This window comes from Psychrobacillus sp. PGGUH221 (genome assembly GCF_042055255.1).
In the GTDB taxonomy this organism is placed as follows: Bacteria; Bacillota; Bacilli; order Bacillales_A; family Planococcaceae; genus Psychrobacillus.
The window spans coordinates 57672-115342 of sequence record NZ_JAQMHQ010000003.1; the positions used below are offsets into that span (position 1 = coordinate 57672).

Genomic DNA, 57671 nt, shown 5'->3' on the forward strand with positions numbered 1-57671 from the left:
TATTAACTGTTAAATATGGATTTATCAAACCATTTCGATTGTACAAGTAAATTATATTTGATTTTTTTAAACTAGGAGTATAAAATAATCAAAGTGTCATAACAGAGAAGAAAGAATTTAGGGGGAACAACAATAATGAACCACGAGCAACAAAAACCACCATATGCCATGATTGCGATACTATTTGTTGGCGCGTTCATCGCTTTTTTGAATAATACACTACTCAATGTAGCTCTACCAACCATTATGACAGAGTTTAAAGTGAAGCCTTCCATTGTACAATGGCTAACAACAGGGTATATGTTAGTGAATGGGATTTTAGTTCCAGCTAGTGCATTTTTTGTTCAAAGATTTTCGAATAGAAAATTATTTATTACAGCAATGGTATTATTTACTGCAGGTACAGCGCTTGCCGCGTTTGCACCAGAATTTTGGGTACTAATTTTGGCACGCATGATACAGGCAGCGGGATCAGCAATGATGATGCCTTTACTTATGAATGTTATGTTAACTGCTTTTCCGATTGAACGACGCGGATCTGCTATGGGTATGTTCGGTTTAGTAATGATATTAGCTCCTGCAATCGGACCTACTTTATCAGGATTTATCTTGGAGCATTATGAATGGCGTGTATTATTTGAGATTATTTTGCCGTTTGCGATAATAGTATTATTGTTTGCTATATTTAAATTACGCAATATTACTCCTAATAGTAAAGTTAATCTGGATGTATTCTCATTGATACTATCCAGTATCGGTTTTGGTGCATTGCTTTATGGATTTAGTACTGCTGGGGATAAAGGATGGGACGCACCAATTGTTTACGGAACTATTATTGTTGGATTTATTTCATTAATTGTTTTCGTATGGAGACAATTAAAATTAGATGAACCAATGTTGGACGTTAGAATTTATAAATATCCAATGTTTGCTTTGTCATCTGTAATTTCGATTGTTGTTTCAGCTGCAATGTTTTCGGGGATGATTTTAACACCTCTTTATGTTCAAACTATTCGAGGTATATCACCATTTCATTCGGGTCTGCTCATGCTACCTGGTGCTATTGCAATGGGATTAATGTCACCAATAACCGGTAAGCTATTTGATAAGTACGGTGCTAGAGTTTTAGCGATTACTGGTCTGATTATTACAACCATCGCAACATATTTAATGAGTGACTTAGCGCAAGACTCAGATTATTATTATATAATGGCAGTCTATACAATCCGTATGTTTGGTATGTCTATGATTATGATGCCAATAATGACTAATGGATTAAATCAGTTGCCAATGAATATGAACCCACATGGAACTGCAATGAACAATACGTTACAGCAAGTATCAGGTGCAATCGGGTCTGCCATATTCCTAACAATTATGAATGCAAAGATGGAGTCTTCAGCTAAAGTTCTTGCAACAGAAGCTGCAGCAGCAGGGAAAGTGCCTACCAACACGGAAGGCTTAGTGCAATTCCAAGCAGAGCTGGGTATGAAAGCGATGTTGGAGGGTATTAACTTTACATTCTTTATAGCTACGCTAGTTACAGTTGTTGCTTTAATACTGGCTTTCTTTGTAAAAAGAGTAGATGTACAAAAAAAAGCTAAACCTTTATAAGGTTTAGCTTTTTTTATTATTTATCTATCTCATTTGTTAATTTTATTAACTCATCAACTAAGGAACCGATGTACTCGATCGTATCTCTTAACGGTTTCTCTGTTGTAATATCTACTCCGGCCATATTTGCTAATTCAACAGGCGATTTCGTTCCTCCTGATTTTAATACGTTAATCCAATCATCTACCGCAGCTTTACCTTCATCTAAGATGCGCTTAGATACTTGTGTAGAGATTGTAAGGCCGGCACTATAAGTATATGGGTATAGACCCATGTAGTAGTGAGGTTGTCTCATCCATGTCAATTCAGCACCGTCAGTAATTTCTACTGCATCGCCCCAGAATTCTTCCAATACACTTCTTTTATATTCATTTAAAATTTGTGCATTAACTGGTAGTCCTTCATCAATTCTTTCATAAACTTTTCTTTGATAAGCTGCCTCTAATAAGTGCGTAACAAAATTATGATAGTATGTTCTAGCTACTATTGAAGAAATTACCCACCTTTTAAATTTAGGATCATTTGAGTTTTCTAATAAATGATTGGCCATGAGCATTTCATTCATTGTAGAAGGAGCCTCGATAAAATACAAAGAAGGGCGGGCGTTAAATATATTTTGCTCTTTATTTGCATGATAGAAATGACCGGCGTGCCCTAGTTCGTGTGCAAGAACAAATACTTCGTTCATTCTGCTAGACCAAGAAATAAGAATATAGGGGTGGTTACCATATGGACTCGAACAAAAGGCCCCAGTTGATTTGCCGGTATTTTGTGCAAAATCGATCCATCTCTCTTTGTAGGATCGTTCCACCATTTGTATATATTCTTCACCCATTACTTCCAAAGCATCTGTTATATATTTTTTTGACTCCTCAATTGAGATTTTAGGCTCATAAGAAGGATCAAGTGAGATTTTTAAATCTGCAAAAGTCATTTTATCTAATCCGTGTACTTGCTGAAGAAGCTTTGCATACTTTCTCATATGTGGTGCAAGTTCTTTCATAATTAAATCGATTTGTCGATCGTACAAACTACGATCGACCTCTTGGTTTAATAATAAATAGTCGAAAATAGAGTTATAACCTCTTAAATCAGATGTTGTTTTTTCTATTTGTAAGTGCATATCATATGTTTTTGCAGTCGTATGTTGATAATCCTTTAATTTACTCGAAAAAGCTTTGAAAGCTGCGCGTCTTACACTTGTATCTGATTCTGCTTCCCAATCATTTTCAAATAGAACATAACTAAGAGGGTAGGAGGAATTGTTCACTTCAAAATCATTAAAGGAAATATCTAACATTTTGGTTGTATCATACAATTTATAAGGTGCATTAAAGGTTGAAGAAAATGCTGCTAGAGTCTTTTCTACTTCAGGGTGTAATTGATATTGTTTTTTTATAAGAAGCTTTTGTAAAAAATTTTGATATTCTGCACCCTCCGCTATTGCTTCTTGTAAAACTTCGTCAGGTAACTCCACAAGCTCACTATTTAAAAATGAAAGCTTGCTACTTATTTTTGCAGCTAGGGAAGAGAATTTACTTCCGCGCATTTGTGCATCTGTATTTGTCTGGTCTGTGCTAAGAGACAAACTTGCAAAAGTTCCAGCTGGTGTTAGTTTTTCATATAAAGCAGAATAATCTTTTAAAGCCTTTAAAATAATAGACGGCTGATTGATTTTTCCTTTATATTTCTCTTCAAAATAATCTGCAAGTTTCTCTATTTCCTTTAAAGAATCGTTAAAATCTTCTTCTGTTTTAAACAAGTCTTTCAAATTCCATGTTTCTTCTAATTTTACATCTGATCTAATTGGTAAACTTTTAACCATTTTATCACTCCTTAATATTACGGATATCGAACTAATTAATAGTATAACGAACAGAGATGAAAAAGTAAAAACAATCATTTTATTTAAATTTTTCTGTGAATTAAAGAATTTATTAGTGAGAATGATAGAAATTTTAATAATAAATGAATAATATAAATGATTCGAAAGAATTATATTGAGGGTTACGAAATAAAGCAAACGTAGTATTATCAAGGACTTTTGAGGTGAGTCAAAATACTATATTAACCTAATGATAGAAATTTGAGAATTAATCGAAAAATTAGTATAGACTGAATTTGAAGTTTGTTTTACAATGAGATTGTTCTAAACAATATATTGATAGTCTGAGAGAATACTTATAAAAAAGAAAAGTAGTATAGCTTATATTTTCAGAACTATCAAAAAACAGGGGGTAAAATATTTATGAAGTCAAAAAAATTTGCTTCACTTTTCCTTGCATCATCCCTTTTAGCAGGAGTGCTTGCTGGATGTTCAGGTGGAGAAGAGGGTAGTAGTTCCGATGGGGGAGATACTATAAAAATCGGTGCCAACTTAGAACTTTCTGGAGCTGTAGCTTCTTATGGTTCATCCGAGGCAGACGCAATAGAATTAGCTGTTGAGGAAATCAATGCTGACGGTGGTATTGATGGAAAACAAATTGAACTTATTAAAGTAGATAACAAGTCTGATGCTGCAGAAGCAACAAGTGCAGCTATTAAGTTAACTAGTCAAGACAAAGTTACAGCTATAATCGGTGCTGCAACTAGCGGGAACTCAGTGGCTCAAGTACAAATTGCGACGGACAATAAAACTCCTATGATTTCTCCTTCTGGGACTAGTACTACAGTAACTGTTGGAGAAAATGGAAAAGTAAATCCATTCACATTCCGTACTGCATTTATAGATCCTTTTCAAGGAACAGTTGCTGCAAACTTTGCTGCTAATGAGTTAAAAGTTAAAAATGCTGCTGTATTCGCTGATAATGCAAGTGATTATGCAAAAGGTTTAGCAGAATCTTTCATTAAAGACTTTGAAGCTGCTGGAGGCACAATTGTTGCGGAAGAATCTTATGTTGCGAAAGATACTGATTTCCGTTCAACTCTAACACGCATTAAAGCTTCAAATCCAGAATTCATTTTTATTCCAGGATATTACGAAGAAGTTGGCTTAATCGTAAAACAAGCTCGCGAATTGGGAATAACAGTTCCATTGATGGGTGCTGATGGTTGGGATTCACCAACTATTGTCGACTTAGCTGGAGCAGATGCATTAAATAATACTTTTATTATTACTGCTTATTCTGCTGAAGATCCAGATGGCAAAGCGAAAGAATTTGCTGACAAGTTTACTGAAAAGTATGGAGAAGCACCAAACTCATTCCACGCACTTGGATATGATACAGTTTATCTTTTGAAAGATGCGATTGAACGTGCTGGTTCATTGGATGGAACAAAAATTAAAGAAGCGCTTGAGGCTACAGACAACTTAGAATTAGTTACAGGATTATATTCTGTCGATGAAAATCATCATCCTATTAAATCAGCAACTATCATCGAATTCGTAAATGGTGAGCAAGTGTTTAACACTAAAGTTAATCCTTAAGATTAACATGTTTTATATAGGGGGGATTATATCCCTCCTTTTCTATTTCTAGAAACTTTGAATTAAAGGAGTGAAACTTTATGGAATGGTTACAACAATTGATTAACGGTATTTCACTCGGCAGTATATACGCATTAATCGCCCTAGGTTACACAATGGTTTATGGAATAATTAAATTGATTAACTTTGCCCATGGTGACGTGTTCATGGTAGGCTCTTTTATCGGGTTCTATTCGATTACTGTGTTTGGATTAGGATTCTTCCCAGCACTTATTTTATCAATGGCAGCTTGTGCACTCTTTGGTGTAATTATTGAACGCATTGCATACAAGCGATTAAGAAATGCTACAAGAATTGCTGCTCTTATTACTGCTATTGGTGTATCTCTGTTAATAGAATACGGTGTAATTTACATTAGAGGTGCTCAACCAGAAGCTTACCCAGATGTGTTTTCAAATCGTTCTTTTGATATTTTAGGAGCACAAATAAGCGTTCAGTCTATTTTAATTTTGTCTGTTTCAGTTGTATTGATGATATTATTGCAATTTATTGTTCATAAAACGAAAACTGGTAAAGCGATGAGAGCGGTTTCTCATGATACTGAGGCTGCAAAGCTAATGGGTATTAATGTAGATAATACTATTTCTGCTACTTTTGCAATTGGTTCTGCATTAGCTGGAGCAGCAGGTGTAATTTTTGGTGTGTATTATACAAAGATAGATCCGCTAATGGGTGTTATTCCTGGTGTGAAAGCATTTGTTGCCGCAGTTCTTGGAGGTATTGGAATAATACCTGGAGCTATGGTAGGTGGATTAGTATTAGGAGTAGTTGAAACGATTGTTAGTGCATTAGGGTTCTCGTTATGGAGAGATGCTGCTGCATTTATTATCTTAATTCTTATACTAATTTTTAGACCAGCAGGAATCTTTGGAAAAAATACACGAGAGAAAGTGTAGGTGGTACATAATGAAGAAAAAGTCTAAACAATTTTGGCCATTTGTTATAGCGTCTGTATTAGTTTATGTGATTGTTCAACTTCTCATATCCAATGGAATAATGAATCAATTCTATTCTAATACGCTAATCTATATTGCTATCAACATAATATTAGCGGTCAGCCTACATTTAGTAATTGGTATCACGGGGCAATTCTCAATAGGGCATGCAGGATTTTTAGCTGTAGGCGCATATATCTCAGCTATTATAACAATGAAGTTGGGACTTCCATTTATATTGGCCATTATTGTAGGGGGAATTGTTGCAGCTCTAGCTGGTTTAATTGTTGGAATTCCAAGTTTACGATTAAAAGGGGATTATTTAGCAATTGCAACGCTTGGGTTTGCTGAAATAATTCGAATAGTTTTCTTGAATATTGATTATGTTGGTGGAGCAGCAGGGATGCAAGTCTCCCATTTAACTAATTGGACATATGCATTTGTTAGTTTGTTCATTACTATTTTAGTGATTGTTAACTTTACTAATTCAAGACATGGAATTGCTGCTATATCAGTTCGAGAAAATGAAATTGCAGCGGATGCTATGGGTATTAATACAACTTATTATAAAGTTGTGGCATTTACAATTGGTTCGTTTTTTGCCGGAGTAGCAGGGGCTTTATATTCTCATAACTTTTACATTATACAGCCTAGTCAGTTCGGCTTTTTAAAGTCATTTGATATTTTAATATTCGTTGTATTAGGTGGATTAGGTAGTCTTTCAGGAGCAGTGCTTTCTGCAATTTTGCTAACGGTAGTCTCTACTTATCTGCAAGGATATCCTGAGACTCGTATGATTATTTATAGTCTTGTATTAATTTTGGTAATGTTATATCGTCCAAAAGGTTTGATGGGTACGATGGAAATTACAGATTACTTCAAGATATGGAGAACGCCAAAAGGGGGCGGGCAACATGGAAAGTAAGCCGATATTGGAAGTGAAAAATGCTGGTATTCAGTTCGGTGGTTTAAAGGCAGTCCAAAATTTAAATATGGTACTAAATCGTGGTGAACTAGTTGGTCTTATTGGTCCAAATGGTGCTGGGAAAACTACTAGTTTCAACTTATTAACTGGAGTTTATGTACCAACAGAAGGCGATATATTATTTGATGGGGAAAGAATCAATGGATTACCGCCATTTAAAGTTACTCGAAAAGGGATTAGTCGTACATTCCAAAATATTCGTCTATTTAATGATTTATCTGTATTAGATAACGTGAAGGTTGCTTATCATTCACTTGCGAAGCATACGATGGTGAGTTCAATATTTCGTTTACCATCACATTTTAAAGGCGAGCAAGAAATGGAAGAAAAATCTATAGAATTTTTAAAAATATTTGGTTTGGATAAATATAAGGATGAGTTGGCTAAAAATTTACCTTATGGCCAGCAGCGCAGGTTAGAGATTGCACGTGCTTTGGCAGCTGGTCCTAAACTTCTTTTATTAGATGAACCTGCTGCGGGAATGAATCCACAAGAAACAAAAGATTTAATGGATTTAATCGGATTTATTCGAAATAAATTTGATTTGACAATATTACTTATTGAACATGATATGAATTTGGTTATGGGTGTTTGTGAAAGAATTTATGTACTAGATCATGGTCAACTTCTTGCGGAAGGATCACCAGAAGTGATTCGTAACCATCCTAAGGTTATTGAGGCGTATTTAGGGGAGGAAGTTCACAATGACAATGCTTAAGGTTGAAAATATTGATGTTTTTTACGGGAACATCCAAGCACTTAGAGAGGTCTCTATTGAAGTAAACGAAGGGGAAATAGTTACGCTTATAGGTGCAAATGGTGCTGGGAAAAGCACTCTATTGAAAACTATTTCAGGTCTTCTAAAGCCTAAAAAAGGAAAAATTGAATTTCTTGATAAATCGATTGCGGGAAAACAAGCACAAGCAGTTGTAAAATCAGGAATTTCACATGTTCCTGAAGGAAGAAGAGTATTTGCAAATCTGACAGTAGAAGAAAATCTTGAGCTTGGTGCTTTTTTGAGAAAAGACAAAGCTGGCATTAATTCAGATCTTCAGAAGGTTTATGAGATTTTTCCGAGACTACTTGAGCGAAAAAAACAATTATCGGGAACTCTTTCTGGTGGGGAACAACAAATGTTGGCAATGGGTCGTGCAATTATGGCGAAACCCAAGCTTGTACTACTTGATGAACCATCAATGGGTCTTGCTCCATTAATGGTGAAAACAATTTTCCAAGTTATTGAAGATATTAATCGTGATGGCACTACTGTATTGTTAGTAGAACAAAATGCGAACATGGCACTATCTGTTGCAAGTAGAGGGTATGTAATTGAGACAGGTAGGGTAGTGTTGTCTGGTTCTGCTCATGAATTACAGACAAGTGAAGAAGTGAGACAGGCATATTTAGGTGGTCATTAATATAAAGAAGCTTTCATTAGTTAGTATCTAATGAAAGCTTTTTTGTGTAGTTCAAACTTACATATTACATGTTATACTAGATAAATATGTATTTTTTTGGAGGAAAGATGAATAAAACCCTAAGATTTTGGATATTGACATTAATTACATTTTCAATGGTTGCAATATTAAGTAGTTCTTTATTTTCAAGTTATATAGTAACGAAAAAAACTTTAATAGAAAATTCATTAGAACAAAATGAAGTATATTCTTTAAAACTTTCACAAATGACAGAAGAAGTGTTTGAATCAATGCAAGCTAATTTAGAATCAAGGAAACTAGACGTCATTGATAATATGCATGATTCAAAAGTGCTGACAGATATTTTAGATCAACTACTTATTAGTGGAAAGAATTTTAACTCACTTTCTGTAATAGGGAGTGATGGAATTGCTATAGCAACCTCGCCGAATGTTGGTATAGCAGGCAATAAAATTGATTCCCACGGAGTAAAGGAAGCTTTAACTAAAAAGGAGAGTATAATTACTACTCCGTATAGAGCAGTTACAGGGCGTCTATTAGTTTTAGTATCTATTCCTTTATTTAATAGTGCAAATAATTATATAGGAATGTTAAACGGAACAATTTATTTACAAGAAGATAATTTTATTCAAAATATATTAGCTGAGCATTTTAATGAAGATGGTTCCTATGTGTTCGTAGTAGATAAGGAAGGTACTTTAATTTATCATCCTGAAAAAGATCGGATTGGTGAAAAGGTAAGTGAAAATAAGGTAGTACAAAATTTAATGAATAAAGAAAATGGATCAAAAGAAATCTTTAATACAAAAGGTGAACATGTTTTAGCTGGCTATTCTTATATTGCAGCTAGTGGGTGGGGGGTTGTTTCTCAAACACCATTTGATAGCAGTTTAAATCCTTTAAAAGGTATTATTTTGAAAATGTTTTTGTATGCCTTACCTTTCTTATAAATTTTTTACATATTAGCATTTTATATTTCAGAACGTTTAGCCTCCCCTTTAAAAAAGTTAGCTTTGTTTACGTTAAATTCTCATAAAGAAGATATAAGCATCGAAAACTTAAAAATATCTACTTGGTATTTTGAGGCCAAACAATTAACAGAAACGATTAATAACTATCATAAAATGCAACAAGAAACTGTAGCAGACTTTAAACACCAATCTTTAACTGATCCTTTGACTGGCCTAAAAAATAGAAGGTATTCAGAATTTGTTTTTACTGATTTAATAGAATCTAATCAGCAATTTTCAATAATGATGATTGACATAGATCATTTTAAGTTAGTTAATGATGAATTTGGTCACAATGCAGGAGATGAAGTATTAAAGTTTCTAGCGAGCAAAATGAAATCTTTTACAAGAGATCATGATGTTTGTATTAGGCTTGGTGGAGAAGAATTTATCGTCTTACTTCCAAACTGTATTCTTTCAGAGGCATATACGATTGCTGAAAAACTAAGAAAAGATATAGAAATAAGTATTCCTCCAACAAATAAGAAAATAACCATTTCATTGGGAGTGGCTGAATATAGGAATAGTTTTGAAAGTATAACTGATGTAATGAATAGAGTTGACGTGGCACTTTATATGGCAAAATCTGAGGGAAGAAACAAAACAGTTATTTCTAAATAAAAAAAGTTTTTCTCGCAAAAAAGCGGAAAAACTTCTTTTTTTATTTATTTTTCTTTATCATATATACAATGCCCTCTGTAATCAGACCTACTACTAAGCCAAATGTAGTAAAAATAAATAAAGAAAGAATACCAACTAGGTCTCCCCAACCTTCTAATCCAGAAATGAAGGAACGGAAAAGTTCAATGAAACCAATTAGAAGTCCAGCCGTAAATAGATAATAAGCTATTTTCAATTTATAAAATAATAATGCTCCTGAAATTGTCCCAACTAAAACGGAGATAACAGTAAATGCAATAAAATTACGGATTACTAAATCCTGTCCAAGTACATATTTTACTCCAAGTATTAGTAAAAAGAGTGAAAGGACAACTGTAATTCCAGCTATTTTCCCATAATTCCTTAACAACATAATCGCCCACTTTCTTAAATACATCATACTTTAAATCAATATATTCCAACAAGCTAAAATGAGGAAGGAGATAATACAGTGACAGAGCATTTGTTTCATTTAAAAGCCAATTGGCCAGGCAACAGAAATGATATAGGGGAGATTCGAGCGGAAAATTTACAAACTCGAATATCTATTCCTAAAGAAATGGAAGGACCTGGAGAAGGCACTAATCCAGACGAAATGCTATTAGGTGCAGCTGCTACTTGCTATATTATAACGCTAGCTGCAATGATGGAAAGAAGTAAAATTTTAAAAGAGAGATTAGATATGGATTCCACAGCAATTGTTGATGTGACGAATGGTATATTTACGTATAAAAAAATAATTCATCGTCCAACCATCGTTTTAACATATGAAAAAGACAAAGTAATGGCAGAAAAAATTGTGGTAAAAGCGGAGCAAAATTGTATGATCAGTAAAGCATTAAGAGGAAATGTAGAAATTGAACTTAAACCTACTATTTTAACAATAAATGAATAGCTTTTATGTTATTTGATGTATAATTTAAATATTCAAATACTTGTAAAGTGAGGATGGGTCATGACCGGCACAATCGCTGTTATTCTTATATTTTCCGTTCCAATTATCAAACTAATTACAACGCATTTTGAAAACAAAGAACAAATAAAAGGTGCGAGAGTAAAGGATGAACTTGAATTAGAAAAATTAAAATATGATAATTTTGTTATCGAAACAGAAAAAATGAGGCTCCAACTTGAACAGATGCGTATAGATTCACCAAATGATGAGTTTCAAAAATTATTAAAATAATGTAACCGCCCTATTTTAAATGGGCGGTTTTAATTTATATGACAAATGAGAAAACACATATGAAGTGACAAAGCGTACCAAGAAGAATAAATATATGGAAAATCTCATGGAAACCAAGTTTTTTAATAAATGCAATCTTAGGCTTTAAGCCATAGATTATACCACCAATTGTATATAATACTCCGCCTATAATTAAATAGAAGATTCCTTGAGTACCAATTTTTTCTGTTAATGGCGAGGCTAAAAATACAATAATCCATCCCATGCCAATATATAGAGCAGTTGATATCCATCTAGGGCAATTGAACCACACCATTTTAAATAATATACCGCAAATTGCAATAATAGAAATGATGATAAATAGTATGTAACCAGTAGTTCCTTTTAAAGTTATTAAACAGAATGGGGCATATGTTCCAGCAATTAATAAATAGATCATCGAATGATCTAATCTTCTTAAAAACTGGATGATACTATCCTTTGCTATTACCATATGATAGGTTGCTGAGGAGGAATAAAGTAAAATCATGCTTCCTCCAAATATAATTATTGCAATAATTGTTAATAAGGAATCGCCATTTATCATTACTTTAACAAGCATTGCAGTAAGACCTAATAAAGAAAGTATAGCTCCAAATAAATGTGATAATCCGTTAAATGGTTCTCTAATATATTGATTCAAAATAATTCCTCCCATTACACCATGTAGTTTATATAACTACTTAATATAATATAACTAACACGTTTGATAGTCAATGTTTACTGATAGTGAAATTTGCGATACGATAAATGAAATAACTTTTTCGGAGGGACTTAAGTGATTAATTCAGCTGATATACTTCAAAAGCTAGCACTCGAATCAAATATAAGGCAAGAAGAAATACCCGATATTGATTTGTATATGGACCAAGTCATACAGTTATTTGACGCAAAGTTTGAAAAATCTCTTCGAAATACAGAAGAGAAAGTATTAACAAAAACAATGATAAATAACTATGCAAAAGGGAAGCTTTTTATTCCAATTAAAAATAAAAAATATTCGAAAGAGCATATTATGTTAATAAGCATGATCTACCAATTAAAAGGGGCGCTTTCAATAAATGATATTAAAGCTATACTTGCCCCTGTAAATGAAAGAATAGAAACAGAACAATTTGAACTAGAAAGTTTCTATTCTACATTAATAGAATTGCAGCAAAAGAATACTAATAACATAACGGATCAAATCAAGAGACAAGAACAAGAAATACAACAGCTAACGACTGATGAAGAACTAAGACAGGTATTATTTATTTCAGCATTAGCTAATATAAGTAATGCATATAGAAAAGCTGCTGAGATATTAGTAGATGATTTATTGGAAAGCAATAAAATAAAGGGGGAAAAATAATGAAAACTTTATGGACAGATGGAAATATTTTCACAATGCATGAGGAAGACCAAAAGATAGAAGCTGTGTTAGTTGAAGATGGAAAAATTATTCGAACGGGTTCAAAAGAATCTCTTTTACCACTTGCAAATAAGGTGAATTCTCTAAATGGAGCTACTATGTACCCTGGATTTGTTGATAGTCATATTCATTTGATTATGCATGGGGAAAAATTAGCTTATTTAGACTTGTCTACTTTTACTTCTATTAATGAGATTGTAAAAGAGGTGGCTCAACGAGTTGATGGTAACGAATGGTACGTTGCAGAAGGATGGAATGACAACAAATTAATAGAAGGAAGACAGATTTATTGTTCAGATTTAGATCATATTAATGAAACGCCTATTGTTTTAAAGAGAGTATGTAGACATGTGCTAGTAGCAAATTCCAAAGCAATGGAACTTGCTGGAATAACAAAAGATACTCCAAATCCAACAGGAGGGATTATCGGCAAGGATTCAGATGGGAACTTAAATGGCTTATTTTATGATGAAGCACAACAATTGATCACTTCAAAAATACCTCCTGCAACAACAGAGTATTTAGTAGATGTGATTAAAAACAGTGTAAGTGACTTACAAGCAAAAGGTTTAACAGGTGTACATACGGAAGAAATGGCGTATTATGGACCTTATACAATACCTTTACAAGCCTATCGAGAAGCAATTGATAAAAATTTTAGAGTACATCTTTTAAGACATCATGACGCTTTCGAGATGATGCAAGGAGAGAAGCCAAGCGAATTTATAGAATTTGGAGCTATGAAAATATTTGTAGATGGTTCTTTAGGTGGTCATACCGCACTATTGTCGGAAGATTATTCCGATAATCCAGGAAATAAAGGTGTAGCAGTCCATGACCCAGATAAACTGGAGCAATTGGTACAATTAGCAAGAAAATTTAACGAAACAATTGCTGTTCATGTTATCGGAGATAAGGCAACAGAAATAATTGTCGGCTTAATAGAAAAGTATCCTGCTCCGGCTGGAAAGAAGGATAGACTGATACACGTGAACGTTCTAAGCGAAGAGTTAATGGAAAGAATGATTAAATTACCAGTGGTCCTTGATCTCCAACCAATTTTTGTACCTTCTGATTTTCCTTGGGTTATCGATCGACTTGGTAACAATCGTTTAAAATGGGCATACGCTTGGAAAACACTAATTGATCGAGGGTTTGAATGCTCCGGTGGATCTGATTCCCCTGTAGAAGTGGCTGATCCTCTTTTAGGAATGGACGCTGCAGTAAATAACTCCTATCTACCCGAGCAATCTCTTTCTGTGTTTGAAGCAATTTCTTTATTTACAACCGGTAGTGCAAAAGCTATTGGCAAAGAAAATGAAAGAGGAAAAATATTACCTGGTTATGATGCAGATTTTACTGTAGTAAGCACAGAGTTAAACAAAACGACTTTTCTAAAAGCATCTATTTTAGAAACCATTGTCGCAGGTGAGATAGTCTACAAAAATAATAGTTTAGTAGAAAATGAAACGAATAATTAATTGCTACGTATATATAATATAAATTCATCGAAAGGAGTATGAGTCTTTTGGAAAACACAGGTTTAAAGGTATTGCTACATGCTAGTACTTGGTTTGCGCCATTTTTAGTTCCATTTATTTTGTATTTAGTAATTGATGATGCAGAAATAAAAAAACTATCCATTCAAGCAATTCTTTTCCAATTAGTAATCGGTGCTTTAATTTTTATTTCTGCTATACTAATTATTTTTTTAATCGGTATACCAATGATAATTATTTTTGGTATAATGGCATTTGTTGTACCAATTATCGGAATTGTAAAAGCAGTTAATGGAAGTACATTTAATTATCCTATAGTAGGTTCTTGGATTAAATAAAAGGGGAATTTTTAATGGCTACTAAAATCGGTATTGATGCAGGTGGAACGTTAACGAAAATAGCTTATTTTGATGAACATTTGAATTTACAATTAATCAGCTTCCTATCATCAGATATGCAAGCAGTAAAGGATTGGATTGATACTAATCACTCGTTAGCTTCCATTTGTCTTACCGGTGGCCGTGCTGAACAATTAAAGAAATATTTTCTTTCCTCATTGGACATACCATACATAGTTGAATTTGATGCTACAATGGCTGGAGTTATGTATCAATTAAAACAAGAAAATATTGAATGTGAGAAAGCGATTATTGCGAACATTGGAACTGGGACATCTATACATATAATGAAAGAAAATTCACATAGTCGACTTGGTGGTACTGGAATTGGTGGGGGAACTCTAATTGGATTGGGACAAGCTTTAACTGGGATAACTGATTATAAAGAGATGATAGAGCTATCCGACTTAGGCATTAGATCTTCCATTGATATTCTTGTAAGTGATATTTACGAAAACAATAAATTACCGATTAATGGTTCTCTGACAGCAAGTAATTTTGGTGGTGTAGCACTTAAAGGGAACTTAAATAGAAGGTATGAGGACTATTTATCAGGAGTACAAGGTATAATTGGTGAAGTCGTTGCATCTTTATGTATACAAGCAGCAGATGCTCACTCTATTGACAACATTATTTATATTGGTTCAACATTAGAAAATAATGAATTACTAAAGAATATAATGGAAAGCTATACAATATTGAAAGAGAAAAAACCATTTTTCTTAGAAAAACATGGGTATAGTGGGGCAATTGGAGCTTTACTGGAAAGTATTTAATTTCTTTGAGTAAAAGTGTTGCAATAAATAATGATGCATGTTATATTTAAAGAGGATTATTTTTGTTCGGTTAGTTAGTAGGTGGCAACACTTTTACTTAACAGTGTTGAGCAAGGATAGTAACACAATGTATGCAGCAACTGCATGCGAGGAGGAAACACACATGGAACAAGGTAAAGTAAAATGGTTTAACTCAGAAAAAGGATTCGGATTTATCGAACGCGAAGGCGGAGACGACGTATTCGTACACTTCTCAGCTATCCAAAGCGAAGGTTTCAAATCTCTTGACGAAGGTCAAGAAGTAACTTTTGAAATCGAGCAAGGCCAACGTGGTCTTCAAGCTACTAACGTAGTTAAAGCTTAATTTTAAACCTAAACTTTAACAGACTCTCTATTTGGGAGTCTGTTTTTTTGTATTATGATATGTTATAACATTCAATAGTGTTGTTACTTTGAAATGGGAGTTGGTTAAATGAAAAAGTGGAAAAAAGAAATTCTAATCAATGCACCAATTGAATATGTTTGGCAATTTTTTTACGGTGACTTACATAAAAAGAAAATGATATTCCCTAAAGTAATAGATGAAAATATCATTAAGCAAACAGACCAAGTTGTTGGGTCGGTTATAAAACAAACTTACCAAAATGGTTCTTTAAATGAACAATATGAATTAACTATCAAAAAATACAAAGATGAACAAAATTATAAATCGTATCAAGAGAGCTTTATACTCAATGACCGATTTCGTATGACCATTGAATATGAATTGGAAAATCAAAATGAAACAACGACAAAATTTATATACACATCCATTAACAAACCTAAAAATATTTTATTAAGTATTTTTCAATTGTTTGGTAATTCTGATGTTGTGGACAGGTTTATGTCTCGAACTAAAGAGACAATAGAAACTGCTTATAAAAATGAAGAAGCATAGATGTAATATGCTTTGTTACAAGATTTAATAGCAGCTAAAAATATATATAGCCTAAAGAGATGTTTAGAAAAAGTTAAGTTACAATTTTTCGTTATACATAAATTTTTTCGGTTTGATTATATTACACTAGAGAATGCTAGGGTAAATGTTGGATTCGTTAAAGTAATTGAGAATGGGTACTATAAGAATCAGAAGAATACAATTTAACGAAAAAAAGCTGCCATTTAAGGCAGTTTTTTTAATACAGCTTCTCTAGCTAATGCGTGTGCTGCTTTATTTTGTTCATCTGGAATCCATTTTATAAAGAAAAAATCAAAGGTATCGCTGATCTTTAATATTTTTTCTAATATTGCTGCGAATTCTGCATTTTTAGCATATTTTTTTTCTACCGCAGCACAAACAATTTGTGAATCCGTCCGTACTGAAATGATGGACGAAGTAAGTTTTTGTACCTCCTCAAGTCCTCTAAGCAATGCTAAAAATTCTGTCGTATGATTTGAATATATACCTATATATTCGCTTATCTTAATATGATGACCTTCCCCTTTAATAAAAACACCAATACCACTTGGCCCTGGATTTCCTGTTGTGGATCCATCAATATAAACTTCAAGCATTTGTATCACCTGATTTTCATTATTTTTTTTTCAGAATGTACTTGTTTGCATGTTGCTCACTTGCAAATAGAAGCATTCAAATAGTACAATCAAATTTATTATAGCGAGGAGAATTAATATGAAAAATAGTCAAATAATAAATGAAATAGATTATTTATTAAATACCTATTGCGATGGTTGTTTTGTAAAAACCTTATTACGCAAAGAAAAAGGTAAGACTGTCGCCCATGATTTCTGTATTCATTCTTGCACAGTGGGAGAAGAAATAAGACAGGTTGGAGAGAAACTAAATTCTAAATAAAAAAGACCCACGACCAATTGTCGCAGGAAGAACTGTATTAACTGTTTTTAATGACATTTGCAGCTTGAGGTCCGCGGTTTCCTTCTATTATATCGAAAGATACATCTTGTCCTTCTTCTAAAGCTCGAAATCCATCTCCCTGAATACCTGTAAAATGGACAAATACGTCTTCTCCATCGTTGTACTCGATAAATCCGTAGCCTTTTTCATTGTTGAACCATTTTACTTTCCCCTGTTGCATAATAGTTCCTCCCTCGATCCACTAAATATTCTGAGAATGGATAGTTTAACTATACCATTAAATGCCAGGAATCGTCAATAATATGTCGAATTTACTTCGTTCTTATATACTTTTATTTGGATATAATAAAATAAAAAAGTAGGGATAAATATGAATGCTAAAATAGAAGCACCATCTGATTTAAGTATTGCCAAAAATGCAACATTGAAACCAATTCATCAAATTAGTGAAAAAATTGGAATACCGAAAGAAGCTATAGAATTATATGGAAATTATAAAGCAAAAATAGATCCTACTAAAATTTCTAAAAAAGCTACCCCTGGTAAAATTGTATTAGTAACAGCAATTAATCCGACCGCTGCAGGAGAAGGGAAATCAACTGTAACTGTTGGGCTCGCGGATGCAATACAACAGTTAGGTCAGTCGGTTGCTGTTGCGCTAAGAGAACCTTCATTGGGACCAGTTATGGGTATTAAAGGTGGGGCTACAGGTGGTGGATTTGCTCAAGTTTTACCGATGGAACAAATTAATCTTCATTTTAATGGAGATCTTCATGCCATTACTACTGCTAATAATGCTTTGTCTGCATTTATTGATAATCACCTCTTTCAAGGAAATGATATAAATTTAGACCCTAGAAGGATTATTTGGAAACGAGTAATGGATATGAATGATCGTGCATTACGTCATATTACAATTGGTCTCGGTGGTCCTAAACAAGGGGTTCCTCGTGAAGATGGTTTCGATATTACTGTAGCTTCTGAAATTATGGCCGTGCTATGCCTTGCAAAGGATTTAGAAGACTTGAAAGAAAGACTTTCACAGATTGTAATCGGATATACATATGACAAGGAACCAGTAACAGTTCGATCGTTAGGTGTAGCAGGTGCACTCACACTTTTGTTAAAAGATGCATTTAAACCTAATTTAGTGCAGACAATAGAAGGAACTCCTGCAATTATTCACGGAGGTCCATTTGCAAATATAGCACATGGATGTAACTCCATTATTGCAACAAAAACAGCAACAAACTTAGCGGATATCGTTATTACAGAAGCTGGTTTTGGAGCAGACTTGGGTGCTGAGAAGTTCATGCACATTAAATCAAGACAAGGTGGTTTTTCACCAGATGCCGTAGTAATTGTGGCTACTATTCGTGCACTTAAAATGCAAGGTGGAAAGCAAAAGGATACCTTGAAGGAAGAAGATGTAAAAGCACTTTTAGTTGGTATCAAAAACCTAGAAAAGCATATTGAAACGATACAAGCATTTGGAATCGAACCAGTGGTTGCATTAAATAAATTTATAACAGATTCACCTGCAGAAATAGATGCAATGCTTTCTTGGTGTAAAGAGAAGAACATAGCTATTGCGTTAACGGAAGTTTGGGAAAAAGGGGGAGCTGGCGGAATAGAGCTCGCAGAACTCGTATTAAAAGAATTGGAAAAGCCTAATCATTTCTCCCCTTTATACGATGTAACACAAACAATCGAGGAAAAAGTTTTAATTATTGTAAAAAAAGTATACGGCGGAAAAAATGTAGTGTTTACGGAAGAAGCCATAAAACAAATCGATCAAATTAGATCATTCGGCTGGGATGCATTACCGATTTGTATGGCAAAAACACAATATTCTTTATCCGACCAACCGAAGCTCATGGGAAGACCAACTGACTTTACGATTACTGTACGTGAAGTAATACCTAAACTTGGTGCGGGATTTCTAGTATGTTTAACTGGAGATATTATGACAATGCCTGGCTTACCTAAAAAACCAGCAGCTTTGAACATGGATGTTGATGAAAAAGGAGAAGCTATAGGATTGTTTTAACGTTTTTAAAAGACTGCTCAATTAGCAGTCTTTTTTTATGGAATGTCGTCGTTGCGAATGGTTACGAGTGTAATTTACTCGAATGTATCCGCACTTGGTTCTAAAAGCTGATTAAACAATGCGAAAATTAATTTCTTATTCACTTGTCTAACTTTGCTTTACTAAAAGGCTTCAAAGACTTTTACTTTTTAATGCTTTTTATTTGTGAGTAATTACCTCAATACTTAATTAGAAGGGCAGAAAGATTTTAAATTTAATTTTTAATATGAGATAAATTACCTTATCCATTTCTTAATCTTTTCATAACTTATAAATATTATTAAGAAAGGAGGGGGTTAAGAATGTCCGGTTATGGTGGATGCGAAAATGGTGGATACGGAAACAACAGCTTCGCTTTAATAGTTGTATTGTTTATCCTACTTATAATTGTTGGGGCATCTTTTATTTATTAAAGGAAGTACGTTGGAGTTAGGTCAGAAAGCTTAAGCTTGTACAACATTTCATTTTAGTCGTGAGGTATTTTTTCTAAATTACAAAACGAACTAAAAGACATTATTAATTAAGTAGTAAAAAATGATATAAATACAATTTCTTTATAAATCTCCTCTTCAGAAAAAGCGACTTTCTCTATATAGAGTTAGTCGCTTTTCATATGTGTATTTAAATAGAAAAAATCAACGCAAAATAAAATGGTTTTAATAAACTATAAATACCATTTCTAATGTTATTTTGCATTCAATATTCACTTTTTTTTGTATATACGTCGCTATTGTATTTATATTAACCTTGATAAATTGATTTTAAATACTTATTTTACTCTTCGATAACCTTGATATTACAAGGATTTAGCAATATTAATTCATCTAAATACAAGTCAACTATGTTATTGTATATAATAAGAAGATGAGTTCGTTTAAGGAGTTAGATAGGATGAATACAATTGAAAAATGTGAACGATTAGTCAAAGAAGTGTACAAGCATTTTGATGCTAGTCACGACTTTCAACATATTGAAAGAGTTAGAAAGAATGCATTAGAAATTTTAGAATCATGTGAACATGCAGAACAAGAAATAGTTGAGCTTGCAGTACTATTACATGATGTCAGTGATCCTAAATATGCTAATGACAATGAGAAATCCGAAGAAAATCGTATTATCGATTTACTACATTTGCCAGATGATAAAGTAAGCCATATAAAAGAAGTAATTCGCTCGATTTCATTTAATGGTGGAAATGAAGTAGAGCCTAAAACAATAGAAGCGAAAATTGTTCGAGATGCTGATAGGTTGGATGCAATAGGGGCGGTGGGTATTGCTCGAACTTTTGCCTATGGCGGAGCAAAAGGTAGAAAGCTTTATGACTCTCGTGAAACACCTAGAGCAAATATGTCCGTTGAAGAATATCGATCAACAGAAACAGCTTCTGTTACTCATTTTTATGAAAAATTATTATTACTTGCTGAAGGAATGCTTACGGAAAAAGGGAAAGAGCTTGCGCAAGAAAGACATGCTTTTATGGAGTCTTTTTTGCAAAACTTAAGAAAAGAAACTGGGGAAACGATATGAGTCATTTAATAATTTCAAACTTAACGAAAACAGTTGGAGAAAAAACACTGTTTGAAAATATAGCATTTACGATTAATAATCAGAACCGTGCAGGATTAATAGGGATAAATGGTACTGGCAAGTCTACATTTCTATCGATTATAGCGGGGCAGTTAGAAGCAGATTCAATAGAGCGTGACAATCCAAACAAATATCGAATTGCTTATTTAGAGCAGCAGCCTATCTTTGAGAAAGAGGAAACGGTCCTTCAAGCAGTATTTGGTGGAGATTCACCTATATTAAAAATAAACCGTGAATATGAAGAAGCGTTAGTTGCTTTAATGGAAGACTCCAACTCAACTGCATTACAAGATAAATTGATGAATTTACAATCACAAATGGATGACCTACAAGCTTGGGATGTAAATGCATTAGCGAAAACAGCATTAACGAAATTGGGTATTACCCAATTTGAAGATTCTGTTTTACATCTATCTGGTGGTCAGCAAAAAAGAGTTGCACTTGCAAAAGTATTGATTGAACCTGCTGACTTACTTCTATTAGATGAACCAACAAACCATTTAGACAAAGAGTCTACCGACTGGTTACAGGAAATGCTTCAACGGGTAGAAGGTGCCATTATATTTGTTACACATGATCGCTATTTCCTCGACGCTGTCGCAACACATATTTATGAATTAGCTGATAAAACGCTATACACGCATTCCGGTAATTATGCTGATTATTTAGAGTCTAAAGCGATTCGCGAAGAAATGAATGCATCTTCTCAACAAAAATTACAAAATTTATACCGCAACGAATTGAAATGGATTCGAAGAGGGGCAAAAGCAAGATCGACGAAACAAAAAGCTCGAAAAGATAGATTTGAAGAAATAGGATCAAAAATAGATCGTGACAATTCTAATCAGAATTTAGAAATGGAGCTTGCAACGACAAGATTAGGTAAGCAAGTACTAGAAGGAAATTCTATTACTAAACAGTTTGGAACGAAAAAAATAGTAGATGAATTTAATTTTCTTTTACAAGCTGGAGATCGAATTGGAATTGTTGGACCAAATGGGGTAGGGAAAAGTACAGTTTTGAAAATGCTTGCTGGTGAAATACCAATGGATTCTGGTGATATTATTGTTGGTTCAACAGTAAAGCTTATGCATTTTACGCAACAATTACCTGAAATGAATGAGCAGACGAGAATGATTGAATATGTTCGTGAGTCTTCTAATTTAATCGAAACGGGATCTGGAGAGAAATTTTCTGCTGCCCAGATGCTTGAAAGATTTTTGTTCCCTTTAAATACTCATGGTACACAAATTGGCAAGCTATCTGGTGGAGAGAAGAAACGACTAGTTTTGTTAAAAATGCTGATGGAACAACCTAATGTGTTATTACTAGATGAACCAACGAACGATTTAGACATTCAAACATTGTCCGTTTTAGAAGACTTTATGGAAACTTTCCCTGGCGTAATAATTACTATTTCCCATGATAGATTTTTCTTAGATAGAATTGCGAAAAAGCTGTGGATATTAAATGGAGATGGTACTGTCAAAGAATGGTTAGGGATATATTCGGATTACTTAGAGGAACAAAAAATGAATCCTTCAAAATTGGACGAAGTTAGAGTAGAAGAAATCGAAATAAAAACAACGACTAAAGAGAAGAAAAAACTGTCCTATAAAGAACAGCGTGAATTTGAAACTATTAGTGTCGATATTGAAAAGGTAGAAAAGCTTATAGCTGAAATAGAAGAAAAACTTTCAAAAGCCGGCACAGATTTTACTTTACTACAAGAGTTAACGGAGCAATTGGATAAGGAAAATGAGAAATATGAGCAATTAATCGAACGTTGGTCTTATTTAGAAGAGCTTGCTTCTTCTTAAAAGATAATTGGAGGGTACAAAGTGAAAATAATATCAATTGAACCAACACCAAGTCCGAATACGATGAAAGTAGTAATCGACAAAGAACTACCATTTGGCAAAAGTCATAATTATAAAATAGATAATATCGATGGAGCACCAATTGAAATCCAAAAAATTATGGAAATCGAAGGTGTGAAAGGTGTTTACCATGTTGCAGATTTCTTAGCACTTGAAAGAAACGCAAAGTTTTCTTGGGAATCCATTTTAGCTTCTGTTGAAAATGTTTTCGGTGCTGAAAATGATTCTACTATTAGTGAAAAGCCAATAGACCACTATGGTGAAGTATATGTACATGTACAACAATATAAAGGCATCCCTCTTCAAGTAAAAGTTTTTGACAGTGAATCTGAGTCACGTTATGGTTTATCCGAACGATTCATAAATGCATTGGATACCGCGATGGAGGGTGACAAAGAAAATTATATCTTATTACGCAAGTGGGTAGATTTCGGTGTTCGTTACGGAGAGCAAAAAGAAATAGGTGAGCAAATAGTTAAAGAGCTCGAAGCAACATTTCCCCAAAGTAAACTTCAACAACTAATTGATGAGAAGGATCATCCTAGTGATGAAAAATCTGCAATTCGTGTTCCATTTACATTGGAACAATTTGAAGCGAGCGAATGGGAACAAAGATTCCAATTACTTAATAACTTGATCAATCCCGAATTAATAGATTTACCAATATTAGCTAAAGCAATTCAAGACGAGCAGGTGTCCATTCGCAGACTTGCTACCGTTTATCTAGGATTAATTGAGGATGAGGCAGTAATTCCTTATTTAGAAATAGCGTTAAAGGATAAAAGTGCAGCTGTTAGAAGAACTGCTGGAGATGCAATGAGTGATTTAGGATTTGACCAATTTGCAGATGCGATGAAGGTTGCTCTATTCGACAAAAATAAACTAGTTCGTTGGAGAGCAGCAATGTATTTCTATGAGGTAGGTACTATTGATGCACTGCAGACACTTAAAGAAGCAATCGATGACAAGGAATATGAAGTTAAACTCCAAATTCGAATGGCTATTGCTCGAATTGAAGAAGGGGAAGAAGCAAAAGGTTCCGTTTGGAAGCAAATGAATGATGCTCGAAAATAATAAAAACGATAGAAAAAAAGAAGCTTTCTTCTCAAGAGAAGAGCTTCTTTTTTATTGATGCAGAAAATAATTAAGTACAAAATGCTGAAATTGTTTGGCAGCAGGAGATAAATAACGATTTTTTACTACCGCCATTCCAATAATCCTCTCGCATGTAACTCCCTTTACACGTAGTTTAGCTATTTTATTTGAATTTATTTCTCCACCATCAGGAAGTATAGAAAAACCTAGCCCTGCGGCAACGAAGCCAGCAATAGTAGCTACTTCATCCCCTTCAAAAGAAATATTTGGAGTAACACCTGCTTCTTGAAAAATCTCATCTGTTGTTTTTCGAAGAGCATACCCTTTTTTCATAGAAATAAATGATTCATCTGCTATTTCTTTTAGCGTAATGCTTTCTCGATTAGCAAGTGGATGATTAGTTTGTACAATAACATAAAGTTCATCACGCCATAACTCTGTCCATTCTATTGAACTTTCTTCAACCATCGAAGCGAGTAAGCAAAGGTCCAAATCTCCTGTAAGTAGTTGTTTTAATTGTGTATGTGTATGATTTTGTGTAAATTGAAATGTAATCTTTGGGAATTGCTCGTGAAATGCCCGAATAATATTTGGAAGGGAACTTGTACCAAGTGTATGTAAAAATCCAAGGGACACTTCTCCTTCCCCCGGATCAATCAATTGTTTTATTTCTTCTAATCCCTCGTTCATCTCCTTCAATATTCTCTCCACCCGAAGAAGAAACATATGACCATAGCGATTTAATACAATAGACCGGCCTTGTCTATCAAATAACGGTACACCTATTTCCTCTTCTAATCCCGCTATGGAGCGACTCAAAGCTGGTTGGGAAATAGATAACGTTTCTGCTGCATGTGTCATATGTTGTATTTTTGCCAGCGTATGAAAATATTCTAAACGTTGCCATTCCAAAAAAAATCGCCTCCATCGATTAATGCATTTTATGCATCATTTTAATACAAATAATAAATTATAATTTATTGGTTGTCAATGATAGTATTATCTTAATAATTTAACACTTTAATTTGATAAAGGGGAAATTCCAATGAAAGTAATCGCACCCAAATCTTTAACGTTTGAAGGAGGAAAGAGAGCTGTATTATTGCTTCACGGTTTTACTGGTAGCACAAAAGATGTAAAAAGATTAGGGGAATATCTGCAAAAAAGGGGATATACTTGCCATGCTCCAATGTATAGCGGGCACGGGGTAACACCTGAAGAATTATTACAAACTAGTCCATTAGACTGGTGGAAAGACGCTGTTGAAGGTTATCATCATTTAAAAAATAAAGGATATGATGAAATAGCAGTAGCAGGTATTTCGTTAGGTGGTGTATTTTCATTAAAAGTTGCGGAGGAATTTCCAGTAAAAGCAGTTGTTTCTATGTGCGCACCTATAAAGAGAAACAGTTCAAATGGTTTGTTTGAAAGATTATATAACTATGCGAAGATATATAAGTCTTTTGAGGGCAAATCAAGAGATGAAATTATAGAAGAATTAGAGGAATTAAAAAATAGACCGATCGACTCTTTAAATGGAATTATGGAGTTAACAGAAATTACATGTGAGCAATTGAACTCCATCACTTCGCCAACACTTGTTCTTCAAGGAGCATTAGATGATCAAATTTATAAAGAAAGTGCAACGTTTATCCATGAACACGTGGAGGCAAATGAAAAAAATATAATTTGGTATAAAGAGTCTGGACATATTATTACTGTAGGAAAAGAAAAAGATAAAGTATGCGAGGATGTCTACGAATTTTTAAATCAAGTAGCTTGGTCGGATTACAAATATGCTTAAAATGAAACACCTTCAAACATTTGAAGGTGTTTTTACAATTTAGGAAAAAAATGAGTAAATAATTGAAAATAAGCTAATAATAAAAAGACTTAGACGGAGAAGAGGGAGTATATGAATGAGCAAAATGAAAAAGAAGAACAATTAGTTAAAGATGAACTTCATATCACCTATCATTTCTCCGTATTGTTCACTATTCTTGGAAGTTTATTTATTTTCTTATTGTTAAGCAATAAAGTAGAGAGCTTAAATTTATTCATTATTGTTCTTTCTATAACAGCTGGAGGACTCCCTTTAGGTCTTAGTGGTGCATTTTTAGATTATAAAGTTTCAGAATATAAAGCAAAAAACAATAAAGTTCTAAAATAAATTAAGTCGTTGGATATGAAGTGGGGAGTAAAAATGGATTTTTTTTATGGACAAGAGTCTCTGACAGCAATCCAGTGGATATTGCGAGCAATTGTTTCATTCGGTTTCTTGTTACTAGCAACTAAAGTTATGGGAAGAAGATCTATCTCTCAGTTAAGATTAATTGATTTCACTATTGCTTTAGTACTTGGAAACATATTAGCACATCCACTTTCAGACGAAGGATTAGGATTAGAAGGATCCCTTATTACTACAGCAGTATTAACTATTTTGTATTTGACTATTGTACTTTTGAGTTTAAAATCAAATACTTTCAGAAAATGGCTCGAGCCGAATCCTTTTCCTCTTATAAAAAATGGAGAAATCAAGTATAAAGGACTGAGGAAAGCAAGAATAACATTGGACCACTTATTATCCGAAGCAAGAAAAGTAAGTATAGAAGAAATTGACCAAGTCGCTCTCGCAATATGGGAGCCCGATGGAACAATCTCTTTTTTCATGTCACCGCAATTTCAACCTTTAACTCCATCTGATATGAAGATGGTTAAAAATCCTTTTTGTTTACCATTAACAGTTATAAAAAATGGTAAGGTTGAGTGCAAGTTTTTAAAACAAGCAGGTAAGGATATTACTTGGTTAGAGAATAAAGTGAAAACACTAAATGTACCTATACATGATATACTGTTAGCAACGATTGATAGTAATGAGGAACTAAAAGTCTATTTGTATAAATAAATATGTTTAATTGAAGTAGAGGGGGATTAAGATGAAATTAATTAAAGTTTTTTTAAGTATTTTCGTTATTGTAGTAATTATAGGGATTGCTGCTTACTATTTTGCTCCTAAACTAGTTGCCGATCAAGTAATGGATAAGGTAGCAGTAGAATTAGAAAATAGTGGTCAGCTCGAGAATATTAAACAAGAAATCAGCAATGATCCTCAGTTACAGGCGTTTATTGAGGAAGGTGAAAATGTAGATAGTAGCAAACTTCCATTCCAAACAAAAGAAGAAGCAACTAGAGTATTAGCCAAAAAGTTTAAAATCAGTGATATTCAAGATATTCAAGCAAAAGCACAAGATGGTATGTCAGCAGAGGAAAAACAGGAGATTTTTAATAAACTTGAAAGTACTTTAACAGAAGAAGAAATGTTAGCATTAAAAGTATTAGCATATAAGGAACTCTCTAAATAATCTTTGAACCAACTTAAAAAATGATAGCAAATCACGAAGTTATTTTGCTATCATTTTTTTCTTTGTATTTATTTTTATACTTTATTTGGTATAGGGTTATTAGTTCCCTTAAGAAAGAAATGACGAATCATAAACATTTCGAAATTTTTAAATGTATTATGCATATTTTTCAGTTTTAAGAGAACATTAACAAGAGTAAATAAAGTATGGAGGGTTTAGAATGAATTATAAAAAATATGTGCTTTCAATTATGACTGTTATTTTATCAACAGGTTTAATGTTTGGATGCAACGGTGTAGATGAAGATGAACCAGATCCAAGTGAAGAACCAACAGAACAGCAAGAAGATAATAGTCAATAAAAGTTTATCCATTAACTAGGGTAGTAAATTACATCGTTCAAAACTGAACGGTGTTTTTTTATTTAGCTCTATTAAAAATGATTTGGTACGAAAATATAAATAATAAGTGAAAAAAAGAGTAGAATATAAATTAGAAATCTCTTAAGATAAAGGGAAATTGAGAATCAACGAAAGTAGGAGAATAGATGAACGCTTACGATGAATATATGCCTTCACTACTTCTTAAACCCTTGATATATCAACGTTTTTAATCGAATAAATGTTAGCAATGTAGAAAAAATAACATACTGCTAACATTTATTTTATTTTTATCTTTTTTCCATCAAATAACTGAACTTATCATGCATTTTTTCATCGCACTTTCTCGCATTCCCTTCGTGACATGTAAATAGATGTCGGTGGGTGTTCTAGAATCCTTATGACCAACTCTGTCCATAATATAATTCAAATCAGCCCCAGCTTCTGCAAGTAAACTAATATGAGTATGCCGTAGCATATAAGTATGGAGGCTCTTTGTAATGGATGTTTTCTGTCCGATTCTGTAAACAGTTTGCCGTAGATATTTTACTGTTGGAGGATGGCCATCTTCAGTACTGAAAACAAATTTGCTTTCAGGGTAATTTAATGCTTTTTTCTTTTCAAGCATTTCTTTTATCATACCCATAATAATAGGATCAACATCTACCACACGCTTTCCATTCTTAGTTTTAGGCGGGACTAATGCGAATGTTCCTTTTTTACTTTTTTTAGAAGGCTAAGTCGTTTTCGTAATGCTGATTAAACAATTTTCAAAATCAATATCAGATTCTAATAGAGAAATAGCTTCTCCGGGTCGCATACCTGTAAATGCAATCAGATGAAGAATAGGGGAGATTATAATATTTCGATACTTATTTACATACTCTAAAAACTCTTCTAATTCATCCGGTTCAAGATATAACTTGGACACATTACTTCCATCAATGTCCTCAATTTCTAGTTTATTTTTTGGTATAAATGCAGAATCAGTAGGATTGTCTTTGATTAATTTAACTTCCTTTACATATCGAAACAACATACCAGCTGCATAATTTTTAATATAGCTTGATACTTAACTGATGTGACCAACTTAACAGGCAATTGTCCAATGTGTTTATTTATTAAGGATAAACAAAATTCACGATAGTCATTTGTATTTGGTTTGTTTCCTCTCAATAAATAATTTTCAAACCATATTATAGAAAAGTCCACTACTTTAATATCAGGATCGAATGAAAATTGTTGTTTTGCTTCTTCTATGGCAGCTTCTACTCGACTTTTAGCTTCTGCTTTGCTTTTTCCTCTTCGAGAAATTTGTCTGCGTTTACCTGTAATCGGATTCTTTGGACCATCCGCAACCCATAGCCACTTTTTTCCTTTTACTAGCTCTTCAAAATACATAAAATCACTCCTTACATTCAAGCTACCATGGATAATTCAGAATGCCGGTCTTTTACAGCAGTTGATAACAATTGAATGTGATTTATTGTATTAAAGAGTTATCAGAAGTATCTCTACTTATCTCACATCCTTAATAAATGTATTGCATATAGCTAATCAAATACTGATGCAATCTCTTATGACAAACCCTCACTCTACATGAAAAGTCTTCTGAATGGTCCATAAACCCAGTTCTATTTGGAACGTTTGTTCCTGTTTAGTTTAAAACAAAACCACTCCTAATGGAAGGAGTGGTTTTGTAACATTACAAAACATAAACTAAACAGAGGACCCTGCTTTATAGATGAATCATATTTAATGCCTAGGTGCCAAATAATGAGAAATAACCCATCATGTGCCACTAAATCTATGATATTTTATTTTTATGGTTTCCATTCAACTAATAAAATAGAGTTGTGAACTGAATTATTCTTGTATTGCTCCATTAGAATATTGATCTTTTTCTATTTGCACCCACTTTATTAGATTATGTCTATCATCTGGATATGTTTCTTCATATTGTTTTAATTCTTCTAATAACTCATTTCCTTTTTTGGTTAAGCGAGCAGCTTTAATAGAAAATTCGTCATTCACTCTTAAAACTCTTTCTAATAACCCTTGCTTTTCCAAAAAAAATATAAAATTTTCAAATTCTCTAGTTGTTAACCCATAGTCTTTTCCACATGGAATATAATTTTTTCGACTAATTTCTCTTAAAATACTATACCCTACTCGCATTTTGAATCCCCCTTTATGACCTATTATAGCATAAAATGTAATATTATGAAAATTCGTTATTTACAAAATAGTTAATAAATGTTATTTTTGTATTGGAGACGAGCTCATTTTCAAATTAACTTTGATGACGATCAGAGATTAAACAGGAGGCTAACATGACACTAAAAAAATATTTTATTTTCGTTCTAGCTATTCTTTTGATTGTATCAACTCCATTGTCTATTTCAGCTAAGAAAAATGAAACTACAAACCTCAAAAACTCAATATCTGTATCTGTAATTGATTCCATGTCTTCAGAGGTTAAAACAGGAATCACTATAACTGAACTTTCTCTTAACGATTATCTTACTAATTTGGTTGAAACAAGTGAAGATTCAAACGCATCTTTTAATCTGAATAAAATAAGCAAAAAAGACTTGTCTTATTTTGGACAATTCAATCAAGATTTTCTACCAACTCACATAGTAACATTTAAGTACTCGGATAGTAACGGGGTAATAACACAAACAGATAAATACTATATTTTTGTTGAACAAGTACCAGTTGAAAGTGAAATTTCACCTATGGCTGTTGATACTATTTTTGATATTGGAAGCTTCTCACTTTCATTGTATGAGTATAATCAAAACCCAAGTTTCTGGAGTGGTTTCTGGGTAGTTGCTGATGGAGCAGCAATGGTATTTCCAGGAATTCCTGCTGTCAGTGGAGTTAATAGAATGATACAAGACAGTCCATCTGTTTTAAAGCCGGCTCTAGCAAAAGGTGTAAGACCATATAGTACACTTCAAAATATATCTGCACCTAGTAATTATATGGGGAACGGTTGGGAAAGACATCATATTTTCGAAAAACGTTTTGCAGGAAAACTGGACACAACAGAAGGAAAAATGCTATCGATTTTTATACCAAAGTATAACTATCATTATCAAATCACTCAAAGAATGAGTAAGAAAATACCTTGGTATGAAGCACTTTTCTGGACTAAAGATGCTACACTTAGAGCACATACAGAAGCTTATGGGGAACTATGGGCTGAAAGTGGTTTTGCTGATGAATATTGGGAATTCCTGTATAAGTTTTCTCAGCAACATCAATACGATTAAAATAGTTGATAAATCTGGCCACCATTTAATATGGTGGTTTTTTTAGCTGTTTTTTATAACATAGAATCAGAAATTAATTAATTCCCGGTCTACAAATGGCTTTAGATAAAAAGGCGTTGACTTCACAGCTTGGAGATATTTCTACATTATCAACGGAAAATAAGACTTCTATAGTTAGTGCGATTAATGAAGTTAATTTGAAACCCGGTGGTGGTGGATGAGAATATGTGAAGATTTCCAAAATTGATGGGACTACTGCTTTCTCTTATTCCGAAGCACAGAATGTAGCTAGCTGGATATAAGAAGATACGCATTATATTGAAGGATATTGGTAGAAAAGTGGAAAATGCGACATATACTGCTTATACGCTTAGTCTTATGTTAGGCACTACAGGTGGAACAAATATGTACACACAGAACACGCTAATCGGTACTGCGCCAACTGTTGACAGTACTCGAATCATGATAATAGGGGTAAATGCTGGTTCTGACAATTTTAGTATGAAATGGGTATCTGGTTATATTGATATTGACCTATCAACAAATATGCCTTTCGTAGAAAGTACATTATGGAACATAGGAAACTCTTTCATTTTATCAAAACCTTTTTATAATCAATTATAACGTTTGTAAAAATTATAATAACAATAAAAACTAACAAAAAAATAACATTAAAAGTGAAAAAAAGTGAAAATACAAGTAAACTTGAGTAGAATATAAATTAGAAATCCCTTAAGATAAAGGGAAATTGAGAATCAACGAAAGTAGGAGAAATGATGAACGCGTACGATGAATATATGAAACAAGTAGTAAAACCAATGAGAAGTGAGTTAACAGATGCTGGATTTACAGAATTAGTAACCCCTGAGGATGTACAGAATCATATGGCTAACGCTGAGGGAGTGTCCTTAATAATGATTAACTCAGTGTGTGGATGTGCTGCAGGTTTAGCAAGACCAGCAGTAGTTGCCGCAGTTAATGAGTTAGACAAAAAACCGGATAATCTAGTAACAGTATTTGCCGGACAAGACCAAGATGCTACAGCGACTATGAGAAGTTATTTCGAGGAGATTCCTCCAAGCTCACCTTCAATTGCAATATGGAAAGATAAAGAATTGGCATACTTTATCCCACGTGAACAAATAGAAAGTAATTCGATGGAAACTATTAAAGATCATTTGTCTGGTGTGCTTACCCAAATCGTTTCTTCATGAAAACAATCGTAACTACAGCTGGAAGAACAAATGAATCATTTATTGAAAAAGCACAAACTATTGCAACTGAGCTTTCTATATCTTATGTAAATCGGAGTAAGAAATCTGTAAGAGCTATGCATGAACAATATGACTCGGATTTATTAGTAGTTAGCAAGGAAAGACTAGAGTTCTACGCTAATGGCTCAAATATTCCTTTTTTCTTTCATCCAAATTCCGCTGCATTTCGGTTGAAAAGGCTTCTAAAAGGTGAATCTGATTCCTTTTTAGAAGCAACAAATCTGAAAAGAGGGAATAGTTTTTTCGACGCAACTGCTGGATTATGCTCGGATAGCATAATTGCTGCTTATGCAACTGGGGATATGGGTACTGTTTATGCATGTGAAGTAAATGAAATCATTGCCTATATTGTGTCAGTTGGTTTAAAAAATTATGAGACTGATTTTGTTGAGTTAAAAACATGTATGAGAAATGTGAAATTAGCACATGTGAATGCTGTGGAAGCATTAAAAGCAACAGAAAGCAACTCATATGATGTAGTATATATGGACCCGATGTTTGAAGAGTTAATTGAGGAGTCCTCAAACTTTCAACCACTCCGAGCAATTGGGCAACATCACTTATTAACACTGGAGTGGGTGGAAGAAGCCAAAAGAGTTGCAAAGAAAAGAGTAGTTGTAAAAGCTCATTTCCGTTCGGATTTATTTGAAAGATTTGGATTTCATAGACTTACCCGACAGACCTCTAAATTTCATTATGGCATCATTGAAATATAAAGAAACGCTTCGTAAAGCGTTTCTTTTTAGTTGTTGTCTGAATACGTGGTAGCCATATATGTATCGAAAAAAAGAGAGTTGTGACTATCGTCACGACTCTCTTTTATAAAAAACACGCGGAAAAGTCTGTCCAAAACAAACCGAGAACGTTTGAACTTAGTCAGTAAAGTTTAGAGAAGTTAAATATCCTAATAAAAATAAAAATCCAATTCCAATTACTAAGCTTGTACTCATAATAAATTCTCCTCCTTATTCAAAAAACGTACTGTATGTTTACAACATTTATTGTACAATGAAAGAGAGGATTTATAAACCTTTTGTTCTCCAAAACGTTTATAATCATAATTGTTCTTTAAAAAATGGTCAAAATTGAAGGTGATATTTGTTGAAGAAATGGATTAAAAAATCAATTATTATTACGGTAGCATTGCTAACATTCGGTCTAATCTCTCCGGATCATCTTATTTGGGAGCATTTATTAGACAACAAAAATCCAGAAAAGTCTTTTCATTCAAATGTAGAGAACATCGGTTATGAACAGGTAGAAATTGATGAGGGTCTGGCATTAACGGATTCTATTTCCACAGCAGCAAGAGAACAATCATACATAAAGTTTGGCGAGCGTATAGGTCCTGTAATCCAAAATGAATTTAATGAAATCATCTTCCCACGTATACAGGAAGTGATTGATACAACGGTTGCTAAAATGGCTCAAGATAAAGTCATAAATTTGGCTATAACCGAGCAGCCATCAGGGGAATATCACGAGAAAATATTTAACATTTATAATAATGAAACAAGAAAAGATTTAATCCGATTTCATGTGAGAACAGACAAAAAACCACAAGATGGGTATTATTTTAATTTTCATTATCATCTTGCAGAAGACAAGTATTCAAAGCATTATGCATTAGGAGAAATTTATTGGTCCAAAAATACACCTCCTAAGTGGCTCTCATAAATGAGAGCTTTTTTGTTATAATAGGAAACTTAGAATGAATAGAAATTAAAAAAAAGGGGAATTCCAATGGAACAGTACTTAAACTTATGCAAATATATTAAAGATAATGGAGTTATAAAGGAAGATCGAACCGGTATTGGCACGAAAAGTGTCTTTGGTTATCAGATGCGCTTTAATTTAGAGAACGGTTTTCCACTTGTAACAACGAAAAAGACAGCATTTCGATTAGTTGTGAGTGAATTATTATGGTTCCTTAAAGGGGACACAAATGTGAAAACATTAATGAAGGAAAATAATCATATCTGGGATGAATGGGCTTTTGAAAAATGGGTAAATAGTCCAAACTACCAAGGGCCAGATATGACCAACTTTGGTGTAAGAGCAGAGAATGACCATACATTTAAGACAATTGTAGAACAACAAATGGAGATTTTCCGTTCTAAAATACTTTCTGATGATCAATTCGCAAATGAATTTGGTGATTTAGGTCCAGTTTACGGAAAACAATGGAGATCGTGGCCAGGTAATGATGGACAAACGATAGATCAAGTTCAAAATCTTATTAATCAGTTAAAAAACAATCCAGATTCCAGAAGACATATTATTACAGCATGGAACCCTGCAGAAGTAGATGATATGGCACTACCACCATGTCATTCTTTCATGCAGTTCTACGTGGCAAATGGGAAGCTATCCTGTCAACTGTATCAACGAAGTGCAGATGTATTTTTAGGTGTTCCTTTTAATATAGCTTCGTACGCATTATTAACACATTTAATAGCAAAAGAATGTCAATTGAAAGTTGGAGAATTCGTTCATACACTTGGAGATGCTCATTTATATTTAAATCATATTGATCAAGTCGAAACGCAGCTACAACGGGAGCCAAAAAAGTTACCTACACTCTTACTTTCTGACGATAAAAATTCTATTTTTGACTTTGAAGTAGAGGATATTTCTTTAGATGGATATGATCCACATCCTCGTATTAAAGCACCTATTGCGGTGTAAGGAAGTAAAGGAGATAAAATGATGATTTCATTAATCGTAGCACATGATCCAAATAGAGTAATCGGTTTAAACAACGAGATGCCTTGGCATATTCCGGGAGATTTAGCTTATTTTAAAAATAAAACGATGGGCAAGGCAATGGTAATGGGTAGAAAAACTTTTGAATCGATAGGAAGAGTTCTTCCTGGAAGAAAAAATATTGTGATTACAAGAAATCCCTCTTATAAGGTAGAAGGTGCAGATGTAGTAAGTACGATCGAAGAAGCGATTAATATTGCGAAGGATTTCCACGAGGAAGTTATGATAATTGGTGGAGAACAAATATTTAGATCAGTATTGTCAAAAGCGGATCGACTCTATATAACATTTATACAAAATGTTTTTGAAGGGGACACTTTTTTTCCGACATATAGTTCTGATGAATGGGACCTTGTTGATACTTCGGAAGATTTTCAAACGCCCGAAGGCATTACATTTGCCTATTTGGTTTACGAAAGAAAGGTAAATGACTAAGTTGTATACCTCTTTAAGAACATTTGGGTTTTTATTTGCTTACTTACCTGCAAGTATGCCGATACTTCATCAAGTAAAAGCTCAAAAAAACGAATTGTATCGAAAAGTATGATGAACTTGTGCAACAAACACCAAAAAGATGGGCTTCTGGAATATTAAAAAGAACAAAAAGTACATTCGAAGTTACTGGTCTAGAAAATATTCCAACAGGACCAGTACTTTTTATAAGCAATCATGAAGGAAATTTTGATATCCCAGCATTATTTACTTATATACCTAAACCTTTTGGATTTATATCCAAAATAGAAGTGAAGAAAATTCCATTAATAGCAAAGTGGATGACTGAGATGAACTGCATTTTTTTGGACCGAACTGACAGAAGAAGCGCTTATGAGTCTATAAATGAAACTGTGAAGCAACTTAGAACTGGCCATTCTATTTTAATGTTTCCAGAAGGGACGAGAAACAAAGGTAATGGACTCGGAGAATTTAAATCAGGATTTGTTCGAATCGCTAAGGATGCAGGAATACCTATTGTACCTATTGTTATACAAGGTACATCAAATATTATGGAGAAAAATAACAACAAAATTCCTGCGACAAAAGTTCAAATTTCGATACTGCCATCATATAGTGTATAAAGTATTCAAATGAATGATTCTAAAATTGTCTTAGAAGAGGTTTATTCTATTATTAGTAACCGTTACTTTGAAATGAATTTAAATAGCAAATAGTTTACATAACGCTTCACTTCTTCTTATAATAAAGATATATAGGAAGGAAGGGATCATGTGTCTAAAATTCATATTGTAACGGATTCAACAGCTGATTTATCAAAAGAGCTGATTGAAGCCTTCAATATTCATGTAGTACCACTAACGATACAAATTGATGGTGAATCATATACCGATGGTGTAGATATAAATCCAGAAGAGTTTTTAGAAAAAATGGCATCATCAAAGGATTTACCAAAGTCTTCTCAACCTGCAGTAGGTGTTTTTAAAGAGCTGTATGATAGGTTAGGAGAAAATGGAGATCAAATATTATCTATACATATGACAGGTGGAATGAGTGGAACAGTTAAATCCGCACAAGCTGCTGCTGAAATGACTGATTCTGATGTAACAGTTTTTGATTCTAAATTTATCTCCTTTGCTTTATCTTTTCAAGTTGAAGAGGCTGCTAAAATGGCTAAAAATGGTGAAAGTTTAGAAGTTATTTTAAATAGAATTGAAAAAATACGGTCAAACACAAATTTATATGTAGTTGTTGATACATTAGATAACTTAGTAAAAGGTGGTCGCATTGGTAAGGGCACTGCAATAATTGGGTCACTACTTTCTATAAAACCGATTGCTAATTTAACAGATGGTGTATATACACCAATTGCAAAAGTAAGAAGTCATAAACAAGTAGTAAGTCATTTGTTTAAACAATTTACAGAAGATACAAAAGGAAAAATAGTAAAAGCTGTTGGGATTTCGCATGCAAATGGATTTTCCATGGCAACACCTTTAATGAAACTAATAGAGGAAACTGGTTTTAAGAATATTCAAGTATCATTTACTTCCCCTGTAATAAGTACACATACAGGTCCAGGGGCTATTGGTTTTATGTATATGACTGATTAACTTACTTAGGAAAAGCAGGGATTTGTCCCTGCTTTTATTTTATCGAAAGGGGATAGGAATGAAGTACGTCCTATATTTATTCTGTATTATTATATTTTTAACCGGTTGTACAAATAAGGAGCAATTTGCTACAGATTTTACCAAAAAAGAAGCGATTTCATTCGAGGAGTATGTAATTCCTTATACTTTTTTTCCTAGAACTATACAATTAGTAGGAATGGGAGATTCTCTAACAAAAGGTGTTGGAGATGAATTAAAAAGAGATGGATATATTGGAAGATTAAAGACAGAACTATTACAATATAAAGGAATAGAAGATGTTATTTTAACCAATACTGCATTAAGAGGTAGAAGAAGCGACCAATTATTAAAACTTATGAATAACGGTGACTTTGATTATGCTATTAGAAACGCTGATATAATAACTATTACGATTGGTGGAAACGATTTGATGAAAATCGTTAAAAAAGAATTATTTAATTTAAAAGTTGAGCCATTCCAAAAGGGACTAAATGCATTCGAGAATAATTATGTGAAAATCATGAAGAAGATTCGAGAGATTAATAGTAATGGTAAAATACTTTTGATAGGAATTTATAACCCTCTAACCGTCGTATCGAACGAAGAGAATGAATTTGAAACAATCATTGAGGAATGGAATAGTACAATCGAAATGATAGCAAAAGAGGACAAAAATGCATGTTACATACCTATTGGCAAGCATTTTGATACAAATGCCAATTTAGTGTATCATACAGACTTTTTTCATCCGAATAGTAAGGGATATCAATTAATGAAAGATTCTATCATAAGCTCCTTAAATAATTGTGGTTTTATTGATGAGCAAAATAGGGAATTGTTGTTTTAGGGAGTTGAGAGAGATGAACAAATGGAAGATTGCATTTTTTTTATTAATACTATTAATAGTAGGGTCAATAATCGGACTTTTTTATTGGATTTCTACTCCATCTGAATCCTCAGATGTCCTATTAGAAACTCCAAATGTTACAGGAAATGTCCTTACAGTTAACGCGACAAAAGAGGATTTTGAAGGACTTGCTAATACTTTTATGAAGAAAGCTATGGAGGGAAAACCGCTTCCGGTGAATTTGACTATAGAAGATCAAGTGATACTATCCTCAGAGTTAACAATTTTCTCAACTGTTCTTCCTGTAAAATTATTCTTTGAACCTTATGTTGAGGAAAATGGGAATATTCGTTTAGAGCAATCTTCTGTAGAAATAGGGCAATTACAGCTTCCTCCGGAAACAGTGCTAAAAGTATTAAAAGATTCAATTCAGTTGCCACAATGGATGATCGTAAAACCGGAAGAAGAGGAAGTTCTTATCCAATTAGCCAGCATACCGATGTCTTCAGGAGTCCGTGTTCGAGCAAAAGAATTGAATTTGGAGGAAGATATCATTACTTTAGAAATAATTATCCCATCTGAGTAAGGAGGAAAAAGAAATGGAAAAAGCAACATTTGCAGGAGGCTGTTTCTGGTGTATGGTGAAGCCATTTGATACTTATGATGGAATTGAACAAGTGATCTCTGGTTATACAGGTGGCCATATTGAAAATCCGACGTATGAACAAGTTTGTTCCAATGCAACCGGTCATTATGAAGCAGTCCAAATAACGTTCAATCCAGAAATATTTCCTTATGAAAAATTATTAGAAATATTTTGGATGAATATTGATCCGACAGATAATAATGGTCAATTTTTCGATAGAGGCTCTTCCTATCAGACAGCCATTTTCTATCATTCTGAGCAACAACGAGTTCAAGCAGAGAAATCAAAAGCAAATTTAGATGCATCAAATAAGTTTCAAACAAAAGTGGCTACCAAAATAATTCCGGCTAAAGAGTTTTATCCAGCCGAAGCTTATCATCAAGATTATTACAAAAAAAATCCTACCCATTATAATCGTTATTATGTTGGATCTGGAAGAGCAGCTTTCAAAGAAAAAAATTGGGGGTAAATATAATGAAAGAAAAATTAACAGACATGCAGTTTTATGTAACGCAACAAAATGGTACAGAGCCTCCTTTTCAAAATGAGTATGATAAGCATTTTGCAGAAGGTATATATGTAGACGTTGTCTCTGGCAAACCTTTGTTTCATTCAAAAGACAAGTATGATGCAGGGTGTGGATGGCCAAGCTTTACTAGACCAATTGAGGATCAAGAGGTTATAGAAAAATTCGATGATAGTCACGGTATGAGAAGAGTAGAAGTAAGAAGTAAAACAGCTGATTCACATTTAGGACATGTCTTTCCAGATGGTCCACAAGAAGAAACAGGACTTCGATATTGCATTAATTCTGCTGCATTACGATTTATTCCTAAAGAAAAGCTTATCGAAGAAGGCTACGAAGAGTATATTAAATTATTTTAAAAGGCACTTTTATTTCAGTTTGTGAGGTCGACTAAGAAGCAACTTATCTTGCGACAAACGCATATCCGTGTTTTGCTTGCTGAAAAATTGTTCTACAAAGCTAATGATAACTTTTACTAATAAAAAGAAGCACAGAAGAGCAATATCTTCTGTGCTTTTATTATTATAACTTAAATTCATTGACAACATTTCTAAGCTCATCTGCTTGATTTGATAACTCTACAGCAGAAGCATTAATTTCTTCCATTGCAGCTGAACCTTCCTGAGCTGCGGCGGCAGATGTTTCTGTATTAGTTGCTGTATTTTCAGCAATCTGATTAACTTCAATGAAAGAAGCAGCAACTTCATGACTAAAGTTAAGCGTTTCTTCAATTTGTTTTACCATTTTATCGATGATTGTAATCGTTTCATTTGTCTGATCCATTATTTGCTCTAATGATGCATTTGTCTCATTTGCTACTTCCACACCACGAATTACATTTTCTACACCTTCATGGTTTTGTTTTACGATGGAAGTAACTTCGGATTGAATGGATGTAACAATTCCTGTAACTTCTTTTGCAGCATTTTGAGATTGCTCAGCAAGTTTACGAACCTCATCGGCAACTACAGCAAAGCCTCGTCCATGTTCTCCTGCTCTAGCAGCTTCAATAGCTGCATTTAGTGCTAGTAGGTTTGTTTGTTCAGCAATTGCAGTAATCGTTTTAATGATGGAAGTGATTTCATACGATTTTGTACCAAGCGCTTGTACAGTTTGAGAAGTGTTAGCCATTGTCTCTTCAATGCTCATCATCACATTAGAAGAGTGTTGTACTGATTCTCCACCTTTACGTGCAGCTGTCATCATTTGATCTGTTGCTTCTTTTACTGCTTGTGCATCATTGTTCAAATACCTTGTTGCTTCTTCTAGTAAATTCATCTTTTGAATAGCAACATTCATACTTCGTATAGTTTGTTCACTTCCTGCAGCGATTTCGTTCGTTGAATCAGCTATAGATTGAATTGTTATTGCTGTTTCATCAGAAGAAGCCATGAGCTCTTGTCCGCTTGCAGAAACATTCTCAGTCAGTAAACTTACACGTTTTACTAAATCTGCGATAGAGGCGATTAAAACGTTTGTGCTTTCAGCAATTTCAGCAAATTCATCTTTTGATCTAACTTTTACTCTTCTAGTCAAGTCACCGCCAGCTTGAGCTATATCTAATATAGATCGGTTAATAGAATTCGTACTACGTTTGATGGAATAGAATAAGTAAATACCAAAAGATAATGTTAAAGCAACTGAGAATACCGTTAGAGCAATGAACAAATACATTGCTGTATTATTTTCCTTTTTTAATAGGGCAATTTGATTCGCATTTTTTTTGGCTAGTAGTTCGTTCATTGAAGCTATATGTACATCAATATAATTCATTGCAGTTTTCCCGTTACCTGCGTTTACTAGTTTTTGTGCAGATTCAATGCCTTGCTCATCTCGGATATTAATTACACGATCTGAATATTGTAGGTAGGTTGTAAAAAACTGATCAATTGATAATATTTTTTGTAATTCCTCTGGTCGATTTCTATAAGTTTTATTCAATTCTTTAATGTGTGTAATGATTGCATCTTTATATTTCTTATGACTTGCCATATAATTTGACTTACCGGTTATGATATAGCTCTGTTCTGCGTTAGCTAGTTGAGCAATTTCCGTTGAAATTTGATTTACCATCATTTGTTCTTTAATATCTACGTTTGTAAATTTCTCGAGAGCTTTTTGAGATGTATACATCTTATTAGAGGTCAATACTAACATGGATATTAAGATTACAATTAGCACTGAAAAGATAATAATTACTCTACCTCTAATTGAGTTTACAATATTCTTTTTGGAAGAGATGGAAGTGAAATTTTTCGTTTTTTTGTTTTTACTAAATAAATTTAATGAAGGTATTTTCTTAATCTTTAAGGTTTTCTTTTCTTTTTTATTCTTTTTTGTTGAATTCATAGGCTTAATTTTTTTATTGAACCTCTTTAACAATCATACCAACCCCTTTATTTGTAATGCTTTTTGATTACTTTAAAGTTTACTTGTTTTAGATAGAATTATCTACATGTTTTTTTGAAATCTATGACTTCATGACTAAAGTTGGAGGTGTAATATGAAACAATCATTTTATTTATATGTTTTAAAATACCGAGGAGGAGGAAAGAAGGATAAAAAGAGTTTGTTTGCAGAAACGATGTTTAATCAACATGATTTTCCAAAAGCAGAGACTTCATTTGATGCGCTCTCTAAGTATATTGAAGAACTTGCACATCCTGATATGAGTGCGACAGTTTTTGATGAACTTTGGGAGTCATATTATGAAGCGGTACGCTAGCAATATCGTTGCATTTAAACTAAAAAAACGGTATCATTAAGCCGAAACGTTATAGAAATGAGGTATTTAAATGAGTATACACATTGGAGCAAAAAAAGGTGAAATTGCAGATACAATTTTACTACCCGGAGATCCACTTCGTGCTAAATATATTGCAGAAACATTTTTAGAAGATGTTGTCCAATATAATGAGGTTCGTAACATGTTTGGATATACTGGTACATATAAGGGAAAAAGAATTTCAGTACAAGGTACTGGGATGGGCGTGCCTTCTATTTCAATTTATGTTCATGAATTAATGAATGATTATGATGTACAAAAATTGATTCGTGTAGGTACATGTGGAGCAATACAAAAAGACGTGAAGGTACGTGACGTTATTCTTGCTCAAAGTGCTTCAACAGATTCTACATTAAACAAAGTTTTATTAGATGATGTAAGCTATGCTCCAACTGCAGATTTCGATTTATTATATAAAGCATATAATGCTGGAAAAGAAGCAGGGTTAAATTTAAGAGTAGGTAATGTTTTTACGGCAGATTTATTCTATAACGAAAATGCGCAAAATGAAAAATGGGCAAGTTATGGTGTATTAGCAGTGGAAATGGAATCAGCTGCACTTTATACTTTAGCTGCTAAATTTGGTCGTCAAGCTCTTTCAGTTCTAACTGTAAGCGATCATATTATTACAGGTGAAGCAACGACATCTGAAGAACGTCAAACTACGTTCAACGATATGGTAGTTGTTGCGTTAGAAGCAGCTATTCAAGACTAACCTGTCTTTTTCGAAGAGTTTACTTCTTAACTAGATTATCTTGATAAATAGACTGTCATGGAGATGACAGTCTATTTTATAAGATTTTTGGAAGAAAAGGGTGAAAAATTTGGACGAACAAAAACAATCAAATGATGAAGTGGAATCTACTGAAGAGAAACCTGCATCACGTTATATAAAGATAAAGCCATTTGGTTTTTTCGTAATGATTTTAGCATTAATTGTCGCAACAGCTGCACTAACGATGATGATTTTAAATGTTAGCAAAAGTAATGTCCTAGGCGAAGAATTACCCGAGTCAGAAAGAACTGAGTTCTCTAAACTTTATATGGCATATGATAAGTTAAAAGAAGAATACTATAAAGATATTGATCAAGATTCAGTAGTTAACGGTGCCATTAATGGAATGATTGATGCACTAGAAGATCCATATTCTGATTATATGAATAAAGAAGAAGCCTCCCAGTTTAATGAGAGTATATCTTCTAGCTTCCAAGGGATTGGTGCAGAGATTCAAGAAAGAGATGGTGTGATCACTGTAGTATCTCCTATTAAGAATTCTCCAGCCGAAAAAGCAGGGATATTGCCTAATGACAAAATTCTTGCAGTAGATGGAAAAGATATAAAAGGATATACTGCTTCTGAAGCCGTACTTCTAATACGTGGTAGTAAAGGTACAGAAGTTACACTTTCCATACAACGTGGAGAAAGTGAAACAATGGATATTAAAATAGTTCGTGATGATATTCCAATCGAAACGGTTTATGCTGAAATGGTTGGTGATAATGTTGCACATATTATTATTTCTAGCTTCTCTAGAGACACATATGATGAACTTTTGACCGCTATTAGCGAGATGGAAAATCAAGGAATGAAGGCATTGGTTATTGATGTTCGTCAAAACCCAGGTGGTCTTCTTGATAGTGCTATTGATATCTCTAATCTTTTCTTAAAAGATGGAAAGTCAATCGTCCAAATACAAGAAAAAGGAAAACCGTTTGTTTATTCAGCTTCTCCAGGTGAGAAAGTTAAAGTGCCAGTATCCTTGATCATTGATGAAGGTAGTGCATCCGCATCAGAAATTTTAGCTGGCGCATTAAGTGAATCTGCAGATATCCCATTAGTAGGTTTAAATTCATTTGGTAAAGGTACAGTTCAATCAGTTAATGATTTACCAGATGGATCGAACATTAAAATTACGACTGCTAAATGGTTAACACCTGACGGTAATTGGATACATGAGAAAGGGATAGCCCCTGATTATGCTGTCGAATACCCATCCTATGCAATGCTTGCACCATTAGATCCTGCTGAAACTTTAAAAGAAGGCCAATCTTCCGAAGTTATTCAAAATGCTAAAGAAATGTTAAAAGCAGTTGGATATGAAGTTGGTGAAATAAACGAAAACTTCGATAATCAAATGACTACAGCAGTGAAAAAATTCCAAGCTGAAAACAAGCTTGAATCAACTGGTGAACTATCAGGAGAAACTTCTTATTTATTAATGGATAAACTTCGTGCAAAAGTATTAGAAGATGATCCACAATTACAAAAAGCTAAAGAAGTTGTTTTGGAGCTTCTGAATAAGTAAAAGTAAAGCTGACCTTCATAGGTCAGCTTTTTAAATGAAAGCTCAGTTATTCAGATTTGCATCTTGATAGCCGGATGAACGGTCCTATGAGACAGTAAGTTACTTTTTCTCTTGCGGTCTAGCGTATAAGCTCAAAGTCGAATTGATTCAATAATCTTGTATGATTGTAATTTAACAATAGCAAAGTTTAACATAGCTGAAATGAAAGGAGAAAACATAAAATGAAAGATGTTTATCTATTAAGTGGCTTTTTAGGAAGCGGAAAGACCTCCTTATTATCACATTTAATTGCTCAATTTAAAGAAGAGGGTATTAAACCTGCAGTCATTATGAACGAGTTAGGGAAGCTTAATTTCGATAGCAGAGCTGTAGATGAAGATATACCTTTAAAAGAAATGTTGGAAGGATGCATATGCTGTACAGGATCTGAAAAGATGGAAGCACAGCTTCAAATGCTTTTAGAAGGAGAGGAATTTGATGTCTTAATAATAGAGACAACAGGTGCTGCTCATCCCGTTGAAGCGATGGATGCAGTTTTTTCACCTTTATTTGCAAATAAGTTAAATATGAAAGGGATTATAACAGTTGCGGATTGTAAGAGATGGATAGATCGTGATCACTTGACGCCTCAAACTAGAATGTTGTTTTTAGAACAAATACGACACGCCCATCTAATAGTAGCAAACAAAATTGATTTACTCAGTGATTCGGAAGTAGCAACTGTCACTATGCAATTACAGTCTTTAAATAGTTCTGCTCCGATTATACAAACATCCAATAGTAAACTTCCATTATCATTAATAAAAAAGCTAGAAGCTACTCACCATGAGAAAGACATTAACGAAACAGCTCTAGGTAAACAACTATTTCTGTCTACCCGTCTATATACTTTTCAAGAGGCAGTTGAACAAGAAGAGTTTGAGACTTGGGTAAGAAGTCTCCCTGATACGGTATATCGGATGAAAGGCTATGTACCATTAAAAGGTCATAAATATCCTTTTCTATTTCAGTATGCATATGGAATGGTTCAATGGATACCTGAGTACATGAAGATGGATCCTCAGATCGTTATTATCGGAGATAAAATTGATAAACTCGAGATGATGGGAAGTGTTTCAAAATGATAAAGGCTTTTCAACAATTATATAAAGGAAGAATTGCTCTAGAAAAAATTCAAACAGAGGACGAGATTCGTCTTGTTATAAACAGTGAGTTAAAAGATGAATTTACTCATCCTAGAGCAAGGTTATCTTCAGTAAAAAAGTATCAACTTGCGATTCAACGTATACAAGGTAGTGAGCTTAGTGAAGAAGATAAACATGTCTTATTATCTGTCTATGAAGAGGAGTATTTAAAAGTGTCAACAGCGAATGATGTGTAAATTTTAATTTTATTGGTCATTATATCCAAAAGTAATCAAATAGTACTCTATTTCTATCAATATATTTTAATCTAATGGTTTTGTTGGTAAATGTTATGTGAAAAATTTCTCCTCTTTTATGTTTACAATAAGGGTGCACAAAAGAAGGAGGAAATGAGAATGAATAAAAAAAATTCAATCATAGTTGGATTACTTGCAGGAAGCTTGTTTTTATCTACAAATACAGCTGAAGCATCAACAACAACTGGAAATTCAAACACCACTTCCGAGGCAAAAGCAGTTGTTAATTATCAATTGAAGTCTCCATATAAATTAATAAATCAATATAATTGGAGAGCATACGATAACTTTAAATATGTAGCTAATGCTAAATTAGTTGCAAATGAAATTGTTGCTAAATACTTTGTCAATATGGAAGAAGAAAAAGCAGCTGAAAAACCAGTTGTGAAAGAAAAAGAACCAGTAGTAGAAAAACCGGTAGTAGAAAAACCAGTTGTAACAGAGAAGCAGCCAGCAGAAAAACCTGTTGTAACAGAGAAGCAACCAGTAGAAAAACCAAATGTTCCTGTTAAAAAACCAGTTGCACAAGCACCAACAAATACAGTAAAAGAACCAATAGTACAAAAACCAGCTACAGAAAATAAAGAAGAAGTGAAAGTATCTTCTGAAATTCAACAAGTTGTAGATTTAACTAACCAAGAACGTGCTAAACAAGGTTTAAAAGCATTACAAATCGATACGAAATTAACACAATCAGCTCAAGCAAAATCACAAGACATGAAAGACAAAAACTATTTTTCTCATACTAGTCCAACATACGGTTCACCATTTGATCAAATGAAATCTTTTGGTGTAACATACAAAGCGGCCGGAGAAAATATTGCGATGGGTCAACGTAGTGCAAAAGAAGTAGTTGACGGATGGATGAATTCACCAGGCCACAGAGAAAATATTATGAATCCTTCTTATACACATATCGGAGTTGGATTATCAGATAGTGGATACTATTGGACTCAGCAATTTATAGGTAAGTAATGAAGTGAAACCTACCAAGATTAGGGACTGACTCCTAATAATAGAGATAGGGAATAATACATCTTTTTAAACAACCAGTTGACGGTAATTACACCGGCGACTGGTTGTTTATTTTTTTGAGTGCGTATATTGTTAAAAATTTAAATAATATGGGCAAGTGCCCTATAGTGTGTTTCAAGTGTTCGAGATAGAATGTTTCCGACTTTAATGATGTGTGAAACGATTTAACGGAGGCATGATCAGTGGGCTAGCATCCAGCTCATAATAATGCCTTTTTAACTTTTTGTTGATATGCATATGTAAAACGATTCCTGATGACTGGGCAATGTAAAATCTCTTGGCAAAGTAGGTAACTGGTCCAGTGAATCAAATAGAAATAAAACCGCATCTAATTAATGAGTTGTGTTCTATTTCGAATGTTTAATTCTTTTATTCCTTATTTCATTGGCAATCGTAAATTTACTGCTATTATTTCTGCTTGTTAACTTGGTTTTAGATATTACATTCCAGTTCTTCAACTCAATGTTTTTTTAATCTCAAACTATTAGGTCAGTCCCTTAATATTTTTTATATAAAACTGTCAACAGTGTTTGAGATGAAATATTTCTAAACTGTGGTTATAATATCCATCTATTTGTAGAGGGATAGTTGATGCTATCTAGTTATCTGTCTTAATGGTTTCAATGGAATATTTTATAATACTTATTTGTTTTTTCATATGTTTATAATAGTGGAGCAAAAGAAGGAGGAATAGAAAATGAATAAAAATTATTCATTAATTGTTGGATTACTTGCAGGAAGTCTGTTATTTACAACTCAATCTGTTGAAGCTTCTATGTCCACGGGAAATTCAAATTCAAATACTACTTCAGAAGCTAATATTTCTGTAAAACAAAAAGGGAATGAACCTTTTTCATATATAAATAAAAATAACCAACCAATCGAAAGTACGAAACAAAATCCTGTAACACCAAATCAGGAAGCTAGTACTCAAAAGTCTGGAACAACTGCAAATGATATTGGACAAGTATCTTCAACAGTTCAACAAGTTGTGGATTTAACTAACCAAGAACGTGCTAAAGAAGGATTAAAAGCGTTACAAATTGATGTAAAGCTTACCCAATCAGCACAGGAAAAATCACAGGATATGAAAAATAAAAACTATTTTTCTCATACTAGTCCAACGTACGGTTCACCATTCGATCAAATGAAAGCTTTAGGAATCACTTATAATACTGCGGGTGAAAACATTGCTATGGGTCAACCAAGTGCTGAAGAGGTAGTGGATGCATGGATGAAATCTCCAGGTCATAGAGAAAATATAATGAATCCATCCTTTACACATATAGGCGTTGGATTATCAGATAGTGGTTTTTATTGGACACAACAATTTATAGGAAAATAAAAACGACGCTTTTAAGCGTCGTTTTTTGTTATTTTTTTTTGTAAATAGATAAGTCTTGAACAGAGCGTGATAGCCCCTAATGTTAATCCTACGATTAAACCTATCCAATATCCAAAGCGTTCAAAAGAAGTATAGTTTGCTAGTATGTATCCAGTAGGCAATCCTATTATCCAATAAGAAACAATTGACATAATGAATGTGATTGTTACATCCTTGTATCCTCTAAGTGCTCCTTGAACAGGTGCTTGGATTGCATCTGATAATTGAAATAACGCAGCAAAAAAGAAAAATTGAATAGTTAATGTGATTACAGCTTGATCATTTGTATAAATAGATGCTATTTGCTCTTTAAACAAGAGAAGTATAGATGCGGATATAAAGCTGAATAGGACGGCTGTAACTACGCTAAGCCAGCTATAAGTTTTGGCATCTTTATATCTATTTGCACCTACTTCATGCCCAACAAGTATTGTAGCTCCCATCGCAATACTTAATGGAATCATATAAAGTAGGGAAGTAAAGTTCATAGCAATCTGATGAGCTGATATCACTTCTGTTGAATAAGCACTCATAAATAACGTGACAGCAGAAAAAATGGTTGTTTCTGCAAAAATGGAAATACCAATGGAAAACCAATCTTAGTAATCGATCCAATTTTTTGTAAGGAAGGCGCTCTCCATCCATTAAAAATATGTAACTCAGCAAATGGTTTATTACGATACACGATCACTATTGAAATAAGGAATATTAACCAATAAGTAAGTGCCGATGCTAATCCAGCACCCACGCCTCCTAAAGCAGGCATTCCTAACTTCCCGTAAATGAATACATAATTTAATGCAATGTTGATGGGAGCAGATAAAAGAGTAATAACCATGGATACTCGTGTTTTTCCTAAAGCATCAATAAAAGAGCGAATAACACTATAAAGGAATAGTGGAACAAGACCAATACTCATCATATATAAATATTTCTTTGCTACTTCGCGTACACTATCCTCGAGGGATATACGCTGAAGAACAGGATCAATTAATAATAGGACAGCAATAAAAATTATGATTGCTAACAAGAGAGCTATATAAAATCCTTGCTGTACAAAAATACGGACTTCTTCCTTCTTTTTTGCTCCTATTAATTGTGCTACAATTGGCGTAATGCCTAATAATATACCGGTAAGACCAGTATATACAGGCACCCAAAGAGATGAACCTATCGAAACACCTGCTAAATGATCAATACTAAATTTTCCAGTCATTAATACATCAAAAAATGTCAATAAATATAGTGCTAATTGTGTGATTAAAATAGGTAAGACTATTTTAATCATTTGAATCATTTTGTCAGATAATGTTTTCGTTTCTTGCATTTTGCATACATCCTTTAAAGTTATAAAATAGTTAGGAGATTATTAATGAATAATAACACAATTGTATTAACAGGTGGAGGTACTGCAGGGCATGTTTCATTAAATGAAGCAATTATTCCTGAATTAATAGAAAAAGGCTATGAACTACATTATATAGGTTCTTCAGATGGAATAGAGAAATCGATTATAACTAAAAGTTTCCCATCGTTACCGTATCAAGCTATTTCAAATGGCAAACTAAGAAGATACTTTTCCATTAAAAATTTTTCCGATCCTTTTAAGGTCCTTTATGGAACACTTCAAGCGACAAGAATCATTAAAAAAGTCAAACCATCACTCATTTTTTCTAAAGGGGGATTTGTCTCTGTTCCTGTCGTAATAGCAGCAAAATTCGCTAACATACCAGTAGTTATACATGAATCGGATATAACACCTGGACTTGCAAATAAAATTGCCAGCTCCTTCGCAAAACACATTTTTACTACATTTGAAGAAACATTGAAATACCTTCCTGCAGAAAAGGCATCATCTATCGGAGCGATTATTCGACCAGATTTGTTTAATGGAAACGAATTAATCGCAGAGCAGCTGACTGGGTTTAAAGCATACAAAGAGACTATTATTATAATGGGTGGTAGCCAGGGAGCAGCTAAAATAAACGAAGCCATTTACGACAATTTAGATGAGTTAACGAAAAAATATCAAATCATACATCTTTGTGGTAAAGGTAACTTAAATGCATTACTAACAGGAAAACCAAATTATATTGCATTCGAATATGTCACAACTGAGCTTCCTCATTTATTAAAGATTTCAGATTATGTTATTACGCGAGCAGGATCAAATTCTATATTTGAATTTTTAGCTTTAAAAAAACCAATGCTTTTAATTCCTTTATCGATTCATGCAAGTAGGGGAGATCAATTACTAAATGCGAACTATTTTGAGAATCAAGGATTCGGAATTGTATTAGAAGAGGAACACTTAACACAACAATCATTTCTAGAATCGATTACAAAGCTAGTTAACGCTAAGGAAACAATTATAAATAAACAAAAAGCTGCAAATTCTCCTAAAACTCCAAGCCAATTTGTTGAAATTCTTTTATCGCATAAAAAATAAGATTCTGATATTTATTACGGTTGATTTTAAAATTTTGATATTCCTAATCGCAGAGTACTTATAGGATGTATTTCAGCAATTTGGAGAGTAGAATTTAGAATCACGGATGTGTGTTCGTGCATACGCTTTGCATGACCCTCCCGGTTTGAGTATCTCCATTGTTACTATCTCATCCTTTACGAAGGTCACTGAAAAAGTCTATAGAATTTATCTTTACTAAATAATGTCGTCCGATAAATAAGAAAATCGTTGAAACGGCTCCCTTTCCGCGGGCGTTGCCTTAGCCTCCTCGGCCAACACGATGTTGGTCATGCAATCGTTGCCGCAGGATGCGGCGAACTTAGATTGCCTTCCCCTCAACTGCGGGGTCTTCGGCTCACGCTATTCCCGCAGGAGTGTCGCCTTTTTCAACGATTTTCTATAAATAGTAATTGAAAAAACTTAAGATATAAAAGCTTGCTCTATTAATGGCATGACGTTTTTTGATTGAAAATCGGATAATAGTTAATTGGAGTGGAAGGCGGCGACTCCAGCCGGAATAGCAAATGTTTTCTGCACCGAAAGCGAAGCGTCAGGTGCATGAGGTGAAGACCCTGGACTGAGCGTGGCGAGGGAAGCGGCTGAAGCCATGCCGGCGGAAAGCGTCCGCCTGGAACGGAAATTGACGGGTCCAAAATAAAATCAAGTATGTGAACAACTTGTTTCACCTACTGTTATTAAATCTCATTTAGGAATTTTTCAGTGCTATTCCTTTCTGGGGGCCTCATTCTTCGCGTTCCTGCGGCTGTGTGAATGCAAGTTTTAACAAAAACAAAAATAAAGAACTCCCGCAATGACAATTTGGCGGGAGTTTTCTATAGAAGCAAGGTCTGTATTTCTATTTCCTTTTATTACATTGCTTGTTCTTCCTCTGTACTTTGTTGTAACATTACTAGATGGAACAAGTCTTTTGGAATATAGTAAAGATCATAAATATCTGACTGGCTATTGATTGCCTCATAAATTTTAGAATGGGTTGTATTTGCTTTAAGAACGTAAGGAAGTTTCTCTGTAGCTCGAATACTTTTGACATTGCTTCTTCGAATACGAAGAAAGATTGTATGAATATCTGTTTCGAAAAACATTTCATTTAAAAACTGTTCTTTTGCTTTTTTATTGTAACCTAGTCCTTGGAATGGTTTTCCGATCCAGGTACCGAGGAATCCAGCTCCGTCTTCTATATCAAATAAGTTTATAGTTCCTATCGGTTGACCATAATCACTGATAATGGTTCTAGAAATCGATAAACCTTTCTCTTCTTCTTCCATTAACTGCTTTGTCATGAACCAATATTCGTCTGCTGAACTAGCTTTTTGACGAACATAAGCAAGAACGCTAGGGTCAGACATTAGTTCGTAAAGCGCAGTGCATTCATGTAAATCACGTTTTCTAATCAAAATAAGTGCCCCCTTAAAGAACCAAAATGAGCATAATCATCCTAGGTTCCCTGAAATTTTTCATTTTAAAATGCATAAAAAATTTCGGGGTAGGAATCGAACCTACTAGGACCAGCTCAAAACTGGTGGCGCACCATTTGCCTTCCCTCGACAAAGCGAACTTTGTCTTATAAAATTATTTGCTTTTATAATATACTAATTTTTTTTCCTTTTGCATAGAGAAATGACTCTAATAATATGTTAATTTTTTGTGAAGGATATTTCCAAAAAAATTGTTAAAATACTTGTAACTTTATCCTTAAATAAATATGATTAAAGGATATGAGAATCAATGCCGATAGGAGATTTTTTGAAATAATGACTGAAGCAGTTATAACTCCAAAACAATTTAGTTACTATATGATTTGTCAGATGATTATATCTTTCTTATGCGGAAATTAGACGATACTTTTATATATGAATGTATTAATAAAAAAGCAGAAGAAGTTTTTTCTGAAAATCCTATTGGAAAAAAATTAGAAGATTGTTTAGAAGAATTTCATTATATGACAATAGTCAACAATTATAAACGAGCTTTCTTGGAAAAGAAGTCTATTTTTTATCAAGATCATTTTTCGATTTCCAATTTAACGCATGTTAATGAAACTACAGCTATCCCTATTTTTGATGGAGAAAATCAATATATTCTCGCCGTTACAAAAAAAGTAGCACGATCTAAGGAAATGCAAGCTTCTACTTATATTTTGGAAAGCTATAAAAAAGGAATCAATGAAGCTGCCTTAGTAGCAATGACCAATGAAAATGGCATAATTGAAATGGTCAATCAAGTTTTTGAAAATACTTGCCAGTTTAAACAAAATGAAATTGTTGGAAAAACATTCCGATTGATAAACTCAAACTTCCATGATGAAAATTTCTTTAGACAAATGTGGAGCACAGTTAAACATGGTAGTATTTGGCGGGGTGAGATTCGTAATCGGACCAAGTCAGGTTCTTTTTATTGGGTAGATGCAAATGTAATACCCATCATGAACGAACATGGTGAAATTGAAAAGTATTTAACAATTCAATTTGATATTACTGAAAAGAAAAGAATTATAGATGAGCTTCGAAACATAGAGCGAACATTTACTCTAATAACAGAATATTCAAATGACCTCATAGCTATTACAGATGAAGAAGGTTATTTACTATATTCTTCACCTAGTCATGAAACTATTCTTCAATATGATAAAGAGGAGCTCCTGGGGACTTATTATCTTAGTCTTATATCAGAAGACAGAGTAGAAGCAGGACATCTATTGCCCTCTATTGATGAAAATAGTATTTATCGAACAGAACTTTTAATGAAGAAGAAGAATGGGAATACTATCTGGGCAGATACTTCAATTACTGAAGTAAAAAGGAACAGAGATGAAGAAGACGAGAAATGGTTTGTTGTAGTTTCAAGAGAAATTACGGAAAAAAGAGAATTAGAAGATAAGTTAAAGTTTATGGCTTATCATGATAGTTTAACTGAACTTCCAAATCGCCGATCGTTTCACCGAGATTTACCAATAGCTATCGACTCTCTAAACGGCGACAATAATATAGCATTGATATATATTGATGGGGATGACTTTAAATCTGTAAATGATCAATTTGGGCATGATGTTGGAGACCAATTTTTAATACGTTTTGCTGAAAAGCTTCAACATTGCGTTAATGGCCAGTTCAATTGCTATAGGCTTGGCGGAGACGAATTCGTTATAATAGTAGATAAAGTAGACGATTATAAAGATGGCAGTAGTGAAAAAATTTTAAAATTGATATACGCTATCCAAGATACGTTAAAAATTGGTTGGATGATAGGAGATCATCTATTTACCCCAACATCATCTATTGGAATATCCATTTATCCACACGATGGGAAAAGCGTTGACGAGTTATTAGATAAAGCAGATCAAGCATTATACGCTGCTAAAAAACTTGGTAAAAATAACTTTCTTTATACGAATGCCGTTCAAAATTAATTTGAACGGCTATTTTAAAAGGTAGGGTTAAAATATGGAATTTCATCTATTAATAATAGAAGACGAAGTGAATATAGCTAAATTTGTTGAATTGGAATTAAAACATGAGGGCTTTAAAGTTACCGTTTGTCATGATGGTAGAGAGGGTATGGAGCTTGCAATTTCAAACCAATATGATTTGCTGTTAGTTGATTTGATGCTACCAAGTTTAAATGGACTTGAAATATGTAGAAGAGTTAGAAAACAAAAAAATACACCAATAATTCTTATAACTGCACGAGACGCAATAATTGATCGTGTTTCTGGGTTGGAAGCTGGTGCTGACGATTACGTTGTTAAACCTTTTGCAATAGAGGAGTTACTCGCAAGAATTCGTGCGGTATTGAGAAGAGTTGCTAATTACACGGAACCCTCTTCTAAGCTAGAAATGGATAAGTTGGTTGTTGATAAGAATGCGCATCAAGTTTTCTATGAAGAAATAGAGGTAGAACTCACTAAGACAGAATATGATATGTTGGTATATCTATTGGAAAATGAAAATAAGGTTTTAACGAGAGATGCAATATTACAAACAGTATGGGGGTATGACACAGAGGTTGAAACTAACGTGGTTGATGTATACATAAGGCATTTAAGAAAGAAGCTGCCTGCTGTTTCTCATATGATTGAAACAGTCAGAGGGGTAGGGTATGTGATGAGAAAATGAAAAATTGGACCCTTCAAAAAAAATGGACTTTTAGTTCAGCTATTTCTATCTTCTTGAGCTTTCTTACGATGTGTGTCATTTTATATTTTTCTCTTTATAATTGGATGCTTATTTCAGAAAAGAAAATAGCACAAAACACCTTAAATGAGGTTGTTCTCTTCATTGAATCAAAAGGGCCTTTTCTAACGATTCAGGATATTAGTAGAAATCGAACACTGTTAAATCAAATTGTGAACCAAAAACAATCTGTTCGTATAATGAACAAAGATGGTATAGAATTGTTACGTATTAATGATGCAAGTGATTTTCCGGAATTCACGTACAATATGGAAGATTTTCAACGCGAAGTAGTAAATGATCAAATTGTTTTCCATAAAATAGAGACACTGAACTTCGGAACATTTTCGGGGTATGTAGAAATTTCTCATGACCTTGAGAATTTTTCTCAGCTTATGAACTATATTTTAATTGCGATGCTATTTTTTGCTGTTATTTCTCTATTATTATCTGCACTAATTGGTTATTCAATTTCTTCTATTTTATTAAAACCTATTAAAGAGTTAAGAAATGAAATGCAAAGAGCAAAAAAGCACAAATTTTTAAAAGAAGTAAGTTTTAATTATTCAACAAATGATGAAATCGGTGAACTTCTACTTATTTATAAACAACTAATGAATGAAGTTTCAGAAACGATTAAAAGGCAAGATGAGTTTATTTATAATGTTTCTCATGAACTTAGAACTCCAATACAAGTTGTGGAAGGACACTTGTCCCTTTTAAATCGTTGGGGAAAGGAAGAACAAGAAGTATTAGAAGAATCGTTATCAATTTCTCTTGTTGAAATTCAAAAAATGAAAAAGCTCATGGAAGAAATGTTGAAGCTTGCAAGAAGAGAGAATTCAAAAGAAACATCTTTAACAAACATATTGGAAGTTATTTGCCAATTAAAAAATGAATATAAGCTTGTACATCCAAATGTTCATATACAAGTAGAAATCGATTCAACCTATGTAGCTTCAATGGAACAAACTGCTTTACTACAAATTTTAAGAAACTTAATGGATAATTCAATTAAGTACAATGAGCATGATCCAATTATAATAATCAAGGGTTATCAAGATGGGTTGTATACAATCCTTACAGTCCAAGATAATGGAATAGGAATTCCAAAAGAACAAGTTTCAAAAATCTTTGATCGATTTTACATTGTGGATGAAGCAAGGACAAAATCAAAGGGTGGTTCTGGTCTTGGTTTAAGTATTGTAAAAATGTTAATGCTTGAATATGGAGGGAAGATTGAAGTAGAAAGTACGACTGGAAAAGGAACAATTTTTCGTCTGTTTTTTCCTAATATTTCAATTAAATAAGTGAAAATAAAATGAGCGATAAAAAATAATTTTAAATTCAAATTAATTTGTGAAAAAGGATTGTATTTTTTTCAGATAGTAGTAAGATGGTAATGGAAAAATCGTTCTTTCAAAAGGTTCTTTATGTCATTGCGAAAGAATGGTAAACTGTAAATGTGCACAAATTGTGTATGTATTTATAAGTTTATATTAATTTTTAGTGTGTAATTATATATTTATAATCATTTTATCATCAGCCATAATAGGCACAAAATGTTGGAGGTTTTTCTAAATGTCGAACAATAAAACACCTTGGTCAGCTTTTTCTGGTCCTAACCTTGGTTATGTAATGGAGCAGTACGATTTATATCTACAATCTCCAGAAGAAGTAGATAATGAATTAGTGAATCTATTTAAACAATACGGAGCTCCTTCTTTAGCTTCATCCTCAGAATCTAATATTCAGGCTTCAAATCTTGCAGTATCTCCGAATAATTTTGATAAAATTATTCGTGCTATTCAACTTGCAGATGCAATTCGTTCACATGGACACTTAGCTGCTAATGTATACCCACTAAATGATGGTCCTAAAAACGAATCCAAAATTGATATAAAAACATACAATCTATCGGAACAAGATTTGATTGAAATCCCAGTAGAATTACTTATTACTAATCCACCAGAAAACGTTAAAAATGGTTTACAAGCTATTGAGCACTTAAAATCAGTATACACAAATAATATTGCGTTTGAATTTGCTCATATTGTAAATTCTGACGAACGTTTATGGTTACAAGAACGAATTGAAAAGGGTGCTATAAAAGGGAACCTTTCAGCAGATGATAAAAAAGAATTATTGAAACGTTTAACTCAAATAGAAGGTTTTGAAAAATTTATTCACCGTACTTTTGTTGGGGCAAAACGATTTTCAGTAGAAGGTCTAGACACATTGGTTGTTCTTATTGAAGAATTAATACGTCAATCAGACGCTACAAATACGAAACAAGTAAATATCGGAATGGCTCACCGTGGACGATTAAATGTGTTAACTCACGTTTTAAATAAGCCTTATGAAATGATGTTCGCTGAATTTGCACATGTACCAAGTGACGCATTCTTACCAAAGGATGGATCTTTAGAAATTTCTAAAGGGTGGTATGGTGATGTTAAATACCATAATGGTGCCTCTTATCGTTCTAAAACTGGTTTAACGGTTAAGTTAGCGTATAATCCATCCCATTTAGAAGTTGTAAGCCCAATTGTCACTGGTCAAACTCGTGCTGCTCAAGAGACTACAAATTCTTCAGGATATCCAGTGCAAGATAAAAATGCAGCATTCGCTATATTAATTCATGGGGATGCGGCTTTTCCTGGTCAAGGAATTGTGACTGAAGTATTAAATTATAGTCGAGTTCGTGGCTTCCAAACGGGTGGATCTATTCACATTATTGCTAATAACATGATAGGGTTTACTACGGAACATTACGATTCTCGTTCCACTAACTATTCTTCAGATCCAGCTAAAGGTTACGAAGTGCCTGTTATTCATGTAAATGCTGATGATCCAGAAGCGGTTATAGCTGTAGCTAAGTTTGCTTATGATTACCGTAAACAGTTTGGAAAAGATATTGTAATTG

At 33.4% G+C, this 57671-nt stretch carries 63 protein-coding genes and 2 pseudogenes (1 of these 65 only partly in view); 52 read left to right on the forward strand and 13 right to left on the reverse strand.

The window, feature by feature from the left end:
• Positions 1–135: 135 nt before the first annotated feature.
• Positions 136–1614, forward strand: a complete 1479-nt coding sequence (locus tag PGC35_RS06120) for a DHA2 family efflux MFS transporter permease subunit (RefSeq protein ID WP_053589700.1) — start codon at positions 136–138, stop codon at positions 1612–1614.
• Positions 1615–1630: 16 nt separating this feature from the next.
• On the opposite strand, the gene pepF is transcribed toward PGC35_RS06120, so the two are convergent.
• Positions 1631–3439 carry an oligoendopeptidase F gene (gene pepF / locus PGC35_RS06125; RefSeq protein ID WP_375218536.1) on the reverse strand — a complete coding sequence of 603 codons (1809 nt, stop codon included), beginning with the start codon at positions 3437–3439 and terminating at the stop codon, positions 1631–1633.
• 423 nt (positions 3440–3862) lie between these two features.
• Here pepF and PGC35_RS06130 point away from each other — a divergent pair, with 423 nt between their 5' ends.
• From PGC35_RS06130 to PGC35_RS06160, 7 genes are all read left to right on the forward strand, one after another.
• Positions 3863–5041 carry an ABC transporter substrate-binding protein gene (locus tag PGC35_RS06130; RefSeq protein WP_375218537.1) on the forward strand — a complete coding sequence of 393 codons (1179 nt, stop codon included), beginning with the start codon at positions 3863–3865 and terminating at the stop codon, positions 5039–5041.
• Positions 5042–5121: 80 nt separating this feature from the next.
• Positions 5122–5997 carry a branched-chain amino acid ABC transporter permease gene (locus PGC35_RS06135; RefSeq protein WP_056829652.1) on the forward strand — a complete coding sequence of 292 codons (876 nt, stop codon included), beginning with the start codon at positions 5122–5124 and terminating at the stop codon, positions 5995–5997.
• Between the two features lie 10 nt (positions 5998–6007).
• Positions 6008–6961: a branched-chain amino acid ABC transporter permease gene (locus PGC35_RS06140; protein WP_056829653.1), complete on the forward strand. Its 954-nt coding sequence runs from the start codon at positions 6008–6010 to the stop codon at positions 6959–6961.
• Positions 6951–7739 (forward strand): ABC transporter ATP-binding protein, encoded by a 789-nt coding sequence (locus PGC35_RS06145; RefSeq protein WP_056829654.1) that lies wholly within the window; start codon positions 6951–6953, stop codon positions 7737–7739. The genes PGC35_RS06140 and PGC35_RS06145 overlap by 11 nt, the downstream gene beginning before the upstream one ends.
• Positions 7732–8439, forward strand: coding sequence for an ABC transporter ATP-binding protein (locus tag PGC35_RS06150; RefSeq protein WP_053592132.1), 708 nt, complete (start codon positions 7732–7734; stop codon positions 8437–8439). The genes PGC35_RS06145 and PGC35_RS06150 overlap by 8 nt, the downstream gene beginning before the upstream one ends.
• 107 nt (positions 8440–8546) lie before the next feature.
• On the forward strand, positions 8547–9410 hold the full coding sequence (locus tag PGC35_RS06155) for a cache domain-containing protein (protein ID WP_375218538.1): 864 nt from the start codon (positions 8547–8549) through the stop codon (positions 9408–9410).
• A 63-nt stretch (positions 9411–9473) separates the two neighbouring features.
• Positions 9474–10091, forward strand: a complete 618-nt coding sequence (locus tag PGC35_RS06160; RefSeq protein WP_375218539.1) for a GGDEF domain-containing protein — start codon at positions 9474–9476, stop codon at positions 10089–10091.
• Between the two features lie 40 nt (positions 10092–10131).
• Here the strand turns inward: PGC35_RS06160 and PGC35_RS06165 are convergent, their stop codons facing one another.
• Positions 10132–10503: a hypothetical protein gene (locus PGC35_RS06165; RefSeq protein WP_375218540.1), complete on the reverse strand. Its 372-nt coding sequence runs from the start codon at positions 10501–10503 to the stop codon at positions 10132–10134.
• 78 nt (positions 10504–10581) lie between these two features.
• Here PGC35_RS06165 and PGC35_RS06170 point away from each other — a divergent pair, with 78 nt between their 5' ends.
• Entirely contained in the window at positions 10582–11025 is a 444-nt protein-coding gene (locus tag PGC35_RS06170; protein ID WP_375218541.1) for an OsmC family protein, read from the forward strand.
• A 60-nt stretch (positions 11026–11085) separates the two neighbouring features.
• Positions 11086–11316 carry a hypothetical protein gene (locus PGC35_RS06175; RefSeq protein ID WP_053589691.1) on the forward strand — a complete coding sequence of 77 codons (231 nt, stop codon included), beginning with the start codon at positions 11086–11088 and terminating at the stop codon, positions 11314–11316.
• Positions 11317–11350: 34 nt separating this feature from the next.
• Here PGC35_RS06175 and trhA read toward each other — a convergent pair whose 3' ends face one another.
• Positions 11351–11998, reverse strand: a complete 648-nt coding sequence (gene trhA, locus PGC35_RS06180) for a PAQR family membrane homeostasis protein TrhA (RefSeq protein ID WP_375218542.1) — start codon at positions 11996–11998, stop codon at positions 11351–11353.
• Positions 11999–12133: 135 nt separating this feature from the next.
• Between trhA and PGC35_RS06185 the strand changes: the two genes are divergently transcribed.
• The 6 genes from PGC35_RS06185 to PGC35_RS06210 all read left to right on the forward strand — a co-directional run bounded on the left by PGC35_RS06185 (position 12134) and on the right by PGC35_RS06210 (position 16376).
• Positions 12134–12706: a DUF1836 domain-containing protein gene (locus PGC35_RS06185; RefSeq protein WP_375218543.1), complete on the forward strand. Its 573-nt coding sequence runs from the start codon at positions 12134–12136 to the stop codon at positions 12704–12706.
• Entirely contained in the window at positions 12706–14247 is a 1542-nt protein-coding gene (locus PGC35_RS06190) for an amidohydrolase (RefSeq protein ID WP_375218544.1), read from the forward strand. Before PGC35_RS06185 ends, PGC35_RS06190 begins: the two co-directional genes overlap by 1 nt.
• A 47-nt stretch (positions 14248–14294) precedes the next feature.
• Positions 14295–14603: a magnetosome magnetite crystal formation protein family gene (locus PGC35_RS06195; RefSeq protein ID WP_375218545.1), complete on the forward strand. Its 309-nt coding sequence runs from the start codon at positions 14295–14297 to the stop codon at positions 14601–14603.
• Positions 14604–14617: 14 nt separating this feature from the next.
• Positions 14618–15439: a type II pantothenate kinase gene (gene coaW / locus PGC35_RS06200; protein WP_375218546.1), complete on the forward strand. Its 822-nt coding sequence runs from the start codon at positions 14618–14620 to the stop codon at positions 15437–15439.
• 163 nt (positions 15440–15602) lie between these two features.
• Positions 15603–15803, forward strand: a complete 201-nt coding sequence (locus tag PGC35_RS06205; RefSeq protein ID WP_053589685.1) for a cold-shock protein — start codon at positions 15603–15605, stop codon at positions 15801–15803.
• 108 nt (positions 15804–15911) lie between these two features.
• Positions 15912–16376, forward strand: a complete 465-nt coding sequence (locus PGC35_RS06210; protein WP_375218547.1) for a hypothetical protein — start codon at positions 15912–15914, stop codon at positions 16374–16376.
• Positions 16377–16600: 224 nt separating this feature from the next.
• Here the strand turns inward: PGC35_RS06210 and PGC35_RS06215 are convergent, their stop codons facing one another.
• Positions 16601–16993 carry a reverse transcriptase-like protein gene (locus PGC35_RS06215; RefSeq protein ID WP_053589682.1) on the reverse strand — a complete coding sequence of 131 codons (393 nt, stop codon included), beginning with the start codon at positions 16991–16993 and terminating at the stop codon, positions 16601–16603.
• 118 nt (positions 16994–17111) lie between these two features.
• On the opposite strand from PGC35_RS06215, the gene PGC35_RS06220 reads away from it, so the two are divergent.
• Positions 17112–17294 carry a zinc-finger domain-containing protein gene (locus PGC35_RS06220; RefSeq protein WP_197275611.1) on the forward strand — a complete coding sequence of 61 codons (183 nt, stop codon included), beginning with the start codon at positions 17112–17114 and terminating at the stop codon, positions 17292–17294.
• Positions 17295–17331: 37 nt separating this feature from the next.
• Here PGC35_RS06220 and PGC35_RS06225 read toward each other — a convergent pair whose 3' ends face one another.
• Complete coding sequence (locus PGC35_RS06225) at positions 17332–17535, reverse strand: cold-shock protein (RefSeq protein WP_053589680.1); 204 nt, start codon at positions 17533–17535, stop codon at positions 17332–17334.
• Between the two features lie 150 nt (positions 17536–17685).
• Between PGC35_RS06225 and PGC35_RS06230 the strand changes: the two genes are divergently transcribed.
• From PGC35_RS06230 to PGC35_RS06250, 5 genes are all read left to right on the forward strand, one after another.
• Positions 17686–19365 (forward strand): formate--tetrahydrofolate ligase, encoded by a 1680-nt coding sequence (locus PGC35_RS06230; RefSeq protein WP_375218548.1) that lies wholly within the window; start codon positions 17686–17688, stop codon positions 19363–19365.
• Positions 19366–19706: 341 nt separating this feature from the next.
• Complete coding sequence (locus PGC35_RS06235) at positions 19707–19817, forward strand: YjcZ family sporulation protein (protein WP_082460860.1); 111 nt, start codon at positions 19707–19709, stop codon at positions 19815–19817.
• Between the two features lie 478 nt (positions 19818–20295).
• Positions 20296–20931: an HD domain-containing protein gene (locus tag PGC35_RS06240; protein WP_375218549.1), complete on the forward strand. Its 636-nt coding sequence runs from the start codon at positions 20296–20298 to the stop codon at positions 20929–20931.
• Complete coding sequence (locus PGC35_RS06245; protein WP_375218550.1) at positions 20928–22811, forward strand: ABC-F family ATP-binding cassette domain-containing protein; 1884 nt, start codon at positions 20928–20930, stop codon at positions 22809–22811. The genes PGC35_RS06240 and PGC35_RS06245 overlap by 4 nt, the downstream gene beginning before the upstream one ends.
• A 21-nt stretch (positions 22812–22832) precedes the next feature.
• A complete protein-coding gene (locus PGC35_RS06250) occupies positions 22833–23945 on the forward strand; it encodes a conserved virulence factor C family protein (RefSeq protein ID WP_375218551.1) in 1113 nt (370 codons plus the stop codon).
• Positions 23946–23996: 51 nt separating this feature from the next.
• Here the strand turns inward: PGC35_RS06250 and PGC35_RS06255 are convergent, their stop codons facing one another.
• Positions 23997–24878, reverse strand: coding sequence for a LysR family transcriptional regulator (locus tag PGC35_RS06255; protein WP_375218552.1), 882 nt, complete (start codon positions 24876–24878; stop codon positions 23997–23999).
• Positions 24879–25011: 133 nt separating this feature from the next.
• Between PGC35_RS06255 and PGC35_RS06260 the strand changes: the two genes are divergently transcribed.
• The 5 genes from PGC35_RS06260 (at position 25012) to PGC35_RS06280 (ending at position 27689) form a co-directional block, all read left to right on the forward strand.
• Complete coding sequence (locus tag PGC35_RS06260) at positions 25012–25770, forward strand: alpha/beta hydrolase (protein ID WP_375218553.1); 759 nt, start codon at positions 25012–25014, stop codon at positions 25768–25770.
• Between the two features lie 111 nt (positions 25771–25881).
• A complete protein-coding gene (locus PGC35_RS06265; protein ID WP_375218554.1) occupies positions 25882–26136 on the forward strand; it encodes a hypothetical protein in 255 nt (84 codons plus the stop codon).
• A gap of 33 nt (positions 26137–26169) precedes the next feature.
• A complete protein-coding gene (locus PGC35_RS06270; protein ID WP_375218555.1) occupies positions 26170–26871 on the forward strand; it encodes a DUF421 domain-containing protein in 702 nt (233 codons plus the stop codon).
• A 31-nt stretch (positions 26872–26902) separates the two neighbouring features.
• The gene (locus tag PGC35_RS06275; protein ID WP_375218556.1) at positions 26903–27328 is read left to right on the forward strand and encodes a hypothetical protein; all 426 of its coding nucleotides are present in this window, start codon (positions 26903–26905) and stop codon (positions 27326–27328) included.
• Positions 27329–27548: 220 nt separating this feature from the next.
• Positions 27549–27689 (forward strand): hypothetical protein, encoded by a 141-nt coding sequence (locus tag PGC35_RS06280; RefSeq protein WP_172794332.1) that lies wholly within the window; start codon positions 27549–27551, stop codon positions 27687–27689.
• Positions 27690–28011: 322 nt separating this feature from the next.
• On the opposite strand, the pseudogene PGC35_RS06285 reads toward PGC35_RS06280, so the two are convergent.
• From PGC35_RS06285 to PGC35_RS06300, 4 genes and pseudogenes are all read right to left on the reverse strand, one after another.
• Positions 28012–28398, reverse strand: a pseudogene (locus tag PGC35_RS06285) (tyrosine-type recombinase/integrase); the annotation flags it as partial.
• A gap of 45 nt (positions 28399–28443) precedes the next feature.
• Entirely contained in the window at positions 28444–28743 is a 300-nt protein-coding gene (locus PGC35_RS06290) for a site-specific integrase (protein WP_375218557.1), read from the reverse strand.
• Complete coding sequence (locus PGC35_RS06295) at positions 28728–29108, reverse strand: hypothetical protein (protein ID WP_375218558.1); 381 nt, start codon at positions 29106–29108, stop codon at positions 28728–28730. Before PGC35_RS06295 ends, PGC35_RS06290 begins: the two co-directional genes overlap by 16 nt.
• Positions 29109–29573: 465 nt before the next feature.
• Positions 29574–29885, reverse strand: a complete 312-nt coding sequence (locus PGC35_RS06300) for a hypothetical protein (protein ID WP_375218559.1) — start codon at positions 29883–29885, stop codon at positions 29574–29576.
• Positions 29886–30040: 155 nt separating this feature from the next.
• Between PGC35_RS06300 and PGC35_RS06305 the strand changes: the two genes are divergently transcribed.
• From PGC35_RS06305 to msrB, 13 genes are all read left to right on the forward strand, one after another.
• Positions 30041–30988 carry a hypothetical protein gene (locus tag PGC35_RS06305; protein WP_375218560.1) on the forward strand — a complete coding sequence of 316 codons (948 nt, stop codon included), beginning with the start codon at positions 30041–30043 and terminating at the stop codon, positions 30986–30988.
• 318 nt (positions 30989–31306) lie between these two features.
• Positions 31307–31612 carry a hypothetical protein gene (locus PGC35_RS06310; protein ID WP_375218561.1) on the forward strand — a complete coding sequence of 102 codons (306 nt, stop codon included), beginning with the start codon at positions 31307–31309 and terminating at the stop codon, positions 31610–31612.
• A gap of 152 nt (positions 31613–31764) precedes the next feature.
• On the forward strand, positions 31765–32202 hold the full coding sequence (locus PGC35_RS06315) for a BrxA/BrxB family bacilliredoxin (RefSeq protein ID WP_375218747.1): 438 nt from the start codon (positions 31765–31767) through the stop codon (positions 32200–32202).
• Positions 32199–32978 (forward strand): class I SAM-dependent methyltransferase, encoded by a 780-nt coding sequence (locus tag PGC35_RS06320; protein WP_375218562.1) that lies wholly within the window; start codon positions 32199–32201, stop codon positions 32976–32978. The genes PGC35_RS06315 and PGC35_RS06320 overlap by 4 nt, the downstream gene beginning before the upstream one ends.
• Before the next feature lie 385 nt (positions 32979–33363).
• Positions 33364–33939 carry a YpjP family protein gene (locus tag PGC35_RS06325; protein WP_375218563.1) on the forward strand — a complete coding sequence of 192 codons (576 nt, stop codon included), beginning with the start codon at positions 33364–33366 and terminating at the stop codon, positions 33937–33939.
• A gap of 66 nt (positions 33940–34005) precedes the next feature.
• Positions 34006–34950, forward strand: coding sequence for a thymidylate synthase (locus PGC35_RS06330; RefSeq protein ID WP_375218564.1), 945 nt, complete (start codon positions 34006–34008; stop codon positions 34948–34950).
• A gap of 21 nt (positions 34951–34971) precedes the next feature.
• Positions 34972–35463: a dihydrofolate reductase gene (locus PGC35_RS06335; RefSeq protein ID WP_375218565.1), complete on the forward strand. Its 492-nt coding sequence runs from the start codon at positions 34972–34974 to the stop codon at positions 35461–35463.
• Positions 35464–35582: 119 nt separating this feature from the next.
• Positions 35583–36104, forward strand: a complete 522-nt coding sequence (locus PGC35_RS06340; RefSeq protein ID WP_375218566.1) for a lysophospholipid acyltransferase family protein — start codon at positions 35583–35585, stop codon at positions 36102–36104.
• Between the two features lie 150 nt (positions 36105–36254).
• Positions 36255–37094, forward strand: coding sequence for a DegV family protein (locus PGC35_RS06345; RefSeq protein WP_375218567.1), 840 nt, complete (start codon positions 36255–36257; stop codon positions 37092–37094).
• Positions 37095–37152: 58 nt separating this feature from the next.
• Positions 37153–37962: a GDSL-type esterase/lipase family protein gene (locus PGC35_RS06350; protein ID WP_375218568.1), complete on the forward strand. Its 810-nt coding sequence runs from the start codon at positions 37153–37155 to the stop codon at positions 37960–37962.
• 13 nt (positions 37963–37975) lie between these two features.
• Complete coding sequence (locus PGC35_RS06355; protein WP_056829717.1) at positions 37976–38548, forward strand: YpmS family protein; 573 nt, start codon at positions 37976–37978, stop codon at positions 38546–38548.
• 13 nt (positions 38549–38561) lie between these two features.
• The gene (gene msrA, locus PGC35_RS06360; protein ID WP_375218569.1) at positions 38562–39077 is read left to right on the forward strand and encodes a peptide-methionine (S)-S-oxide reductase MsrA; all 516 of its coding nucleotides are present in this window, start codon (positions 38562–38564) and stop codon (positions 39075–39077) included.
• Between the two features lie 5 nt (positions 39078–39082).
• The gene (gene msrB, locus PGC35_RS06365; RefSeq protein ID WP_056829719.1) at positions 39083–39493 is read left to right on the forward strand and encodes a peptide-methionine (R)-S-oxide reductase MsrB; all 411 of its coding nucleotides are present in this window, start codon (positions 39083–39085) and stop codon (positions 39491–39493) included.
• 163 nt (positions 39494–39656) lie between these two features.
• Here msrB and PGC35_RS06370 read toward each other — a convergent pair whose 3' ends face one another.
• The gene (locus tag PGC35_RS06370; protein WP_375218570.1) at positions 39657–41516 is read right to left on the reverse strand and encodes a methyl-accepting chemotaxis protein; all 1860 of its coding nucleotides are present in this window, start codon (positions 41514–41516) and stop codon (positions 39657–39659) included.
• A 121-nt stretch (positions 41517–41637) separates the two neighbouring features.
• Between PGC35_RS06370 and PGC35_RS06375 the strand changes: the two genes are divergently transcribed.
• The 7 genes from PGC35_RS06375 to PGC35_RS06405 all read left to right on the forward strand — a co-directional run bounded on the left by PGC35_RS06375 (position 41638) and on the right by PGC35_RS06405 (position 48046).
• Entirely contained in the window at positions 41638–41859 is a 222-nt protein-coding gene (locus tag PGC35_RS06375; RefSeq protein WP_053589631.1) for a YozE family protein, read from the forward strand.
• 70 nt (positions 41860–41929) lie between these two features.
• The gene (deoD, locus tag PGC35_RS06380) at positions 41930–42634 is read left to right on the forward strand and encodes a purine-nucleoside phosphorylase (protein WP_053589630.1); all 705 of its coding nucleotides are present in this window, start codon (positions 41930–41932) and stop codon (positions 42632–42634) included.
• Positions 42635–42743: 109 nt separating this feature from the next.
• Positions 42744–44225 carry a S41 family peptidase gene (locus PGC35_RS06385; RefSeq protein WP_056830295.1) on the forward strand — a complete coding sequence of 494 codons (1482 nt, stop codon included), beginning with the start codon at positions 42744–42746 and terminating at the stop codon, positions 44223–44225.
• A gap of 221 nt (positions 44226–44446) precedes the next feature.
• The gene (locus PGC35_RS06390; protein WP_375218571.1) at positions 44447–45349 is read left to right on the forward strand and encodes a CobW family GTP-binding protein; all 903 of its coding nucleotides are present in this window, start codon (positions 44447–44449) and stop codon (positions 45347–45349) included.
• Positions 45346–45606, forward strand: coding sequence for a hypothetical protein (locus PGC35_RS06395; RefSeq protein ID WP_375218572.1), 261 nt, complete (start codon positions 45346–45348; stop codon positions 45604–45606). Before PGC35_RS06390 ends, PGC35_RS06395 begins: the two co-directional genes overlap by 4 nt.
• A 159-nt stretch (positions 45607–45765) precedes the next feature.
• On the forward strand, positions 45766–46641 hold the full coding sequence (locus PGC35_RS06400; RefSeq protein WP_375218573.1) for a CAP domain-containing protein: 876 nt from the start codon (positions 45766–45768) through the stop codon (positions 46639–46641).
• Between the two features lie 757 nt (positions 46642–47398).
• Positions 47399–48046, forward strand: coding sequence for a CAP domain-containing protein (locus PGC35_RS06405; protein ID WP_375218574.1), 648 nt, complete (start codon positions 47399–47401; stop codon positions 48044–48046).
• Positions 48047–48057: 11 nt separating this feature from the next.
• Here PGC35_RS06405 and PGC35_RS06410 read toward each other — a convergent pair.
• Positions 48058–49412: pseudogene (locus PGC35_RS06410) on the reverse strand (MATE family efflux transporter).
• A gap of 45 nt (positions 49413–49457) precedes the next feature.
• On the opposite strand from PGC35_RS06410, the gene PGC35_RS06415 reads away from it, so the two are divergent.
• A complete protein-coding gene (locus tag PGC35_RS06415; RefSeq protein ID WP_375218575.1) occupies positions 49458–50534 on the forward strand; it encodes an undecaprenyldiphospho-muramoylpentapeptide beta-N-acetylglucosaminyltransferase in 1077 nt (358 codons plus the stop codon).
• 890 nt (positions 50535–51424) lie between these two features.
• Here PGC35_RS06415 and PGC35_RS06420 read toward each other — a convergent pair.
• Positions 51425–51970, reverse strand: a complete 546-nt coding sequence (locus tag PGC35_RS06420; protein ID WP_053589624.1) for a GNAT family N-acetyltransferase — start codon at positions 51968–51970, stop codon at positions 51425–51427.
• A 428-nt stretch (positions 51971–52398) separates the two neighbouring features.
• On the opposite strand from PGC35_RS06420, the gene PGC35_RS06425 reads away from it, so the two are divergent.
• From PGC35_RS06425 to PGC35_RS06440, 4 genes are all read left to right on the forward strand, one after another.
• Positions 52399–53982: a diguanylate cyclase domain-containing protein gene (locus PGC35_RS06425; RefSeq protein ID WP_375218576.1), complete on the forward strand. Its 1584-nt coding sequence runs from the start codon at positions 52399–52401 to the stop codon at positions 53980–53982.
• A gap of 34 nt (positions 53983–54016) precedes the next feature.
• Entirely contained in the window at positions 54017–54688 is a 672-nt protein-coding gene (locus tag PGC35_RS06430) for a response regulator transcription factor (RefSeq protein WP_053589622.1), read from the forward strand.
• A complete protein-coding gene (locus tag PGC35_RS06435; RefSeq protein WP_375218577.1) occupies positions 54685–56055 on the forward strand; it encodes a sensor histidine kinase in 1371 nt (456 codons plus the stop codon). The genes PGC35_RS06430 and PGC35_RS06435 overlap by 4 nt, the downstream gene beginning before the upstream one ends.
• A gap of 271 nt (positions 56056–56326) precedes the next feature.
• Positions 56327–57671 carry the start of a 2-oxoglutarate dehydrogenase E1 component gene (locus tag PGC35_RS06440; protein WP_375218578.1) on the forward strand. It continues 1460 nt past the right edge of the window, so the window shows 1345 of its 2805 coding nt (coding positions 1–1345); the start codon lies at positions 56327–56329; its stop codon lies off the right edge, out of view.

Bases quoted from the DNA above. Each gene is read 5' to 3' on its own strand.
- PGC35_RS06400 (WP_375218573.1), top strand. From the start codon at position 45,766: ATGAATAAAAAAAATTCAATCATAGTTGGATTACTTGCAGGAAGCTTG.
- PGC35_RS06320 (WP_375218562.1), top strand. From the start codon at position 32,199: ATGAAAACAATCGTAACTACAGCTGGAAGAACAAATGAATCATTTATT.
- PGC35_RS06390 (WP_375218571.1), top strand. From the start codon at position 44,447: ATGAAAGATGTTTATCTATTAAGTGGCTTTTTAGGAAGCGGAAAGACC.
- PGC35_RS06145 (WP_056829654.1), top strand. From the start codon at position 6,951: ATGGAAAGTAAGCCGATATTGGAAGTGAAAAATGCTGGTATTCAGTTC.
- PGC35_RS06190 (WP_375218544.1), top strand. From the start codon at position 12,706: ATGAAAACTTTATGGACAGATGGAAATATTTTCACAATGCATGAGGAA.
- PGC35_RS06205 (WP_053589685.1), top strand. From the start codon at position 15,603: ATGGAACAAGGTAAAGTAAAATGGTTTAACTCAGAAAAAGGATTCGGA.
- msrA (WP_375218569.1), top strand. From the start codon at position 38,562: ATGGAAAAAGCAACATTTGCAGGAGGCTGTTTCTGGTGTATGGTGAAG.
- PGC35_RS06150 (WP_053592132.1), top strand. From the start codon at position 7,732: ATGCTTAAGGTTGAAAATATTGATGTTTTTTACGGGAACATCCAAGCA.
- PGC35_RS06225 (WP_053589680.1), bottom strand. From the start codon at position 17,535: ATGCAACAGGGGAAAGTAAAATGGTTCAACAATGAAAAAGGCTACGGA.
- PGC35_RS06220 (WP_197275611.1), top strand. From the start codon at position 17,112: ATGAAAAATAGTCAAATAATAAATGAAATAGATTATTTATTAAATACC.
- PGC35_RS06425 (WP_375218576.1), top strand. From the start codon at position 52,399: ATGCGGAAATTAGACGATACTTTTATATATGAATGTATTAATAAAAAA.
- PGC35_RS06210 (WP_375218547.1), top strand. From the start codon at position 15,912: ATGAAAAAGTGGAAAAAAGAAATTCTAATCAATGCACCAATTGAATAT.
- PGC35_RS06235 (WP_082460860.1), top strand. From the start codon at position 19,707: ATGTCCGGTTATGGTGGATGCGAAAATGGTGGATACGGAAACAACAGC.
- coaW (WP_375218546.1), top strand. From the start codon at position 14,618: ATGGCTACTAAAATCGGTATTGATGCAGGTGGAACGTTAACGAAAATA.
- PGC35_RS06350 (WP_375218568.1), top strand. From the start codon at position 37,153: ATGAAGTACGTCCTATATTTATTCTGTATTATTATATTTTTAACCGGT.
- PGC35_RS06120 (WP_053589700.1), top strand. From the start codon at position 136: ATGAACCACGAGCAACAAAAACCACCATATGCCATGATTGCGATACTA.
- PGC35_RS06415 (WP_375218575.1), top strand. From the start codon at position 49,458: ATGAATAATAACACAATTGTATTAACAGGTGGAGGTACTGCAGGGCAT.
- PGC35_RS06140 (WP_056829653.1), top strand. From the start codon at position 6,008: ATGAAGAAAAAGTCTAAACAATTTTGGCCATTTGTTATAGCGTCTGTA.
- PGC35_RS06260 (WP_375218553.1), top strand. From the start codon at position 25,012: ATGAAAGTAATCGCACCCAAATCTTTAACGTTTGAAGGAGGAAAGAGA.
- PGC35_RS06215 (WP_053589682.1), bottom strand. From the start codon at position 16,993: ATGCTTGAAGTTTATATTGATGGATCCACAACAGGAAATCCAGGGCCA.
- PGC35_RS06275 (WP_375218556.1), top strand. From the start codon at position 26,903: ATGAAATTAATTAAAGTTTTTTTAAGTATTTTCGTTATTGTAGTAATT.
- PGC35_RS06395 (WP_375218572.1), top strand. From the start codon at position 45,346: ATGATAAAGGCTTTTCAACAATTATATAAAGGAAGAATTGCTCTAGAA.
- PGC35_RS06295 (WP_375218558.1), bottom strand. From the start codon at position 29,108: ATGTATTTTGAAGAGCTAGTAAAAGGAAAAAAGTGGCTATGGGTTGCG.
- PGC35_RS06355 (WP_056829717.1), top strand. From the start codon at position 37,976: ATGAACAAATGGAAGATTGCATTTTTTTTATTAATACTATTAATAGTA.
- PGC35_RS06270 (WP_375218555.1), top strand. From the start codon at position 26,170: ATGGATTTTTTTTATGGACAAGAGTCTCTGACAGCAATCCAGTGGATA.
- PGC35_RS06165 (WP_375218540.1), bottom strand. From the start codon at position 10,503: ATGTTGTTAAGGAATTATGGGAAAATAGCTGGAATTACAGTTGTCCTT.
- PGC35_RS06265 (WP_375218554.1), top strand. From the start codon at position 25,882: ATGAATGAGCAAAATGAAAAAGAAGAACAATTAGTTAAAGATGAACTT.
- PGC35_RS06335 (WP_375218565.1), top strand. From the start codon at position 34,972: ATGATTTCATTAATCGTAGCACATGATCCAAATAGAGTAATCGGTTTA.
- PGC35_RS06155 (WP_375218538.1), top strand. From the start codon at position 8,547: ATGAATAAAACCCTAAGATTTTGGATATTGACATTAATTACATTTTCA.
- PGC35_RS06430 (WP_053589622.1), top strand. From the start codon at position 54,017: ATGGAATTTCATCTATTAATAATAGAAGACGAAGTGAATATAGCTAAA.
- PGC35_RS06175 (WP_053589691.1), top strand. From the start codon at position 11,086: ATGACCGGCACAATCGCTGTTATTCTTATATTTTCCGTTCCAATTATC.
- PGC35_RS06280 (WP_172794332.1), top strand. From the start codon at position 27,549: ATGAATTATAAAAAATATGTGCTTTCAATTATGACTGTTATTTTATCA.
- PGC35_RS06435 (WP_375218577.1), top strand. From the start codon at position 54,685: ATGAAAAATTGGACCCTTCAAAAAAAATGGACTTTTAGTTCAGCTATT.
- pepF (WP_375218536.1), bottom strand. From the start codon at position 3,439: ATGGTTAAAAGTTTACCAATTAGATCAGATGTAAAATTAGAAGAAACA.
- PGC35_RS06130 (WP_375218537.1), top strand. From the start codon at position 3,863: ATGAAGTCAAAAAAATTTGCTTCACTTTTCCTTGCATCATCCCTTTTA.
- PGC35_RS06230 (WP_375218548.1), top strand. From the start codon at position 17,686: ATGAATGCTAAAATAGAAGCACCATCTGATTTAAGTATTGCCAAAAAT.
- PGC35_RS06135 (WP_056829652.1), top strand. From the start codon at position 5,122: ATGGAATGGTTACAACAATTGATTAACGGTATTTCACTCGGCAGTATA.
- PGC35_RS06240 (WP_375218549.1), top strand. From the start codon at position 20,296: ATGAATACAATTGAAAAATGTGAACGATTAGTCAAAGAAGTGTACAAG.
- msrB (WP_056829719.1), top strand. From the start codon at position 39,083: ATGAAAGAAAAATTAACAGACATGCAGTTTTATGTAACGCAACAAAAT.
- PGC35_RS06330 (WP_375218564.1), top strand. From the start codon at position 34,006: ATGGAACAGTACTTAAACTTATGCAAATATATTAAAGATAATGGAGTT.
- deoD (WP_053589630.1), top strand. From the start codon at position 41,930: ATGAGTATACACATTGGAGCAAAAAAAGGTGAAATTGCAGATACAATT.
- PGC35_RS06305 (WP_375218560.1), top strand. From the start codon at position 30,041: ATGACACTAAAAAAATATTTTATTTTCGTTCTAGCTATTCTTTTGATT.
- PGC35_RS06315 (WP_375218747.1), top strand. From the start codon at position 31,765: ATGAACGCGTACGATGAATATATGAAACAAGTAGTAAAACCAATGAGA.
- PGC35_RS06245 (WP_375218550.1), top strand. From the start codon at position 20,928: ATGAGTCATTTAATAATTTCAAACTTAACGAAAACAGTTGGAGAAAAA.
- PGC35_RS06375 (WP_053589631.1), top strand. From the start codon at position 41,638: ATGAAACAATCATTTTATTTATATGTTTTAAAATACCGAGGAGGAGGA.
- PGC35_RS06300 (WP_375218559.1), bottom strand. From the start codon at position 29,885: ATGCGAGTAGGGTATAGTATTTTAAGAGAAATTAGTCGAAAAAATTAT.
- PGC35_RS06405 (WP_375218574.1), top strand. From the start codon at position 47,399: ATGAATAAAAATTATTCATTAATTGTTGGATTACTTGCAGGAAGTCTG.